This window comes from Georgenia deserti (genome assembly GCF_042680605.1).
In the GTDB taxonomy this organism is placed as follows: Bacteria; Actinomycetota; Actinomycetes; order Actinomycetales; family Actinomycetaceae; genus Allobogoriella; species Allobogoriella deserti.
In genome coordinates this window covers 574,202-631,872 of record NZ_JBHUEE010000002.1, presented here as the reverse complement: position 1 = coordinate 631,872, position 57,671 = coordinate 574,202, and the positions used below count along the sequence as shown (strand labels likewise).

44 protein-coding genes (2 of these 44 running past the window's edge) are annotated in these 57,671 nt (G+C 72.3%); 32 read left to right on the top strand and 12 right to left on the bottom strand.

Going from position 1 to position 57,671, the window contains the following annotated elements:
* Both ACFSE6_RS06495 and ACFSE6_RS06490 read left to right on the top strand, forming a co-directional pair.
* Positions 1–435, top strand: the end of a protein-coding gene (locus ACFSE6_RS06495; RefSeq protein ID WP_388003776.1) for a Gfo/Idh/MocA family protein. It extends 576 nt beyond the left edge of the window; the window shows 435 of its 1,011 coding nt (coding positions 577–1,011); its start codon lies beyond the left edge, outside the window; it ends in the stop codon at positions 433–435.
* Positions 432–1,469 carry a Gfo/Idh/MocA family protein gene (locus ACFSE6_RS06490; RefSeq protein ID WP_388003773.1) on the top strand — a complete coding sequence of 346 codons (1,038 nt, stop codon included), beginning with the start codon at positions 432–434 and terminating at the stop codon, positions 1,467–1,469. The genes ACFSE6_RS06495 and ACFSE6_RS06490 overlap by 4 nt, the downstream gene beginning before the upstream one ends.
* Before the next feature lie 18 nt (positions 1,470–1,487).
* Here the strand turns inward: ACFSE6_RS06490 and ACFSE6_RS06485 are convergent, their stop codons facing one another.
* Positions 1,488–2,357, bottom strand: a complete 870-nt coding sequence (locus tag ACFSE6_RS06485; protein WP_388003770.1) for a Rieske (2Fe-2S) protein — start codon at positions 2,355–2,357, stop codon at positions 1,488–1,490.
* Between the two features lie 129 nt (positions 2,358–2,486).
* Between ACFSE6_RS06485 and ACFSE6_RS06480 the strand changes: the two genes are divergently transcribed.
* The 5 genes from ACFSE6_RS06480 (at position 2,487) to ACFSE6_RS06460 (ending at position 6,984) form a co-directional block, all read left to right on the top strand.
* Entirely contained in the window at positions 2,487–2,783 is a 297-nt protein-coding gene (locus tag ACFSE6_RS06480; protein WP_388003767.1) for a hypothetical protein, read from the top strand.
* Between the two features lie 94 nt (positions 2,784–2,877).
* Entirely contained in the window at positions 2,878–3,444 is a 567-nt protein-coding gene (locus ACFSE6_RS06475) for a hypothetical protein (RefSeq protein WP_388003764.1), read from the top strand.
* 48 nt (positions 3,445–3,492) lie between these two features.
* The gene (locus tag ACFSE6_RS06470) at positions 3,493–4,707 is read left to right on the top strand and encodes an aminotransferase class I/II-fold pyridoxal phosphate-dependent enzyme (protein ID WP_388003761.1); all 1,215 of its coding nucleotides are present in this window, start codon (positions 3,493–3,495) and stop codon (positions 4,705–4,707) included.
* Positions 4,708–4,808: 101 nt separating this feature from the next.
* On the top strand, positions 4,809–6,044 hold the full coding sequence (locus ACFSE6_RS06465) for an NAD(P)/FAD-dependent oxidoreductase (RefSeq protein ID WP_388003757.1): 1,236 nt from the start codon (positions 4,809–4,811) through the stop codon (positions 6,042–6,044).
* 4 nt (positions 6,045–6,048) lie between these two features.
* Positions 6,049–6,984 (top strand): RNA polymerase sigma-70 factor, encoded by a 936-nt coding sequence (locus ACFSE6_RS06460; RefSeq protein ID WP_388003754.1) that lies wholly within the window; start codon positions 6,049–6,051, stop codon positions 6,982–6,984.
* Between the two features lie 16 nt (positions 6,985–7,000).
* Here the strand turns inward: ACFSE6_RS06460 and ACFSE6_RS06455 are convergent, their stop codons facing one another.
* The 4 genes from ACFSE6_RS06455 to ACFSE6_RS06440 form a co-directional block, all read right to left on the bottom strand.
* Complete coding sequence (locus ACFSE6_RS06455) at positions 7,001–7,450, bottom strand: HIT family protein (RefSeq protein ID WP_388003751.1); 450 nt, start codon at positions 7,448–7,450, stop codon at positions 7,001–7,003.
* Positions 7,447–7,836, bottom strand: coding sequence for a DUF2237 family protein (locus ACFSE6_RS06450; protein ID WP_388003748.1), 390 nt, complete (start codon positions 7,834–7,836; stop codon positions 7,447–7,449). The genes ACFSE6_RS06455 and ACFSE6_RS06450 overlap by 4 nt, the downstream gene beginning before the upstream one ends.
* Positions 7,837–7,897: 61 nt before the next feature.
* Positions 7,898–8,374, bottom strand: a complete 477-nt coding sequence (locus ACFSE6_RS06445; RefSeq protein WP_388003745.1) for a DUF4262 domain-containing protein — start codon at positions 8,372–8,374, stop codon at positions 7,898–7,900.
* A gap of 117 nt (positions 8,375–8,491) precedes the next feature.
* Entirely contained in the window at positions 8,492–10,744 is a 2,253-nt protein-coding gene (locus ACFSE6_RS06440) for a helicase-associated domain-containing protein (RefSeq protein ID WP_388003742.1), read from the bottom strand.
* 156 nt (positions 10,745–10,900) lie between these two features.
* Between ACFSE6_RS06440 and ACFSE6_RS06435 the strand changes: the two genes are divergently transcribed.
* A complete protein-coding gene (locus ACFSE6_RS06435) occupies positions 10,901–11,275 on the top strand; it encodes a cold-shock protein (RefSeq protein WP_388003739.1) in 375 nt (124 codons plus the stop codon).
* A 109-nt stretch (positions 11,276–11,384) separates the two neighbouring features.
* On the opposite strand, the gene ACFSE6_RS06430 is transcribed toward ACFSE6_RS06435, so the two are convergent.
* The 4 genes from ACFSE6_RS06430 to ACFSE6_RS06415 form a co-directional block, all read right to left on the bottom strand.
* Complete coding sequence (locus ACFSE6_RS06430; protein WP_388003736.1) at positions 11,385–13,040, bottom strand: calcineurin-like phosphoesterase C-terminal domain-containing protein; 1,656 nt, start codon at positions 13,038–13,040, stop codon at positions 11,385–11,387.
* A gap of 235 nt (positions 13,041–13,275) precedes the next feature.
* The gene (locus ACFSE6_RS06425; RefSeq protein ID WP_388003733.1) at positions 13,276–13,617 is read right to left on the bottom strand and encodes a TraR/DksA family transcriptional regulator; all 342 of its coding nucleotides are present in this window, start codon (positions 13,615–13,617) and stop codon (positions 13,276–13,278) included.
* Between the two features lie 28 nt (positions 13,618–13,645).
* Positions 13,646–14,644 carry an ATP-grasp domain-containing protein gene (locus tag ACFSE6_RS06420; RefSeq protein ID WP_388003730.1) on the bottom strand — a complete coding sequence of 333 codons (999 nt, stop codon included), beginning with the start codon at positions 14,642–14,644 and terminating at the stop codon, positions 13,646–13,648.
* Positions 14,645–14,872: 228 nt separating this feature from the next.
* Positions 14,873–16,432: an AbgT family transporter gene (locus ACFSE6_RS06415; RefSeq protein WP_388003727.1), complete on the bottom strand. Its 1,560-nt coding sequence runs from the start codon at positions 16,430–16,432 to the stop codon at positions 14,873–14,875.
* Positions 16,433–16,615: 183 nt separating this feature from the next.
* Between ACFSE6_RS06415 and ACFSE6_RS06410 the strand changes: the two genes are divergently transcribed.
* Complete coding sequence (locus tag ACFSE6_RS06410; protein ID WP_388003724.1) at positions 16,616–18,034, top strand: M20 family metallopeptidase; 1,419 nt, start codon at positions 16,616–16,618, stop codon at positions 18,032–18,034.
* Positions 18,035–18,213: 179 nt separating this feature from the next.
* Here ACFSE6_RS06410 and ACFSE6_RS06405 read toward each other — a convergent pair whose 3' ends face one another.
* Positions 18,214–18,975 (bottom strand): GntR family transcriptional regulator, encoded by a 762-nt coding sequence (locus ACFSE6_RS06405; protein WP_388004045.1) that lies wholly within the window; start codon positions 18,973–18,975, stop codon positions 18,214–18,216.
* Between the two features lie 287 nt (positions 18,976–19,262).
* On the opposite strand from ACFSE6_RS06405, the gene iolC reads away from it, so the two are divergent.
* The 11 genes from iolC to ACFSE6_RS06350 all read left to right on the top strand — a co-directional run bounded on the left by iolC (position 19,263) and on the right by ACFSE6_RS06350 (position 32,183).
* A complete protein-coding gene (gene iolC / locus ACFSE6_RS06400) occupies positions 19,263–20,219 on the top strand; it encodes a 5-dehydro-2-deoxygluconokinase (RefSeq protein ID WP_388003721.1) in 957 nt (318 codons plus the stop codon).
* Positions 20,219–21,133: a Cgl0159 family (beta/alpha)8-fold protein gene (locus tag ACFSE6_RS06395; protein ID WP_388003718.1), complete on the top strand. Its 915-nt coding sequence runs from the start codon at positions 20,219–20,221 to the stop codon at positions 21,131–21,133. The genes iolC and ACFSE6_RS06395 overlap by 1 nt, the downstream gene beginning before the upstream one ends.
* 22 nt (positions 21,134–21,155) lie before the next feature.
* Positions 21,156–22,745, top strand: coding sequence for a CoA-acylating methylmalonate-semialdehyde dehydrogenase (locus ACFSE6_RS06390; protein ID WP_388003715.1), 1,590 nt, complete (start codon positions 21,156–21,158; stop codon positions 22,743–22,745).
* A gap of 80 nt (positions 22,746–22,825) precedes the next feature.
* Positions 22,826–23,890 (top strand): 5-deoxy-glucuronate isomerase, encoded by a 1,065-nt coding sequence (locus ACFSE6_RS06385; protein WP_388003712.1) that lies wholly within the window; start codon positions 22,826–22,828, stop codon positions 23,888–23,890.
* Between the two features lie 29 nt (positions 23,891–23,919).
* Positions 23,920–25,815, top strand: coding sequence for a 3D-(3,5/4)-trihydroxycyclohexane-1,2-dione acylhydrolase (decyclizing) (gene iolD, locus ACFSE6_RS06380; RefSeq protein ID WP_388004042.1), 1,896 nt, complete (start codon positions 23,920–23,922; stop codon positions 25,813–25,815).
* A 115-nt stretch (positions 25,816–25,930) separates the two neighbouring features.
* Complete coding sequence (locus ACFSE6_RS06375) at positions 25,931–26,872, top strand: sugar phosphate isomerase/epimerase family protein (protein WP_388003709.1); 942 nt, start codon at positions 25,931–25,933, stop codon at positions 26,870–26,872.
* 285 nt (positions 26,873–27,157) lie between these two features.
* Positions 27,158–28,237, top strand: a complete 1,080-nt coding sequence (locus tag ACFSE6_RS06370) for an ABC transporter permease (protein ID WP_388003706.1) — start codon at positions 27,158–27,160, stop codon at positions 28,235–28,237.
* Entirely contained in the window at positions 28,230–29,093 is an 864-nt protein-coding gene (locus ACFSE6_RS06365; protein ID WP_388003703.1) for an ATP-binding cassette domain-containing protein, read from the top strand. The genes ACFSE6_RS06370 and ACFSE6_RS06365 overlap by 8 nt, the downstream gene beginning before the upstream one ends.
* Entirely contained in the window at positions 29,090–30,118 is a 1,029-nt protein-coding gene (locus tag ACFSE6_RS06360) for a sugar ABC transporter substrate-binding protein (protein ID WP_388003700.1), read from the top strand. Before ACFSE6_RS06365 ends, ACFSE6_RS06360 begins: the two co-directional genes overlap by 4 nt.
* Entirely contained in the window at positions 30,115–31,113 is a 999-nt protein-coding gene (locus ACFSE6_RS06355; protein ID WP_388003697.1) for a Gfo/Idh/MocA family oxidoreductase, read from the top strand. The genes ACFSE6_RS06360 and ACFSE6_RS06355 overlap by 4 nt, the downstream gene beginning before the upstream one ends.
* Positions 31,114–31,145: 32 nt before the next feature.
* Positions 31,146–32,183 carry a Gfo/Idh/MocA family protein gene (locus ACFSE6_RS06350; protein ID WP_465254125.1) on the top strand — a complete coding sequence of 346 codons (1,038 nt, stop codon included), beginning with the start codon at positions 31,146–31,148 and terminating at the stop codon, positions 32,181–32,183.
* A gap of 10 nt (positions 32,184–32,193) precedes the next feature.
* Here the strand turns inward: ACFSE6_RS06350 and ACFSE6_RS06345 are convergent, their stop codons facing one another.
* The gene (locus tag ACFSE6_RS06345; protein ID WP_388003691.1) at positions 32,194–32,322 is read right to left on the bottom strand and encodes a hypothetical protein; all 129 of its coding nucleotides are present in this window, start codon (positions 32,320–32,322) and stop codon (positions 32,194–32,196) included.
* Between the two features lie 674 nt (positions 32,323–32,996).
* Here ACFSE6_RS06345 and ACFSE6_RS06340 point away from each other — a divergent pair.
* The 11 genes from ACFSE6_RS06340 to ACFSE6_RS06290 all read left to right on the top strand — a co-directional run bounded on the left by ACFSE6_RS06340 (position 32,997) and on the right by ACFSE6_RS06290 (position 46,643).
* Entirely contained in the window at positions 32,997–33,302 is a 306-nt protein-coding gene (locus ACFSE6_RS06340; RefSeq protein ID WP_388003688.1) for a transcriptional regulator, read from the top strand.
* A 226-nt stretch (positions 33,303–33,528) separates the two neighbouring features.
* On the top strand, positions 33,529–33,807 hold the full coding sequence (locus ACFSE6_RS06335) for a hypothetical protein (protein WP_388003685.1): 279 nt from the start codon (positions 33,529–33,531) through the stop codon (positions 33,805–33,807).
* Entirely contained in the window at positions 33,764–34,474 is a 711-nt protein-coding gene (locus ACFSE6_RS06330; RefSeq protein ID WP_388003682.1) for a DUF1731 domain-containing protein, read from the top strand. Before ACFSE6_RS06335 ends, ACFSE6_RS06330 begins: the two co-directional genes overlap by 44 nt.
* 180 nt (positions 34,475–34,654) lie before the next feature.
* Entirely contained in the window at positions 34,655–35,980 is a 1,326-nt protein-coding gene (locus ACFSE6_RS06325) for a phenylacetate--CoA ligase family protein (RefSeq protein ID WP_388003679.1), read from the top strand.
* Between the two features lie 51 nt (positions 35,981–36,031).
* Positions 36,032–37,153, top strand: a complete 1,122-nt coding sequence (dctP, locus tag ACFSE6_RS06320) for a TRAP transporter substrate-binding protein DctP (RefSeq protein ID WP_388003676.1) — start codon at positions 36,032–36,034, stop codon at positions 37,151–37,153.
* Between the two features lie 213 nt (positions 37,154–37,366).
* Positions 37,367–38,284, top strand: a complete 918-nt coding sequence (locus tag ACFSE6_RS06315) for a DUF559 domain-containing protein (protein WP_388003673.1) — start codon at positions 37,367–37,369, stop codon at positions 38,282–38,284.
* A 143-nt stretch (positions 38,285–38,427) separates the two neighbouring features.
* Complete coding sequence (locus ACFSE6_RS06310) at positions 38,428–39,495, top strand: DUF3027 domain-containing protein (RefSeq protein ID WP_388003670.1); 1,068 nt, start codon at positions 38,428–38,430, stop codon at positions 39,493–39,495.
* Positions 39,492–42,524, top strand: coding sequence for a sacsin N-terminal ATP-binding-like domain-containing protein (locus ACFSE6_RS06305; RefSeq protein WP_388003667.1), 3,033 nt, complete (start codon positions 39,492–39,494; stop codon positions 42,522–42,524). The genes ACFSE6_RS06310 and ACFSE6_RS06305 overlap by 4 nt, the downstream gene beginning before the upstream one ends.
* Positions 42,525–42,598: 74 nt before the next feature.
* Positions 42,599–44,440: an ATP-binding protein gene (locus tag ACFSE6_RS06300; RefSeq protein ID WP_388003664.1), complete on the top strand. Its 1,842-nt coding sequence runs from the start codon at positions 42,599–42,601 to the stop codon at positions 44,438–44,440.
* A complete protein-coding gene (locus ACFSE6_RS06295) occupies positions 44,437–45,600 on the top strand; it encodes a GGDEF domain-containing protein (RefSeq protein ID WP_388003661.1) in 1,164 nt (387 codons plus the stop codon). Before ACFSE6_RS06300 ends, ACFSE6_RS06295 begins: the two co-directional genes overlap by 4 nt.
* 587 nt (positions 45,601–46,187) lie before the next feature.
* Positions 46,188–46,643, top strand: coding sequence for a hypothetical protein (locus tag ACFSE6_RS06290; protein WP_388003658.1), 456 nt, complete (start codon positions 46,188–46,190; stop codon positions 46,641–46,643).
* 40 nt (positions 46,644–46,683) lie between these two features.
* Here ACFSE6_RS06290 and ACFSE6_RS06285 read toward each other — a convergent pair whose 3' ends face one another.
* Positions 46,684–48,396 carry a dihydroxy-acid dehydratase gene (locus ACFSE6_RS06285; RefSeq protein ID WP_388003655.1) on the bottom strand — a complete coding sequence of 571 codons (1,713 nt, stop codon included), beginning with the start codon at positions 48,394–48,396 and terminating at the stop codon, positions 46,684–46,686.
* A gap of 353 nt (positions 48,397–48,749) precedes the next feature.
* Between ACFSE6_RS06285 and ACFSE6_RS06280 the strand changes: the two genes are divergently transcribed.
* A protein-coding gene (locus ACFSE6_RS06280; RefSeq protein ID WP_388003652.1) for a DUF5979 domain-containing protein crosses the window boundary here: on the top strand, positions 48,750–57,671 show its 5' portion. It continues 1,266 nt past the right edge of the window; only the first 8,922 of its 10,188 coding nucleotides appear in the window; the start codon lies at positions 48,750–48,752; its stop codon lies off the right edge, out of view.

Here is a 57,671-nt window from a genome sequence, read left to right as displayed (position 1 = left end):
GCCCGCCAGTCCGTCACCCCGGACCGGACGGACCGGCTCGGCGTCGTCAGCGCACAGGTGGTGCTCACCCACGCCTCGGGAGCGCTGAGCTACGTCACCGGCACGTGGGCCGCGCCCGGCAGCGCCTTTCGCACCACCTTCGAGGTGGCGGGCTCGGAGGGCTTCGTCCGGCACGACTCCGCCGAGCACGCCCCTCTGCGCCTGGACACCGGCGCCGCCGGGGAGAGCCACGGCCTGCTGCCGGGCACCTCCTTCACCGAGGACCCGTACCTGACCGAGCTGCGCGAGCTTGCGACGGCCGTCCGCGGCGGGGCACCCGCGCGCGTCGGCGCCGAGGACGGGGTGGCGGCCGTCCGCCTCGCCGAAGCGGCGAACGCGTCCCTGCTCAGCGGGGACGCCGTCGAGCTCGCACCGACCCTGGAGGGTGCCGCATGATCGCCCGGACGACCACGCCGCTGCGGATCGGTGTCGCCTCGTTCGCGCACACCCACGCCGTCGCCTATGTCCGCAACCTGCTTGCCCTTCCCGGTGTCGACGTGCTCACCACGGATCCCGACCACGGCGACCGGCCCGGCGAGAGCGGCGGTGCCGCGATGGCGCGGGACCTCGGCGCCGACTACGTCGAGACGCTCGACGAGCTGTTGGCCTGGGAGCCGGACGGCGTCGTCGTCTGCTCCGAGAATGCCCGGCACCGGCCCTACGTCGAGCGCGCCGCCGCTGCCGGCGCTCACGTGCTGTGCGAGAAGCCGCTTGCCACCTCGGTGGCCGACGCCGAGGCCATGGTCGCGGCCTGCGCAGAGGCTGGTGCGGCTCTGATGGTGGCGTTCCCGGTGCGGTTCTCACCCGCCTTCGCGGCGCTGCGCGAGAGAGTCGCCGACGGCGCGCTCGGCGAGCTGTGCGCGGTCACCGGGACGAACAACGGGCAACTTCCGGCCGGGCGGGCCTGGTTCGCGGACCCGGCGCTCGCCGGTGGCGGGGCGATGACGGACCACACCGTCCACGTCGCCGATCTCATGGACGCCCTGCTCGGCGGGGCCGAGCCGCGCAGCGTCTACGCCCAGTCCAACCAGGTGCTGCACGCCGACCGTGCCGGTGCCGAGACGGCCGGACTGGTCTCGATCGCCTACGACGGCGGCGTGGTCGTGACCGTCGACTGCAGCTGGTCCAAGCCCGACGACTACCCCACGTGGGGCGGACTGACGCTCCAGGTCGTCGGTTCGGACGGAGTCGCGGACCTGGACGCGTTCACCCAGCGCGTCGACGGGTTCTCCCAGCCCCGGCGGTCGCCGCTCTGGTTGCCTTACGGGACGGACCTGGACGGGCTGCTGGTCGCCGAGTTCGTCGATGCGCTGCGCACCGGCCGTGCGCCGCAGCCGGACGGGGCGGTGGGGGTGCGCACCACCCGGATCGTCGAGGCCGCCTACGCCTCGGCCCGCCGCGGCCACCCGGTCGACATCGTCTCGGCCTGAGCCGGGATCGCCCAGCCGTCAGTTCTGTGCGCGGATCGTGACCCGGTCGCCGAGCGTCTGGACGTCGTAGGCGGGGACCGCCGCGGTGGCCGGGCCGGAGACGACGCCGCCGTCCTGCAGCCGGAAGGTGCTGCCGTGCAGCGGGCACACCACGCAGTCCCCGGTCAGCTCGCCCTCGGCGAGGTCGCCGGCCAGGTGACTGCACACGGCGCCGACGGCGTAGGTGCGGCCGTCGTCGGCTTTCGCCAGCATCACGGGCTGTCCGGCGACCTCGACGCGGATCGGACCGTCGGCGAGCTCGTCGATCCCGGCGACGTCGGTCCAGCTCGACGGCTCCGGCGTGTGATCAGCGTTCCGGTTCACGCCGACGGCCTGGCTGTAGGCCAGGTGGCCGCCGAGGTACCCGCCGAGACCGAGACCGGTCAGCCCGAGGAGGCTGAGCGCCTGCCCGGTCCGGTGCCGACCGGCTCGCCGCGCCAGCCAGCTTCCGGTGAAGAACACGGAGGCGGCGGCGTTGGTTCCGGCGTGCACCAGGCCTACGCGCTTCGGCCGCTTGCTCTGCCCGAGCTCGGAGAAGTCCGCCATCCCGGAGGCCGCGGTCGGTGGCGTGAGGAGGAGCGCCGCCCCAACGAGGCGTCGGGCGGCCGGGCGATCCTGCTCGTCACCGCAGAAGTCCAGCAGCGTGGCGGCGATGGTGAACCCGATCGGCAGCGCCACCAGCGCAGGGTGCAACGCGTGCCCCAGATGCTTGCCGTGCAGGGCGTCCTTGAGCTCACCCGGCGGCAGCGCCGAGTTCGCCAGGTCGGATACGCGATCGACGACATCATCCAGGGCCGTCAGTTCTTCCAGCTTGCGGACCAGCTGCGCCAGCATCAGTGCCTCCGTCATTCGTCGGTGCTGGCGAGCGTAGAGGCGCAACGCGCGGCTCGCCCGTCGACAGCGACGGATGGCGGCGGGGCGGCCGGTCTGTCAACCTGCGCTTGACGTACGGCGGTGATGTCAAGATAGTGTTGACACATGGACGAGCAGACACCACTCCTCCGGCCGCCCGGCGAGGGAGAGTCCGGTCGCAGCACTCGTTGGGCCGCACTCGTCCCCGCGCTGTTCCTGCCGCCCATCTTCGCGCTGCTTCTCGTGTCGATGAGAATCGAGACGCTCTGGATCACGATCGCGCTCATCGTGCTCGCGCTCGTCGGTGTGGCGGCGATGGGTGCGACGACCGTCGCGCTGGCCCCGAGGTCTCGTGGCCCGGCGCGACTGCGGCGCCCGGACGACGACGCGCACTGTGGTCGCGGAGGTAACGGTGACCAATGAGGCCGCCCGGCCGGGACCGGAAGGCGCCCCCTCGCCGGACCCGCAGCGAGCGAACGAGGCAACGGGTGAGGAAGCACGGATAGAGGAGTCCCGAATGGCGGTGCGGGAGGCACTCCGGACCGTGATCGCCGAGTCGCGCCCGGAGGCCGTCCGGCGTCAGGAGCACGGCGACGCGGTCGCTTCTGAGGAGCTCGTCGAGTTCACGAATGTGCTGGCCGAGGAGTCCTCCGCGTTGTTGCGGGAAGCGGTTGCGGGCGCCCGCCGGCAGCGCGTGAGCTGGAGCCGTATCGGCGCACGGCTCGGCATGACCCGTCAGGCGGCGCAGCAGCGGTTCGGCCTCGGCCCGGACTCAGCCTCCGGCGCGGTCGCGACCTCACCGGACGAGGGCGAGGTTTGGCGCCTGTCACCCGTGACGGCCTTCGACGAGATGGACGAGCTCGCACGCTACGGCCGCCAGGGCTGGCACTCGATCGGGTACGGGCCCTTCTTCCATGATCTCGTCAAGGACACCGTTCAGTGGGAGCACCGGCGCGTGACGGCACTCGGTCCGCGCCGCGCCCGCATGGAGGCCGACGGCTGGCACGTCGTCGGCGATGGGTGGTTCCCGTGGACGTACTACGCCCGGCGCACCGAACGGCCGGCCGAGCCCGGCGAGCGCTGACACCGGGCGCGACTGCGGCGCCGCCGCGCCCGCCCGTACCCTCGAACCATGCACGTCTCGCAGCGATCCGCGGTCCCGGCGTTCGAGGTCATGCGCATCCTGGACCGGATCGCCGAACTTCGCGGGCAGGGACGGGACGTGGTCTCCCTCTGCGCGGGCGAGCCGTCCGGCGGCGCGCCCGCGGCCGTGCACGCCCGCGCCCAGCAGATTCACGCCGACCGCGCGGACCTCGGCTACACCCCGGCGCTGGGCGTGCACCCGCTGCGGGAGGCGATCGCCGGGCACTACCGGCGCTGGTACGACCTCGAGGTGGACCCCGGCCAGGTCGCGATCACCACCGGCTCGTCCGGCGCGTTCCTGCTCTCCTTCCTCGCCGCCTTCGACGTCGGCGACCGAGTGGCGCTCGCCCGCCCGGGATACCCGGCCTACCGCAACATCCTGGGCGCGCTCGGCTGCGAGGTCGTCGAGATCGACTGCGGGCCGGCGGAGCGGTTTCAGCCCACGCCGGCCGCGCTCGACGCCGTCCAGGCCGACGGGCCGCTCGCCGGGCTGGTCATCGCCTCGCCGGCGAACCCGACCGGGACCATGGTCAGCCGCAGCGAGCTGACCGCGCTGAGCGACTGGTGCCGCACCCACGGCGTCCGCCTGGTCAGCGACGAGATCTACCACGGCATCACCTACCCGGACGATCCGTCGGTGCCGGATGCCCGGGGCGTGTGCGCCTGGCAGGCCGAGGCTGACGGTGGCGACGCCGAGCCGTCCGCCGTCGTCGTCTCCTCCTTCAGCAAGTACTGGGGCATGACCGGCTGGCGGCTGGGCTGGGCGCTGGTCCCCGGCGACCTGCGCGGGGCCGTGGACGCCCTCGCCGGCAACGTCGCGCTGTGCCCGCCGGCGCCGGCCCAGGCCGCCTCGGTGGCCGCCTTCAGCGAGGAGTCGTACGCCGAGGCCGACGCCCGCGTCGCTGAGTTCGCCGCCACCCGCGCGTTGCTGCTGGACCAGCTCGACCGGCTGGGCTGGGGGACGGTCGCCCCGGCCGACGGTGCCTTCTACCTCTACGCCGACCTCGCCGACAAGCTCGGCGACTACCCGGACGCAGCCGCCTGGGCGGCGGCCCTGCTCGAGGGGGAGGGCGTGGCGCTGGTGCCGGGGATCGATTTCGACGGCGCCCATGGCGGCACGTACGTCCGGCTCTCCCTCGCAGCGGGCCGGGACGCGGTCGCTGAGGCGATCGAACGGATCGTGCGGTTCCAGACGCGGCAGTAGGCGTGGGCGAACGGCTACGCCAGTGCCCCAGCATGGGGGGCGTGGATCGCGGCTCGGGACGGCCGTGTCACGGCGGCAGGTGGCCGGCTCGTCTCGAGGGTATGAACACCTCGACACACACCCTGAATGCAGGAAAGAACCGGATGCGCGTGCTGGTCATCGGCGGCGGCTTCGCCGGCGGCATGGCCGCGGTCCGCCTCGCCGGCCGCTCCCGCGGCCGCGCCGACATCACCGTCGTGAATCCGCGCCCCACTCTGGTCCACCGCCTGCGGATGCACCAGGTCGCGGCCGGGCAGACCATCGCCGCCCCGGATCTGCGGACCATCCTCGGACCCCGGGTGAGCCTGCTCCAGGGCTATGCCACCGGTCTGGACCCGCAGGCCGGGCAGGTCACCGTGGCCACCGACGACGGCGAGCGGCGCGTCGGCTTCGACCGCGTCGTCCTCGCCACCGGCAGCGTCACCGAACCCGCGCCGGGTCCCGGCGGTGACCACGTCCACGCCGTCGGGGACCTCGGCTCGGCCCGCCGGCTGCGCGCCGCGTTCGCGTCGTTGCACCCCGGCGCCCAAGTCGCCGTCGTGGGCGGCGGATTCACCGGCCTGGAGACGGTCACCGAGCTCGCCGCCGCCCGTCCGGACGTGCGCGTCCGGCTCATCACATCCGGCGAGGTCGGCGGATGGTTCACCCCCGCAGGTGCCGAGCACGTCCGGAATCGGCTGCGCCGGCTCGGCGTCGAGACGGTCGGCGAGGCCCGGGCCCGGGCCGTCGAGCCCGGCCGGGTCCTGCTCGACGACGGCGCCGAGGTCCCGGCCGACCTCACCGTCTGGTGCGGCGGGTTCACGGCGCCGCCGCTGGCCCGCCAGGCCGGCCTCGCGGTGGACGAGCACGGCGCGGCGCTGACCGACGCTGCGCTGCAGTCCGTCTCGCACCCGCACGTGATGGCCGTCGGCGACGCGGGCCATGCCCCGGGCCCGCGGGACCAGCGGCACAGCATGTGCTGCCCGTTCGCGTTCTCCTCCGGGGCTCACGCTGCCGACCTGCTGGGGCAGGAGGCCCTGGGGCGCAGGTCAGGCGAACCGGCCCCGTTCGACATGGGGTATCTGGGCCGGTGCGTCGCACTTGGCCCCGGTGACGCCGTGCTGCAGCTGACCACGCGGGAGGACGTCGCCACGGGTACGCCGTGGACGGGACGGGCAACCGCCGGCTACAAGGAGTTCGTCCTGAAAGGCATCGGCCGAACTGTCTGGACCGCCCGGTACGCGCCCGGCCTCGTCCGCTGGCCCCGCGGCGCACGCACCAGCCGATCCGACGCCGCCGCCCGGACCGTGGCAGCCTGACGTGGTGTCCCGGACAGAGGAGTTCACCGAGCTGCGGCCGCTGCTCTTCGCCATCGCCTACCGGATCCTGGGCAGCGTGAGCGAGGCGGAGGACGCGGTGCAGGAGACCTGGTTGCGCTACGTCTCGACCGACACGGTCCCGCGCAACACCAAGTCCTTCCTCTCCGCCGTCGTCACCCGCATCGCCATCGACGTCCTCCGTTCGGCACGGGTCCGGCGCGAGGAGTACACCGGTGAGTGGTTCCCTGAGCCTGTGCTGGACGAGGTGTACGAGGACCCCGAGCGCTCCGCCGAGCTCGCCGACTCGGTCTCCATGGCCGCCCTGCTCCTACTGGAACGGCTCAGCCCGCTGGAACGGGCCGTGTTCGTTCTGCACGAGGTCTTCGGATTCCCCTTCGCCGACATCGCGACCGCCGTGGACCGCTCGGAGTCCGCGTGCCGGCAGTTGGCGGTCCGCGCCCGCCGGCACATGGAGGAGGGCAGGCCCCGGTTCGAGGCGGACCGCCGCGAGCATGAGGAGTTGGCGGCGCGGTTCGTTGACGCCTTCCGGGAGGGCGATGTCGACGGGCTGCGCGAACTGCTTGCCGCGGACGTGCAGATGATCGGCGACGGCGGCGGCAAGGCACCCGCCTTCGCTCGGCCCGTGTCCGGGCTGGAGAACGTCACCCGGGCCTTCGACTCCTTCGCGGCGATGCTGCCCGCCGCGAACCTCATCATCGAGCCGCATGAGGTCAATCGTCAGCCGGGCATGATCGTCCGGGATCCCGACCGCAAGGTCCTGACCGTCATGGCGATCGACGTCGCTGACGGCCGTATCCAGACGGTTCGGGCGGTGGTCAACCCGGACAAACTCGCCCACCTCGGGCCGGTCGCCGACGCCTGGGCGATCCACCGGTCCCTCGCCGAGGAACGGCGGGAGCAGCGGCGCGCCGGGCGCTGATCGGCGGGCCCGGCCGTCACCGCTCCAGTGCCTCCCGCAGCCGGGTCGCGTAATCGGCGGCCTCACCGTCGTCGGCGTACGTGGTGCGCGGCCAGAAGAACCCGCGCAGTCCGTCCCCTTTTGTCCGCGGCACGACGTGCGTGTGCAGGTGCGCGACGGACTGGCTGACCACGTTGTTCACCGCCACGAAGGACCCCTGCGCGCCGAGCCCGTCGACCATCGCCGTCGCCAGCCGCTGCACCGCAGCCAGGTACGGCGTCAGCAGGTCGGCGGGCAGGTCCGGCAGGGTGACCACGTGCCGGCGCGGCACCAGCAGCACGTGTCCCTTGAACACCGGGCGGATGTCGAGGAAGGCGACGGTCTCGTCCGTCTCCAGCACCCGGTGGGCGGGTGCGCCGTCGACGATCGCGCAGAACGCGCACGGCTTTTCGCTCGCCCCGCTCGCCGCGGACCGCCGGGTGTTCACTCCAGCCCGCTGACGTCGTCGGGAACGTCCACCGCGTAGTGCTTGAGCAACTCCAACGGCACCACCTCGAGCGCACGCTCGTGGGTGCACTCCAGCACCACCGGCGCGGCGACGCCCTCGGAGTGCGCCTGCAGCCACCGGGCCGCGACGACGCACCAGCGGTCGCCCGGCGCCAGCCCCGGGAAGCGCCACTCCGGCCTGGGCGTGAGGAGATCGTTGCCCACCCGGCGTTGCTGCTCGAGGAACTGCTGGGTCATCACCGCACAGATGCTGTGATTGCCCAGATCCGCCTCGTCGGCGACGCACCGGCCGGTCCGGTAGTAGCCGGTCACCGGGTCTTCGCCACACTCTCCCAGCTCACCGCCCAGAACGTTGCGCTCACCCATGACGGCATGATGGCAGGCCGGGCGCAGCGTCGAGGGCCGGACGGTGGTGCGCCGACGCTGCCTAAGCCGCCTGCGGGGGACTGGCGAACAGCCGTTGCCGCGCTCCGAGGTGCCACCCGGTCTGCCAGGGCCAGTTGCCGTGCTCGTCGGACCAGACGGCTTGCAGCCCGGGCACCAGCCGGGCACCGTCCGGGTTGTAGATCTCCTGTGCCGTCACCATGCAGGTGGGGTCGTCCACGCCAGCGAGGAGGATCCGGACGCCGTCGTCGCCCTCGATGACCATTCCCTCCACCAACCGCTCGTGGACGGCCACGACGTGCCCCAGCCAATTCAGCAGCTCTACGGTGACGTCCGGAGAGAGGCCGCTGACCAGGAGCTCCGGATGATCGTGGTAGCGGGTCAAGCCGACCGTGTAGCCCCAGGGCTCGTGCCTCGCGTCGCCCTCGACGAACTGGACCATCCACCCATTGCGCTCGATGAGGCCCAACTGAACCGCGCGGATCTCCTCCGACGACATGCCGTCGCACCGCAGACACATGACCACTCCTTCCGTTCGGCTCCGACGCCGGTCGGCGTCGATGCGGTCACGCTAAGGAGTCGAACAGACATTCGAGAAACGCCTGATGCTCGATCTGTGGACGCGGTGGCATCAGCGTCACGCGGTGGACGGCGTGGCGACCGAGGTGATCCGGTGGACGGCCACGGTCAGCTCCACCTCGCGGTCGAGATCCGCCACTCGAACGCGCCCGCCGTCGACACTCAGGGGCCGCACCCGGCGCCGCTCGGTCGTTCCGAGCGCACCGACGACGACGATCTCGACCTCCTCGCCGGCCGCCGCGGAGGTCCGCAGGAGTTCCAGGGCGTGGACGGGGTCGGTGGCGACCGGGCCCTCGACCGAGCGGCATTCGACGTCGCGGCGGACCTGTTCCTCCCCGGCCCGCATGCGGGCGATCGTGCGACCGAGGTCCTCGGGGTCGGGCCGTCTGGTGTACGTGCTGACCGCCGCCCCGGGGTGGGTCGGCACGGCTCCCGGCCGGCGCCGTGCAGGGACCGCCATGACGCCGTTGGCGCCCTCGGGGACCGGCCCGAGACCCGCCTGGCGCAGGACGCGCAGCACGTCGGCCGGGGCGGCGCCGGAGACCAGCACCGTGGGAGCCAGGGCTGTCAGCGACAGGCTTGCCAGCGACGGGTTCGCCACCAGCTCGGCGCCCAGGGCTTCGTCGGCCACCGTGAGATAGGCCTGCGCGGCGCCGACGCGCACCTGGCCGTGCCGTCGCGCGGCGTCGCGCACCAGGTACTCGAGGGCCTGCGGCAACGGGGTGCGCGAGTACTCCGCGAGCTGGGCGAGGAGCTCGTCCGCGCCCATCCCGGCGTCGAGAGCCCGGCGCACGGACGCGGGCGTGAACCGCACCGTCAGGCCCGACCCGCGTGACTCGACCTCGGCGCACCGCTCCAGGAGCGCGCCCAGGTCGGGCTCAGGACGGCCCGGGACGACGCCGGTCAGGTCGCCCTGGACGAGCAGCTCGCCGACTGGCTCAGGGAGCTGACCCGCGAACGCCTCCGCCACCGCGTCCTCTCGCCGTGACGCCAGCAGCTCCCGCCCCGCGCTCGTCAGCGCTCCCGCACCGGTGAGGCCGAGCAACGCCGCCTCCTCCAGGACCGCAGCGACGGTCGATTCGGGAGCCGTGGCGCGCGGACGCTGCCACGCGAGCAGTTCGTGCACCTGTTCCGGCGTGGGGGAGTGGCCGGCCGGGATCTCGGCCAGGGCGTCCAGCACCCGCCGGCGCAGCTCGACCGCCCAGCCCCGTTCCAGTGTGGGCTCGAGGACCGAACGCAGGGCGTCGTTCTCGCGGGTGCCCACCAGCCACGGCGCGCGCGCCGAGTCGAACCAGGCGAGGGCGAGCTGCGCCCACTGCAGGGGGAGCGTGTCGTCGGCCCAGTCGTGCGCGCTGCGCGCCGGGACCCACACCGGTTGGTCGTCGCCGTCCTGGCCCAGCAGTCCGGCCATGCCGGCGAGTTCGGCGAGCACAGCGGCCTGGTGCTCCTCGACGTCGAGCGCGCCGGCGGTGCGGCGCAGCTCGCGCACGCCGACGCCGCCGGCGCGGAGAATCTTGGCCGGCTCCTCCCGCCAGGTCGCCAGCAACGCGCCGACCAGTCGCACCACCTCCTCGCCGGCACGCGCACCCTCGGCGTCCACCACTGTGGCGGGCACCGAGCGATAGTCCGGCTCCGGCGGACGTGGCGGCTCGCGCCACGTGCGGCCGTCACGCGCGGCGAGTCCCACCTCTCGCGGCAGCACGAGCTGGGTGGGGGACAGGCGGCGCAGGACGCCGTGGGTGAGCAGCCAGTCGGCCCCTTCGGGGACATGCTGCGCCGTCGTCCCGACCGGCGGGCCCCAGGTCAGCGCCTCCAGCGTGCGGACGGCGGTCGAGGGCGCGCCGTCGAGAACCGCCCGGAGCGACTCGGCATCGGTCGGCGCCGGCGGGCCGTCCTGCTCGAAGGAGGCGTCGAGCTCGGCGAGCGTCGGCCCGAGCCCGGCCGGGTGCGGGCCGAGCGCCTCGGGCAGGCCTGCGAGTGGGGCCGCGTCCACGGTCAGTGCGAGGTCCTCGAGCCGGGCGAGCGCCGGCCCCGCGTCGAGCCCGACGGCGCGGGAGACGGCCTCCCGGTCGGCGCGGTCGAGCGGTGCGAGCGCGGTCACGGTCTCCGCCACCGCCAGCTCGACGGCGTTCAGCCCCGCCAGGGCGCGTTCGACGCTCGGCCGGGAGGCGGCCCGCGCCGCCAGCGAGGTCAGCGACGACGGCGCCGGGGTGGCGAGATCGGGCCGCGCCTCGAGCAGCGCGGCCAGGCTCGCGTCGTCCCGCCGGTCAAGGGCGGCGGCAAGCTCCTGGGTCCCAGCCGTCGGTGCCATCCGCTCCACATTACGGCGCCGACGCGTGGGCGTGCGTGCGAGGCGGGGCATAACGGCGCGCCCGGACGCGTTCGGCCCGGTATCCTGGAGGTCAGGACGTGGCGCCGGCTCCTGCCGGCGCCTTCATCTACGTAGAGAGAGCAAGAGGTCAGTTCCGTGCCTACCGGCAAGGTGAAGTGGTACGACGCCGACAAGGGATTCGGCTTCATCACCAGCGACGATGGTGGCGAGGTCTTCCTGCATGCGTCTGCGGTGCCCGGCGGCGCCACGCTGAAGCCGGGCACCCGCGTCGACTTCGGTATCGCCGACGGCCGCAAGGGGCCGTCCGCGCTCTCCGTCCAGGTGCTCGAGGCCCCGCCGTCGGTGGCCAAGATGCACCGCCGGAAGCCGGAGGAGATGGTCCCGATCATCGAGGACCTCATCAAGGCGCTCGATCGCGCCTCGAACCAGCTGCACCGCGGCAAGTACCCGGAGAACGGTCAGCGGATGGCCCAGGTGCTGCGGCACGTGGCCGACCAGTTCGACGCCTGAGAGAACGCGGCGACCGAGGCCGTGGTTCACGGCGGGACGAACAGTGCCCCACGGAAGCCCGTGGGGCACTGTCAGCGCCGGGGTCGGCGCTCGTACGGTCGTGGAGGAGTCAGCGTGCGGGTGGCCGTCCGGTGACCACCTCGAACTCCGTGGTCCGCTCGGTCGCGTGACCGTACGGGTCGGTGGACCGCACGGTCACGGTGTGATCGCCGGGGCGGACGTTGTTCGGCAGCGCGGCCGTCCACAGGTGGGACGATGGCTCGGGTGCGACGGGCTGCTCGTCGGTCCCCTGGTACATCTCGTGCAGGGCGGTGACGTAGGGGTCCATGGCGGGTTCCGAGAGCTGCATCGGTGCGAAGGGACGGCCGTCGATGCTCATCTCGACCGTGTGCCGCGAGCCGCCGTCGAAGACGTTCGCCGTCACCGTCGGCGTCGGCCCGTGCTCGGCGTCCCAGTCGCGCGGGTGGTACTGAACCGGCTCCGCGAAGTCGCCTGACCCGCTGGGACCACCGGGCACGTGCATGACGTCGCCCCGGCCGCCGGAGAAGCTCAGCCGCAGCTGGAAGTCGGCGGGCAGGCTGGCCGGCTGATACCTCGACGTGTAGTCGGGGCCGTCGAAGCTCATCGTGTAGTAGCCGTTGGGGTTTCCGTCGGCCATGTCGGCCGCGTGCACCCCACGCTCGTCGATGGGTCCGGTGCTCCATCCGCCGCCACGAGCCTCAGCGAGGACCTGGTGGTGGAAGGGCTCGTCGCCCTGCCAGCCGTCCTCCGGGCCGAACCAGGAGTGCCAGCTGTTCGAGGTGTCGTGCCCGGCGAAGCTGTAGACGTGCTCGCGGCCCTGGAGCAGCGCGAGGAGTTGGTCGAGATTGCCGGTGTTCACAGCTGGGGAGTCCGTGGCGCCGGTCCGAAGTGGGATATGCGTGGCAATGACGACGAGTTTGTCCTCGGGGACGAGCGCGAGGTCGTTCTCGACCCATTGAAGCTGCTCGTCGGAGAAGTGGCCGCGATAGCCCTCGTCGGGTCCGAGGTGCTCGACGTTGTCGAGGCCGATCACGTGCACGTCACCGTAGGTGAACGAGTAGTTGGTCGGCCCGAACACCGACTTGAACGTGTCGGTAGCGTGCTCGTCGGTGGGGGCGTCGTAATCCATGTCGTGGTTGCCCGGGATGTTCCACCACGGCACGCCGATCTCACTCATGATGCTGTTGTGCTCGGCGTAGAGGTTCAGCGGGTCGTTGACGACATCCCCGACCGTTAGGCCGAAAGCGGCGTCGGTGCCCACCAGCTCGTCGACGATGTCCTCCTGCAGCTGCGCAAGCTCGCCTGAGGTGGTGGTCTGCGTGTCAGCGAAGACCACCGCGTCGAAGACGTCGGGCTCCTCCTCCTGCGGAACGAGCGCGAAGTCGACCGACTCCGGGAGTGGCCCGGTGGGCTCGATACCGCCGTAGCGCAGCTCGTGGGGAGTCCCGTTCGGGTAGTGGCGGTAGTAGAACTGTGGGAGCTGGTCGTCGTCGACCGGGACCATGTACCCCGCCGGCTTCGAGACGAAGATGATGGTCTCGTCGTCCACAGGCAGGGCATACCTGCCGTCGTCGTCGGTGGTCACGACATCGAGACCGTTGGAGACGGCGACGTCCGGAATGCCGGGCTCACCGGCGTCGCGCCGGCCGTTGTCATTGCGATCCTCGTACACGACGCCACGGGCGGTCTCGCCGGACGGGACAGATCCCGACGCAGAACCAGGAACGAGGACGGCCGCCGTCACGGCCACAGCGCAGCCGGGGAGTAGACGCCTGAGCATGCTGAGGTTTTCCGATCTCCTTGATGACGTTTGACGTCACCGGACGCTAAGGCGCGCGGGGGAAGACTGGTAAAAGGGACGGGAAAGTGCCGATAAACGTTCGGCACACACCGACCGTGCACGGCGGCCCAGTAGGCAGCGACGTGGTCCGATTCGACAGCGTCGGCCTGGCCCGGGACTCGCCCGGGAGGGGCGCCGTTCAGCCTGCGTGCTGCACGCACCGCGTCGTGGCCGGCCGGACCTCGAGCCGTGCCGCAGGGATCGCCTGGCCGCAGACCTCGCACCGTCCGTAGCTGCCGGCGGCCACCCGCTCGAGGGCGGCGAGCAGCTCCGCACGCTCGGCGGCGGCTCGCGCCACCATGGCCCCGGCCTGCTGCCGTTCCCAGGCGAGCGTCGCGCCCTCCGGGTCGTGCTCGTCGTCGGAATTCGCGTCACGCGCCGCCTCGACGATCCCGTCGACGAGCCGGCGCTGCCCGGCCAGACGCGCCTCGACCTCGGCGAGCCGCGAGCGAAGCCGCGCGGCGGCGTCGTCCTCACTCATCGGCTTGCGCCCACGGCTCCGCGCCAGGTCAGCCCGCGGCCGTGACGCCGGCCGACTGCGGGTACGCCTGGTGCAGCAGACCGCCGAGGTAGCGCGCGATCTGCCGCGGACCGGATCGCTGTGCCACGGCCTCGACCTCGGCGTTGTAGTTGGTGTTGGTGTTGACGTCGTACGTCAGCAGGCGACCGTCGGCCGTCTCGATGAACTCGATCCCGGCAATCTCCACGCCCACCCGGCGCAGGAACTCCAGGTACTGGCCGACGATCGGGTGAGCGTCGAAACCCTCGCGCAGGGAGAACAAGCTCTGGCCGGGCTCGGGCGCGAGCGAGGCGCCCGGCGGGATGATCGGCTTGCCGGTGTCTGGGTCGACGGCGCAGGCATCGGCTGGGCAGAGCTGGAAGCCGCCCCGGATGGTATCTGCGTAGATCGCGTAGACGAACTCGCCGCCGACCAGCTCCACACGGGTGATGGCTCCGTTCGCCGGCGCGGCGTACTCCTGGATGAGCGTGATCCCATCCTCCGGCTCCTCGAACTCCTCCGAGCGCACGTAAGCCTCGAGGTCGGCGACGTCGTCGAACCTGCGCACTCCCAGGCCCTTGCCGCCCTGGTTGTGCTTGGTGACGAACGGTGTCGGGAAGCCCTTCGCGGCGGCGAGGATCTGCTCGCGCCCGACGGCGGCGACCGTCTTGGGCGTGGCAATGCCGGCGGCCCGCAGATGGGAGAGCTGGTCGACCTTGCTCATCTCGAGCTCGAGGACCCGGCGGCCGTTGACCACACGTCGACCGTGCGCTTCCAGCCAGGCCAGGACCGCGCGCGTGTAGTCCTTGCTCAGGTGGTGCTCCCGGGTGTGCGACGACGCGCTGATCCGGGACCAGAAGATGCCCTCGGGCGGTTCGGCGTCGAGGTCGAGCGTGCCCTCGGTGAGCAGCCACTCCTCCATGGGCAGGCCCTCAGCGGCGAATGCCTCGGCGAACGGCGGGAACCACTCGGGGTTCTCGTGCAGGGCGTAGATCTTCGGCTGGGTCACGGCGGTCCTCCGGGTCGGGTCACCTGTGTACGTCCAGCAGGCCGGGCCGCCGGACTATTCCGAGCGCGACGGCGCCCTCCCCGCCGAGAGCGGCGGCGCCCTCCCCGCCGAGAGCGGAAACCTGTGCCTTGAGCGGACGTTCAAACAACCGCTCTTGACTCAACTGTCCGCTCTCGGCGGGCCGGCGGGCCGGCGGGACGTGGGGCAAAGGACGCGGGCGGGAACGGGTCAGCCCTCGAGGAAGATGCCGTTACCCGGGCCGATCGGCAGGTCGAGGACGAAGAACACCGTCAGGATCGCCGCCCACACCAGCCAGAAGCAGACGGTGAACGGCAGCAGCCGGGCCATGACCGACCCGAGACCGGCTTCGGGCTCCCACCGGCGCAGGTACGCCAGCAGCACCACCATGTACGGGTTCAGCGGGGTGATGATCTGGGTCGCCGAGTCACCGACGCGGAAGGCCGCCTGGGTGAACGCCGGCTCGTACCCGATCAGCGCGAACATCGGCACGAAGACCGCGGCCATGATCGTCCACAGCGACGAGCCGGAGATGATGAACAGGTTCAGCACCGACGCCAGGACCAGGAAGCCGAGGATCGCGCCGTAGCCGGTCATGTTGATCGACTCGAGGAAGCTCGCGCCGGCCACCGCGATCCATGAGCCCACCTCGGTCCAGGTGAACAGGGCGATGAACTGACCGAGGATGAACGCCACGACGAGGAAGCCGAGCATGTCCTGCAGCGCCTGGCCGAACATCTTCGGCACGTCCTCGAACGTCGTGATCGTCCGGACCACGACGCCGTAGGCGATGCCGGGCACGATGAACAGCGTGAACACGAGGAAGACGATGGAGTCGAGCAGCGGCGAGGACGGCAGATAGCCGCCGTCCTCGTTCCGCCAGGGCGAGCCGGGCACCAGCACGGCCGCCGCGAGCGCGGCGGCGGTCACCGCCAGGGCGATCAGCGCGACGACCAGAGCGCGGCGCTCCCGCGGGGTCGAGTCGGCGGTGAGCTCGTCGCCGCCCTCGTGCGCTCCGTCGTCGAGCCGGTCCACCGAGACGCCCTGCCGCACCAGCCGAGGCTCCAGCACCTTGTCGATGAGGAAGCCGGCCACGGCCGCGAGGAACAGCGCCGAGACGATGTTGTACCACCAGTTGGAGACGGGGGTGACGGGGGCGCCGGGGTCGGACAGGATCCCGACGACCCCGTCCGTGATGCCGGCGAAGAGTGCGTCGATGCTGGTGACGAGGAAGTTGGTCGAGTAGCCGGCGCCCGCCGCGGCGAACCCGCCCAGCAGGCCGGCCACCGGGTGGCGACCCGCCGCCCGGAAGACCATGGCCGCCAGCGGCGGGATGACGACGAAGGCCGTGTCCGACATGACGTTGCCGGCCACGCCCACGACGCCGACCGCGTAGGGCAGCGCCCACCTCGGTGCCGATCCGAAGACTGCCCGGATGACGCCGGACAGCAGGCCGGACTTCTCGGCGACTCCGACGGCAAGCAGGATCGGCAGCACCGTGACCAGCGGAGGGAACCCGATGTAGTTCGCGCCGAGGTTCTCCGTCAGCCAGGTCAGGCCTTCCGCGGTGAAGAGCCCGTTGATCTGACGCACCTCGTCGCTGTCCGGCATCTGCACCGTGACGCCCGCCCAGGCCATGACGCTGGAGACCAGGGCGACGAGGCCGAACAGGATGAGGAACAGGGCGAACGGTTCCGGGAGCTTGTTGCCGACGCGTTCGATCTGCGCGAGGAACCGGTCGGTGCGGGTGGTGGTCACTGATGTGCTCAACGGGGCGCCCTCCCTCGTGCTGCCCGGTCATCGGCCTGCCCGGCCTTCGGCTTGGCGCAGAGTGTGCCCTACGCACGTCCCGACGGATCCGGCGTGCCCGGTCGTGTCTCAGATCGCAACCGGGCCCGTCGTGCAGGTGTTCCGCCGCCGGTGCCGGCGATGGCACCTCCTTACGATGGCGCTATGAGCCGGCCGACCCCGCCCTCCAGCGCCTACCTCGACCACCTGGCCGACGAGACTGCGGCGCGCACCCGGGTGATGGCGGGCCGGGACGACGGCGGAGGGGCCTCGGGCGGCACGGCTGAACCTTCCGGTGTGCGCGATGACGAGCCCGCTGGCGCATCCGCAGCCGACCGAGCCGGGGCGCCACCGGCCCTCGCGACCGCCGTCGAACAGGCGGTGGAGCAGCTCCGGCCGGAGCTCGGCAAGGTGGTCGAGACGCTCCACGCCCACCCGGAGACCGCATTCGCCGAGCACCAGAGTGCCCGGCTCCTCGTCGATCTGGTCCGTCGTCACGGCATCCCCGCCGAGCTGGGGGTGCACGGCGTCGAGACCGCCTTCCGTGCCGAGCTCGGTACCGCGCCGTCGTCGGGCGAGGGTGGTCCGACCATCGCCATCTGCGCCGAGTACGACGCTCTGCCCGGCATCGGCCACGCCTGCGGCCACAACGTCATCGCGGCGGCCGGCGTCGGTGCCTTTCTCGCGCTGCGCGAGGTTATGTCCGGCCACGACGCGCCGGCCGGCCGCGTCGTCCTGCTCGGCACGCCGGCGGAGGAGGGACACAGCGGCAAGGAGGTCCTCGCCCGGCACGGTGCCTTCGACGACCTCGACGCCGCCGTCATGGTCCACCCCTACCCGCATGACGTCGCCGAGCAGGTCTGGCTCGGCCGTCGGCTCCTGACCTGGACTTTCACCGGTCGCGCTGCGCACGCCTCGGCCCAACCGTTCATGGGTCGCAACGCGCTCGACGCCGCCAACCTGGCCTACCAGGGGATCGGCCTGCTACGGCAGCAGATGCCGCCCGTCGACCGCATCCACGCCACCGTCGTCGAGGGCGGCACCAGCCCGAACGTCATCCCGGAACGTGCCGTCATGCGGCTGTACGCGCGCTCGAAGTACCCGGACACGCTCAAGGACCTCTCCAGGCGCCTGGACGACGTTGCCCGCGGGGCCGCCCTGATGACCGGCACCGAGGTGGAGATCGCCTGGGACGACGGCGCTCTGCCGTCCCTGCCGGTCCGCACCAACCAGGCGCTCACCCGGCGCTGGGTCGCCGCCCAGCGCCGCCGTGGGCGCGCTCCGCTGCCCGGCGGGGTGCTGTCCGAGACCGTCGCCGCGTCCACCGACTTCGGCAACGTCAGCTACCGGATCCCGGGGATGCATCCGCTGATCAAGATCGCCGAGCCCGACGTCGCGCTCCACACCACCGGCTTCGCCGCGGCGGCGGCGAGCCAGGCGGCGCACGACGGCGCCGTCGACGGTGCCGTCGGCCTGGCGCTGACCGCGCTGGACTATCTCGTCGACCCCGGTATCCGGGACGCCGTCCACGCCGAGTTCGCCGCCCAGGGGGGCGCGATCGACGTGCCGCACTACTTCGACTGACCGCGAGCCGAACGCCTCCCTCCCGCACGGTGGCCGGCCCGCGACTCGTCAGTCCTGTGCCGACTCGTCATCGGTGTGCCCACTTGTCAAAGTTGTGCGAAGAGATCTCTCGACGTCGAGAGATGACAACTCGGCACAAGAGTGACGACTCGGCGCCCGGGCGGGGGCGGGGAGGCGAGCTACTTCGCGATGAGGGTCGTCGCGAAGTTGTACATGTCCGGCCGGTAGCAGTGCTGCCCGTACTCGACCGCCCGGCCGCTGGCGTCGTAGGCGATCCGTTCCATGGTCAGCACCGGGCTGCCGGAGCCGATGTCGAGGAGCTCGTCCTCGTCGTCCTGCTCGCGCCGGGCGCCGATCTGCTGCTTGGCTACCCGGATCGTCACGCCGCGGGCGCGCAGGATCTGGTACAGGCCCTGGGTCTCGAGCTGCTCGGTCGTCACGTCGGCGAAGGCCGACGTCAGGTAGTTCTCCAGCACGGCGACCGGCACGCCGTCACTGGTGCGTCGTCGTCGGAGATAGACGACGTCGGTGCCCGGCTCGACGCCCAGATTCTCCGCGACGCGGTCCGTCGCGGGCCGTAGCTCGTGGGTGAGGACGGTGGTGCCCGGCTCGTGGTGCGAGCTCTGCAGGTCCTCGTACAGGCTCGTCAGCTCGACCTGCCGCGTGAGCTGGCCGTGCACGACTTGGGTGCCGACGCCCCGCCGCCGGACCAGCAGACCTTTGTCGACCAGCTCCTGGATCGCCCGGCGCACGGTCGGGCGGGAGAGGCCGAGCCGCTGTCCGATGCCGATCTCGGTCTCCAGCCGGGATCCGGCCGGGATGCGCCCCTCCCGGATCGCCGTCTCCAGGCGATTCGAGATCTGGAAGTACAGCGGCACCGGGCCGGTCCGATCGAGATCGGCGAACAACTCGTCCGGCCACACGACGTCGTCGCTCACCAGTGACCTCCGTCCGTGACCTTCCACGTAATGTCGGGACAACCCTACCTAGTGCCGCGTTTGTCTCCGCAGCCGGGCGGAAGTCCGGCTGCCCGCTGCTAGTGGTGCCCAAACGAGCGATCTACTGCACTTCTGGGCACAACTACGGGTTGCGGCTGAGGGTGAGGGCACGGCCGAGCGTGAGGGACGCGGCCAAGAAGGCGCATTGTCTGGCCAGCAGGGGTGTTGCTCACCAGCGAGCAAGGGATATTGTCCTGACATTCCATCGATGTCGACGGACGGGCGGGAGCATGGCCGGCGGACCACCACAGACGGACCTCGTGGCGATGGGGCGCCTCGGCGTCGACCTCTACCCGCTGCAGGACGGCGTCGGCCTCGAGGACGTGCGGACGTTCGGCAAGTACCTCGGCGGTAGCGCCGCCAACGTCACCGTCGCGGCCGCGCGCCACGGGCTGCGCGCGGCCCTCGTCTCCCGGGTGGGCGAGGACCCGTTCGGCCGCTACCTCCTCCGCGAGCTCGCCGACCTCGGTGTCGACCCGCGGTTCGTCTGCGTCGACCCGGCCCTGAAGACGCCGATCACGTTCTGCGAGATCTTTCCGCCGGACCACTTCCCGATCTACTTCTACCGCGAACCCAAGGCCCCCGACCTCAACGTCGCACCCGACGACCTCGACCTGGAGGCCGTCCGCGGCGCGCGCATCTTCTGGGTCACCGTCACCGGCCTGAGCCGCGAGCCCAGTCGTGCGGCCCATCACGCGGCGCTGACCGCCCGCGGCCGGACCCCGCACACCGTGGTCGACCTCGACTACCGCCCGGTGTTCTGGCCGGAGCCGGGCGAGGCCACCGCGCAGATCGCCCGCGTGCTCGAGACCGCCACGGTCGCCGTCGGCAATCGCGAGGAGTGCGAGGTCGCGGTCGGCGAGACCGAGCCGGACCGGGCCGCCGACGCCCTGCTGGAGCGCGGCGTAGAGCTGGCGATCGTCAAACAGGGCCCGAAGGGCGTCCTCGCCAGGACCGCCGAGGAGACGGTGGAGGTCCCGCCGTACGCCGTCGACGTCGTCAACGGCCTGGGCGCCGGCGACGCTTTCGGAGGCGCGCTGTGCCACGGCCTGCTCTCCGGCTGGGACCTCGAGCGCGTCCTCCGGTTCGCGAACGTCGCCGGTGCCATCGTCGCCGGGCGCCGCGAGTGCTCGACGGCGATGCCCGCCACCGCCGAGGTCGAGGCGCAGCTGCCGGGGGACGGCTGATGGTGCCCAGCCCGCTCACCGGTGAGGCGTTCGCCCGGCTGCGCGAGACGCGCGCCCGCCGACCGGAGGAGATCGCCGGCGCGCTGGCCGCCCGCCGCCGCCGGGAGGTCCTCGCCGACGACGGCCGCCTGCTCGTCGTCGCCGCCGACCACCCCGCTCGCGGATCCCTCGGCGTCGGCTCGGACCCGGCCGCGATGGCCAACCGCTACGACCTGCTGGACCGGCTCGCCGTCGCACTCTCCCGGCCGGGCGTCGACGGCGTCTTGGCGGCCCCCGACGTCGTCGACGACCTCGCCGCCCTCGGACTGCTGGAGGACCGCGTCGTCGTCGGCTCGATGAACCGCGGGGGCCTGCGCGGCTCCGCCTTCGAGATCGACGACCGCTACACCGGTTACGACGTCGCCTCGATGGTCGACGCCGGCGTGGACGTGGCGAAGCTGCTGCTGCGGATCGACCGCGCGGACAGCGCCACCGCGTCCGCACTGGAGGCCGCCGCCCGCGCGGTCACCGCGGCCGCCGCCGCCCGGCTGCCGATCATGCTGGAACCGTTCCTCAGCCGCTGGGAGAATGGCCGGATCGTCAACGACCTGAGCACCGACGCCGTGATCGAGTCCGTGGCGATCGCCTCCGGACTGGGGGCCAGCAGCGCCTACACCTGGATGAAGCTGCCGGTGGTCGCGGACATGGAGCGCGTCCTCGAGGCGACGACGCTGCCCACCGTGCTGCTCGGCGGCGACTCGTCCGACCAGGAGGGGACCTTCGCCGCCTGGGAGCGCGCACTCGACCTGCCCGGCGTGCGCGGCCTGACCGTCGGCCGCACCCTGCTGTACCCGCCCGACGACGACGTCGCCGGGGCCGTCGACCAGGCGGCCGGCCTGGTCCACCCCACCCGGGCCGCCACCCCAACCCGCTGACCCGCGAATCGAGGAGACTGACATGAGCACCACCGACGCGGCATCCACCGCCCGTGCCGCCGGCGGGGCCGACGCCCGCGGCGCCGCCATCTGCGACGACGCCGGCGTCCCCGTCATCGGCCACTGGATAGACGGCGCCACCTACGCCCCGGACGGCGGCCGCACCAGCGCGGTGCACAACCCCGCCACCGGGGCCGTCACTGCCCACGTCGCGCTCGCCGACCAGACCGAGATCGACGCCGCGATCGCCTCCGCCGAACGCGGGTACCGGACCTGGCGCGACTACTCGATCGCCAAGCGCCAGGCCGTGCTGTTCGCGTTCCGGGAGCTGCTCGAGGCCCGCAAGGGCGAGCTCGCCGATCTCATCACCGCTGAGCACGGCAAGGTCCGCTCCGACGCGCTCGGCGAGATCGCCCGCGGCCAGGAGGTCGTGGACCTGGCCTGCGGCTTCCCGAGCCACCTCAAGGGCGACTACTCCGAGAACGCCTCGTCCGGCGTCGACGTGTATTCGCTGCGCCAGCCGCTCGGCGTCGTCGGCGTCATCAGCCCGTTCAACTTCCCCGCCATGGTGCCGATGTGGTTCTTCCCCGTCGCCATCGCGGCCGGCAACGCCGTCGTCCTCAAACCCAGCGAGAAGGACCCCTCGGCCTCGCTGTGGCTGGCCCGCCTCTGGCACGAGGCCGGCCTGCCCGACGGTGTCTTCACCGTGCTGCAGGGCGACAAGACCGCCGTCGACGGGTTGCTGACCAGCCCGGACGTGCAGTCGATCTCGTTCGTCGGCTCCACCCCGATCGCCCAATACATCTACGAGACCGCCGCCAAGCACGGCAAACGCGTCCAGGCGCTCGGCGGCGCGAAGAACCACATGCTCGTCCTGCCCGACGCCGACCTCGACCACGCCGCCGACCAGGCCGTGAGCGCCGGCTACGGCGCCGCGGGGGAGCGGTGCATGGCCGTCTCCGTGGTCCTCGCCGTCGAGCCTGTCGCCGACGAGCTCGTGGCCCGTATCCGGGACCGCATCGGCCGGCTGCGGGTCGGCGACGGCGCCGGCGGCCCCGACGGCGAACCCGACATGGGTCCGCTGATCACCGGCCAGCACCGCGAGCGGGTCGCCGGGTACGTCGACATCGCCGAGGCCGACGGCGCCAAGATCGTCGTCGACGGCCGCGGCTACACCGTCGAGGGCCGCGAGGACGGCTTCTTCTTCGGCCCCACGCTCATCGACGACGTCCCGACCACCTCCCGCGCCTACACCGAGGAGATCTTCGGGCCGGTTCTCGAGGTGGTCCGCGTCGAGTCCTTCCAGGACGGCGTCGAGCTCATCAACTCCGGCGCGTTCGGCAACGGCACCGCGATCTTCACCGCCGACGGCGGAGCCGCCCGCCGCTTCCAGCACGAGATCGAGGTGGGCATGATCGGCATCAACGTGCCCATCCCGGTCCCGGTGGCCTATCACTCCTTCGGCGGCTGGAAGTCCTCCCTGTTCGGCGACGCCAAGGCCTACGGCGCCCACGGCTTCGACTTCTTCACCCGGGAGAAGGCGATCACCAGTCGCTGGCCCGACCCGGCCACGCGCAGCGGCGTCGACCTCGGCTTCCCGCAGCACGACTGAGCCGGACACCCGATCTGACCCGCCACACCGACCCGACCCGGACACCCCGAGCGCGGAGGCGCGGACCCGAAGGAGGGCAGATGAGCCAGGACCGCTGGTTCCACCGCCGCGGAGCACTCGCCCGCGGCGACTGGCAGTCCGTGGTGGACAGCACCACGCCCGGCTGGGCACACACCGGGCTCGCCGTTGTCGAACTGACGCCCGGCACACCGGCGGCGCTCGACGACGACGGCGTGGAGCGGATCGTCATTCCGCTGGCCGGCTCGTGCACGGTCACCCACGCCGAACCGGAAGCGGCCGGGCCGACGACGACGCATCTCGCCGGGCGCGCCTCGGTCTTCGACGGGCCCAGCGACGTGCTCTACCTGCCCGCCGGCGTCACCGGGTCGATCCTCGGCGAGGGGCGGGTCGCCGTCGCGTCCTCCCCGACGAACGAGGTACGGCCGGCCCGGTACGTCGCCGCCGAGGAGACGCCCGTCGAACTGCGCGGCGCCGGAGCCGCCAGCCGCCAGGTGCACAACTTCGGCACGCCGCCGGTGCTCGACGCGGCCCGGCTCATCGTGTGCGAGGTGATCACGCCGGCCGGGAACTGGTCCTCCTACCCCGAGCACAAGCACGACACCCGCGTCCCCGGCGAGGAGGTCCGCCTGGAGGAGATCTACTACTTCGAGTCCGCGCCCGAGGCGGCGGCGGAAGCCGCCGCGGCCGGTGGGGCCGGTGGGGCTGCCGGCACCGGACCCGGCGGGGACCCGGCGTCCGGTGCCGATGGCGGGCCGCGTGCCGGTTCCTGTGCCGGGCCGCGTGCCGGTTCCGGTGCCGGGCCGCGTGCCGGTGCCGGGCCGCGTGCCGTCGACCCGGACACCGCGTTCGGGCTGTTCAGCACCTACTCCTCGCCTGCGGGCGAGATCGAGATCAACGCCGTTGTGCGGACGGGAGACATCGCCCTGGTCCCCTACGGCTACCACGGCCCCGCCGTCGCCGCCCCCGGCTACGACCTCTACTACCTCAACGTTATGGCCGGACCGGACCCGGAACGCGCCTGGCTGATCAGCGACGACCCCGCCCACGCCTGGATCCGCGAGACGTGGCCGGCCCAGCAGACCGACCCCCGGCTGCCCTACGGCGCCAAGGAGGACCCGCAGTGACCAGAGGACCCGCAGTGACCACCCGACGCATGACCGTGGCCCAGGCACTCGTGGAGTTCCTGGCCCACCAGTGGACCGTCGACGGCGACATCCGCGAACGCACCGTGCCCGGCGTCATCGGCATCCTCGGCCACGGCAACGTCGCCGGCGTCGGTCAGGCGCTCAAGCAGCTCAACGACGACCGGCCCGACCTCATGCCCTACTACCAGGCCCGCAACGAGCAGGCCATGGTCCACCAGGCCGTCGGCTACGCGCGCATGCGCCGGCGCCGGGCCACCTTCGCCGCGGCCGCCTCCGTTGGACCGGGCGCGACCAACATGCTCACCGGCGCCGCGCTGGCCACCACCAACCGGCTGCCCGCCCTGCTGCTGCCCAGCGACACCTTCGCCACCCGCGTCGCCGACCCCGTGCTGCAACAACTCGAACAGCCCTGGGACACCGGCCTCAGCGTCAACGACGCGTTCCGGCCGCTGTCGAAGTTCTTCGACCGCGTCCAGCGCCCCGAGCAGCTCTACTCCATCGCGCTGTCCGCCATGCGGGTGCTCACCGACCCCGCCGAGACCGGCGCGGTGACCATCGCGCTGCCCGAGGACGTCCAGGCCGAGGTCCTCGACGTCCCCGAGGAGTTCCTCGCGCCGCGGGAGTGGCACCTGCGCCGCCCGCTACCCGAGCCCGGCCCGCTCGCCCGCGCCGTCGACGCCATCCGCGGCGCCCGCCGCCCGCTCGTCGTCGCCGGCGGCGGCGTGCTCTACGCCGGCGCCGAGGACGCCCTGCGCAGTTTCGCCGAGACCACCGGCATCCCGGTCGCCACCACCCAGGCCGGCGGCGGCGCGCTCGTCTGGGACCACCCCGCCAACCTCGGCGGCGTCGGCGCCACCGGATCCCTGGCCGCGAACCGCACCGCCGCCAAGGCCGACGTCGTCATCGGCATCGGTACCCGCTACAGCGACTTCACGACGGCGTCCCGCACCGCCTTCCAGCACCCCGACGTCACGTTCGTCAACCTCAACGTCGCCCCGTTCGACGCCCACAAGCACGGCACCGCGCTGCCGCTCGTCGCCGACGCCCGCGCCGGGATCGAGGCACTCGCCACCGAGCTGGCCGGCCACCGGATCGAGGCCGGCTACGCCGAGCAGCTCGCCCGGGAGAAGGCCGGCTGGGACAGCGTCGTCGACAAGGCCTTCACCCCCTCCGGCCGCGACGTCCCCGGCCAGCCGGAGATCATCGGCGCCGTCCAGCGCGCCAGCGACCCGCAGGACGTCCTCGTCCAGGCCGCCGGCTCCCTCCCGGGGGACCTGCAGAAGCTGTGGCGGGTGCGCGACCCGCTCGGCTACCACGTCGAGTACGCCTACTCCTGCATGGGCTACGAGATCGCCGGCGGCCTGGGCGTGCGGCGCGCCGTCGACGCCGCCGGCGAGGACCGCGACGTCATCGTCATGGTCGGCGACGGCTCCTACCTCATGCTGCACAGCGAGCTGGTCACCGCCGTCGCCGAGAACCTCAAGATCATCGTGGTGCTGCTGCAGAACCACGGGTTCGCCTCCATCGGCAACCTCTCCGAGTCCGTCGGCTCCGAACGGTTCGGCACCCGGTACCGCCGCTACGACCCCGCCGCCCGCAACTTCCAGCGCGGGGACGTCCTGCCCGTCGACCTCGCCGCCAACGCTCGCAGCTACGGCCTCGACGTCCTCGAGATCGACCCCACCCCGCGCGCCATCGAGGACCTCGGCGAGGCGCTCACCGCCGCGAAGGCCGCCGACGGCCCGACCCTGATCCACATCAACGCCGACCCGCTCGTCACCGCCCCCGACGGCGAGGGCTGGTGGGACGTGCCCGTTGCCGCCGTCTCGACCGTCGACGCCACCCGGGCCGCCCGCGAGACCTACGTCGAGCAACGCGCGCGCCGGCGCCCGCTGCTCGGATGACCCGCGTCCGCCCGCCCAGCCGGGCCCCGGCCCGCCCGAGCCCCACGATCCGGCGCCCTCGATACCCACACACCGGCACCGGCGCCCACCTCAGCCCCGACGTCAAGGAGACACCATGACCGCCGCCCCCGCCGCGTCCGCCGCGCGCGAGAACCCCGGCCTGCGCATCGGGACCGCGCCCTGCTCCTGGGGCGTCTGGTTCCCGGACGACCCCAGCCAGATCCCCTGGCAGCGGTTCCTCGACGAGGTCGTCGAGGCCGGTTACACCTGGATCGAACTGGGCCCCTACGGCTACCTGCCCACGGACCCGCACCGGCTCGCCGACGAGCTCTCCGGCCGCGGCCTCCAGCTCGCCGGCGGCACCGTCTTCACCGGCCTGCACAAGAGCGACGAGGAGTGGCAGCGCGCCTGGGACCAGGCGGTCGAGGTCGCCGGCCTCGCCGCCCAGCTCGGCGCCGAGCACATCGTGGTCATCCCCGACCTGTGGCGCAGCGACGCCACCAGCGAGGTCCTCGAGCCGCGCACCCTTTCCGACGAGCAGTGGACCAAGCTCGCCGCCGGCCACGACCGTCTCGGCAAGGCGTTGTACGAGGAGTACGGGCTCAAGCAGCAGTTCCACTCGCACGCCGACAGCCACGTCGGCACCACCCGCGAGGTGCTGCGCTTCCTCGACGAGACCGACCCGCGCTACACCAACCTGTGCCTGGACACCGGCCACTTCGCCTACTACGGCGGCGACAGCCTTCGGCTCATCGAGGAGCGCCCTGAACGCGTCGGCTACCTCCACCTCAAGCAGGTCGACCCTGCGCTGCTGTTCGACGTGCTGAAGAACGACGAGCCCTTCGCCGCGGCCGTGGCCCAGGGCATCATGGTCGAGCCGCCGCACGGCGTGCCCGAGCTCGGCCCGATCATCGAGGCCGTCGCCCGGATCGACCCGGACATCGTCGCCGTCGTCGAGCAGGACATGTACGGCTGCGAGGCCGACCGTCCGTTCCCGATCGCCCGGCGCACCCGCGAGCACATCCTTGGCTCCACCCACCTGGCCCGCATCCGATGACGGCGGACCGGCTGACAGCGGTGCGGCCGACGACGGCGGGCCGGCACGTCACGTCGCCGGCACCGGCGGCGGACAGACTGTCGGCGACCACGGCGCCGGCCGGCTGACGACCGCGCCGGGCCGGCACCCACGCCCCGGACCCGCCATAGGTCAGTATGTCCCGACAAATGTTGACGGTGGTGGGTCGCTGCGCAAGACTGAGTCCGCGGTGAGGTGCGGGTCCGCCGTCGGGCGCCGGCACGGCCCGTGCGTCGACGACGACCGCCCGGCAGAAGGAGGCTGTGGATGACTGCGACCACGCAACGCCGAACCGACGCTCCGCCGCCCGCATCCGGGGGAGGGGCGCCGGGGCGCTCGCGGGGCCTGCACGCCGCGCTCACCGTGGTCCGGCTCGGGCCGGTGCTGCTGCTGGGGCTGATCGTGGCGATCATGGCGGCGCTGAGCCCGGTCTTCCTGACTGCGGTCAACCTCGGCAACGTCGGCCTGGAGGCCACCGTCGTCGCCATCCTCGCGCTCGGCCAGCTGCTGGTGATTCTCACCGCCGGCATCGACCTGTCCGTCGGGTCGGTGATCGCCATGTCCAGCGTCATCGCGGCGCTGTGGATCCGCGACCTCGACCTCGTCAGCGGCTGGCTGGTCATCCCGTCGATGATCCTGGTCGGCGGCCTGGCCGGCGGGGTCAACGGCACGCTCTTCGTCAAGGGCAAGCTGCCGCACCCCTTCCTGCCCACCCTGGCCATGCTCATGGTCGCGCGCGGCGTGGCCCTCATCGTCAGCGAGGGCCAACCCATCACCGGCATGCCGGAATCGGTCACCGCCCTCGGGTCGGAACGAATCGGCCAGGTGCCGCTGTCGGTGCTGCTCGTGGCCGGTCTCGCCGTCGTCGTCGGCGTGATCCTGAAACGGATCACCTGGGGCCAGTGGATCTACGCCATCGGCGGCAACCGCGAGGCCGCGCGGCGGGTGGGCGTGCCGGTGGACCGCGTGCTCATCTCCGTCTACGTCTTCTCCGGGATGTGCGCCGGCACCGCCGCCATCGTCGTCTCCGGCCAGACCAACTCGGCCTATCCGACGGCCGGGAACCTCATGGAGCTGTCGGCGATCGCCGCCGTCATCATCGGCGGCGCCAGCTTCTTCGGTGGCCGCGGCACGGTGATCGGCACGCTCGTCGGCGCGCTCATCCTGGGCGTCATCCAGAACGGCCTGAACCTGTTGAACGTCCAGAGCAGCTGGCAGTACGTGGCGCTGGGCACCGCCGTGGTCATCGCCGTCGAGATGGACGTGCTCCGCTCGCGCCTGGAGACGCGACTGCGCACGGTCCGCACGGAGGAGTCGGAGGAGCCGGAGGTGTCGAGGCATGAGTGAACCCACGGAACCGACCGCAGAGCCGACGGCGACCGGGGTGGCGGCCGAGCCGACCGCTCGATCGACCGCCGAGCCGCCCGTCCTCGAGGTCCGCGGCGCCGTCAAGCGCTTCGGCGCCGTCACGGCGCTGGCCGGGGTGGACCTCGCCGTCGGCCGCGGCCAGGTGGTCGGCCTGCTCGGGGACAACGGCGCGGGCAAGTCCACCCTCATCAAGGCCATCACCGGCGTGCACCGCCTCGACGAGGGCCAGATCCTCCTCGACGGCGCGGAGGTCTCCATCGACAGCCCGCCCACCGCGCGCGACCACGGCATCGAGGCCGTCTACCAGGACCTGTCGCTCTTCGACAATCTCGACGTCGTCACCAACCTCTACCTCGGCCACGAGCTCACCCGCCCACGCGGCATCCGCGGCATGCGCGGACTCGGCTGGCTGGACCGGCGGGCGATGCAGCGCGACGTCAAGGACCGGCTCGAGAAGCTCCAGGTCAACGTCCCCGACCTGCGCGGGCACGTCGGCCTGATGTCCGGCGGGCAGCGGCAGGCGATCGCCGTCGCCCGGGCGTGCGCGTTCGCCTCCCGGGTGCTCATCCTGGACGAGCCGACGGCCGCGCTCGGCGTGCGCGAGACCCGCAACGTGCTGGACACGGTGCGCCGGCTGCCCGCCGAGCACGACATCGCCGTCGTCCTCATCTCGCACAACATGGACCACGTGGTCCAGGTCTGCGATCACGCCGTCGTCATGCGGCAGGGCCGCGTCGTCGGCACCACCCGACCCTCCCCGGAGACGACCGAGGAGATGGTCGCCATGATCGTCGGCGCCAAGGAAGGCGCCGGACAGAAGGGAGCCCACCCATGAGGCCGACACGCACACGCGGCCGGAGGCCCGGGCGCACACCCGCGGCCCTGACCGGACTGGCCCTGACCGCCGCCCTCTCCCTCGCCGCCTGCGGCGGGGACGACGCCGGTTCGGGCGACGACGGCGCAGGCGGAGACGGCGGCGGGCAGCACACCATCGCCGTCAACCTCAAGACGCTGTCCTCGCCGTACTGGCTGCAGGTCGCCGGGGGAGTCGAGCGGGCGGCCGAGGAGACCGGCGCGGACGTGTCCCTGCAGGGCGCGACCGCCGAGACCGAGGTCCAGGAGCAGATCGACCAGGTACGCACCGCCATCACCCAGCAGGTCGACGCGCTCGTCGTCGCCCCGACCCAGGCCGAGCAGCTGCAGCCGATCCTCGAGCAGGCCGTGGACCAGGACATCCCGGTCCTGCTGGTGGACACCGACATCGAGGGCTGGGACGCCAAGGAGACCTTCGTCGGCACGGACAACTACCAGGCCGGTGTCACCGCGGGCGAGCACATCCTCGAACAGCAGGACAGCGGCTCGATCGCGCTGATCCGCGGCGTGCCGGGCAACCCGTCGACCGACTCGCGGGTCGAGGGCGTCATCGACACCCTGGAGGGGTCTGGGATCGAGGTCGCCGCCGACCTGGCCGCCAACTCCGACCGGGCCGAGGGCCGCTCGGTGATGGCCGACATCCTGCAGTCCAACCCCGACGTCGACATGGTCTTCGCCGCCAACGACGACATGGCGCTCGGCGCCCTGGAGGCGATCAAGTCCGCCGACGTGGCGATGGACGACATCACGGTCATCGGCGTCGACGGCACCAGCGACGCGGTCGACTCGATGCTCGCCGGCGAGCTGGACGCCAGCATCGCCCAGAACTCCTTCGACATGGGCAGGACCGCCGTGGAACAGGCGGTCCAGCTCCTCGACGGCGAGGACATCGAGGACCGGGTGGACACCGGCGTGACCGTCGTGACGCCCGACAACGCCGAGGAGTACGGCCAGCAGCTCGAGGAACAGGAGGCGGACTCGCCGTGAGCGCGCCGCTCGGTGTCGGCGTGGTCGGACTCGGCGCGATGGGCGCCAGCCACGTCGACACCCTCGTCACCCAGGTGCCCGGGACCGCCGTCACGGCCGTCCACGACGCCGACGCCGGCCGCGGCGCCGAGGCGGCCGCCCGCCTGTCCGCCCGGGAGGCGACCGATCCGCTGGACCTGGTAGCCGACCCGGGCGTGGACGCCGTCGTCGTCTGCTCGCCGGACCCCACGCACCTCGAGATCGTGCTCGCGTGCGTCCGGGCGGGAAAGCCCGTGCTGTGCGAGAAGCCGCTCGGGGTCACCGCCGAGGAGTCGGCGCAGGTGGTCGAGGCCGAGTCGGCCGCGGGCCGCCGCCTCGTCACGGTCGGGTTCATGCGCCGGTTCGACCCGGCCTACCTGGACCTGCGCGAGGCCGTCGCCGCGGGCGCGGTGGGCCGGCCGGTGCTGGTGCACAACGTCCACCGCAACGCCGCTCCGCACCCGGCGGCCACGGACGAGAGCGTGGTCGTCAACTCGATGGTGCACGAGCTCGACGTGCTGCCGTGGCTGCTCGGGGGCGCGGTGACCGGGGTGCACGTCCGCGCCCCGCAGGGCGAGGGACTGCGCGACCCGCAGCTCGCCGTCGTCGAGCTCGACGGCGGCCGGGTCCTCGCCAGTGTCGAGGTCTACCTGGCGGCCCGCTACGGCTACGACATCCGCTGCGAGGTGGTTGGCACCGACGGCACGGTTGCGCTGCGGCCACCGGGCACGCTGGTCCACGCCGTCGCCGGCAGCCAGGGCACCCCGGTCCCCGCCGACTTCCGCATCCGGTTCGCCGAGGCCTACCGCCGCGAGCTGCTCGCCTGGGCCGGGGCCGCCCGCGAGGGCGGCGCGACCGGGGCGACGGCGTGGGACGGGCACGTCGCGAACCTCGTCTCCGCCGCCGGGGTGCAGTCGCTGCACAGCGGCCAGTCGGTGGCCGTGCCGGCGGCGTCCGTGCCGGAGCTGTACCGGTGAGCAGCCCGCGAGGAGGGGACGGGACCGGCACGCTGCGGATCGGCGTCGTCGGCCTCGGCCGGATCGGCGCCGAGCACGCGGCCGTGGTGGCCGGGCACCCGCGGGTCGGCGAGGTGGTCGTCGCGGACGCGGTGCGCTCCCGGGCCGACGACGTCGCCACCCGCGTCGGCGGCCGTGCGGCGGATCTGGACGACCTCGACGACGCCGCGCTCGACGGGCTGATCATCGCGACCGCCACCGCGACGCACGCCGACCTCATCGAGCGGTTCCTGCCGCTCGGCGTGCCGATCCTGTGCGAGAAGCCGATCGCGCTCGATCTCGCCGGCACCACCCGCATCGTCGAGCAGGTGCGCGCACGCGGGGCGGCGGTGACGGTCGGGTTCCACCGCCGGTTCGACGCCGGCTACCACCGGGCGCGTGCCGCGCTGCGTTCGGGTGAGCTGGGGGAGCTGCGCCGAGCCCATCTGCTGACCTGCGACTCGACGCCGCCCCCAGCCGAGTTCATCCGGGCCTCCGGCGGCATCGTCAAGGACTGCCTCATCCACGACATCGACATCCTCCGCTGGCTCACCGGCCAGGAGATCGAGACCGTCCACGCCACCGGCGTGAACCGCGGCGCGGCCTACATCGGCGAGGCCGGCGACGTCGACGAGGCGGCCGCGCTCCTGACCCTGACCGACGGCACGATCGCCACCGCGCACACCTCCCGGTACAACGGCGCCGGGCACGACGTCCGCGCGGAGCTGGCGGGCACCGGCGGCACGATCGCGATCGGACTCGACGACCGCATGCCGCTGCGGTCGGCCGAGCCGGGAGCCAGGGACCCGCCGCCCGGCCCGCCATGGCAGAACTTCTGGGAACGGTTCCTGCCGGCCTACCGCGCGGAGCTGGGCGCCTTCGTCGACCTGGTGGCGGCGGAGCGTGACGACGGCGGGCCGCAGGCCGGGACGGCCGACGCCGCCACCCCCGAGGACGCGCTCGCCGCGCTCCGGGTAGCTGAGGCCGCGATGCTGTCGATGGCCGAGCACCGACCGGTCGCGGTCCGCGAGGTCGGATCAGCGCCGGCGTGAGGCGGGCGTGCTACCCGGGGGGAACTGCTGGCGGCCCGTGCTCGTCGTAGAGGTCGTCAGTGGCGAGCGACGGATGCCCCATCGCGTCCATCTCGCGGTCGCTGCGCTCGAGGAGATCGTCGATCTGGTTCGCGCTCATCGGTACACCTTTCTACCGTGAAAAGGTATAGGGCTACCGCGACGGATGCGTGGCGCACGCCTTTACCAAGAAGTCGAGAAGCTCACGGTCACCCTCACGACAGAGGAGAACCGGGAACGACCGTTTATGGCGCAAGGCTGGCGATTCTCCGTGAGGGCCGCCCGGATCGCTCCAGTTGCGAGCTGTGCAAGTAGATGCGAGACTGGCGAAATGAACGGATCGAACCACGAGCACTATCCGCGCCGGTTCGAGACAGTCCAGTCTTTGACGCCCCAGCAGGCTCAGGCACTACTCGATTCCGTACCTGCCCGCCCGCGTCGTCAGCTCGGGTTCCGAGACCATGTCAGTGCGATCGCCACTGCTGGGCTGTCACTCGCCTCCGGAGTGTTGGCCCTCTCAGGGCATCCTTGGTGGGCGATCCTTCCGGCCGTGGCGGCTATCATCATCGGCAGTAGCTGGATCGCCAGCCGTCGGCAGCGAACCAACGAGCCCCGGCTCGGACCGACCAGCCTGGTCGCCGCGGTGTTCGGTGCCTGGCTGATCCTGCCCATCTACCGGGCGATTCGGTTCGGGGAGGCCGCTCCATTTCCAGAGCTTCTCGTACTCGGAGGGCTAGCCCCAGCAGCGTGGCTCGCGTACTACCTTTGGCTCCTCATTCGGCGCTGAAGCCAGCCATGGGATATCAGGACCTGGACGCACACCTGCTCACACCCAAGCGCTTCGTCACGCTGGCGCACCTCAACCAGGTCGAGCAAGCGGACTACCCCGCCCTGCAAGAGGTCACCGGCATGACAACCCCCGATCTCTCCAAGATCATCCGCGACCTCGAAGCTCGCGGGCTCATCGAGGTGAACAAGCTACGCAAGAACCGCTACAGCTACACCCTGGTTGAGCTCAGTGCCGATGGCCGCAAGCAGTTCGGTCGCCTCATGCAGACGCTGACCGAGACTGCCGGCAAAGCTCCGGGATCTGCTCAGTAGATGAGGCGGGTGGCGCCGTGCCGCGACGTCGACGCCCAGGAGCTTTAGCCGTCGGCTCGCTGACCGCTGGGGGCCGCCTATCAGCGATCCATCCCTTTCGTGAAGGCGACGCCCGCTCGCAGAGCCCCTATGTCGTCTGGGCCGCGGGTGATCGCGCCGACGGACTGCGGCGAGATCTCGTGCGGTTGACGTCGGGCGGCCGACGGACCTGGCAGGGTGGGGGACGATGAAGATCGTCATCGCCGGCGGGTCCGGCTCACTGGGCCGGGCGCTCGCCGCCGACCTTGCCGCGCCCGGCCACGAGACAGTCGTCCTGACGCGCTCGCCCGGACGCGCGGACTACGGCGGCGCGGATGTGCGGGAGGTGGCGTGGGACGCCCACACGGTCGGCGACTGGGCGGACGAGTTGCGCCCGACGGCGGAGGGCGGGGGCCGCCGTCGTCAATCTCGCCGGGAAGCTCGTGGACTGCCGCCCGACCGAGGCCAACATCGACCAGCTGCGTGACTCCCGCGTCGAGGCCACCCGAGCCCTCGTCGAGGCCAGTACGCGACTCGCGGCTCCGGTGTCGCGCTGGCTCCAGGCCTCGACGACGGCGATCTACTCCGACGCCGGCGAACAGCGGATCACCGAGTCGAGCCCAATCCCGGACCCGGGACTGCCGCAGATGACCGGCGTCGCCCGGCCCTGGGAGGCGGCCGCCGCCGACGCACACACCGCACACCTCGTGACACTGCGCACCTCGGTCGTGGTCGACGCGGACACCCCGGCGCTCGACCGGCTCATGCTCCTGGCCAAGCTCGGCGTGGGCGGCACGGTCGGCACCGGCCGGCAGTGGTTCAGCTGGATCCACATCCGCGACTGGCTGCGGATCGCCCGCGCAGCTCTGGGCCTGGAACCCGGCGTCGACCTCCCGCCCGGCACGGTCATCGCCGCGACCGACCGGCCGATCCGGAACCGGGACCTGATGGCGGGCCTCCGGCGGGCGGCCGGGCGGCGGTTCGGTCTCCCGACGCCGGCCCCGCTCGTCCGGCTCGGCAGCGTGTTCCTGCGGACCGATCCGCTGCTCGCCCTCACCGGGCGGCACACCACCTCGGCGGTCCTCGCCGACCTCGGCTGGGAGTTCGAGTTCCCGACGTTCGACGCGGCGCTCGCGGACCTGCTGCGGCGCTGACGCGCGGTCCACCGTCGCGGCGGCCGGCGCCAGCGCATCAGGCCGATGCGACGGGCCGCCGCGACGGAGCCGCGCGACACGCGCTTCCAGTCGGCGGAAGGCCGCACGCTCGTGACACGGCGTCCCTTTACCGTGAACGGGCGGTGACGATGCCGCCCACTGCCGGGGGAAGGAACGTGAGTGACGCAGCTGTGGGACCCGGAGCTCGACACCAGGCCGTGGCACGAGGTCCTGGCGTGGCAGCGTGCGCAGCTGCCCGGGTACCTCACCGACCTGCGTCGCCGGTCCGGCTTCTACGCCGACCGCCTGCCCGAGGCGGCGGTCGCGGACGCCACCGAGGACGACGCCTGGCACCAGATCCCGTTCCTCACCAAGAACGACATCCGCGCGAACCAGCGCGAGCGTGCCGAGGACCTGCTCCTCGGCACGCTCCAGTCCGTGCCGAACGACCGCATCGTCCAGGTGGTCGGCTCCTCCGGGACCACGGGCAACCCGACGTTCTACGGCCTGACTGCCCGCGACCTGCAGCGGTGGACCGACTCGCTGACCAACTGGATCACCACCGCCGGCGTCGGCCCCGGGAACGTCGTCGCGCTGACGACCGGCATGCCGATGGTGGCCGGCGGGATGCCCTACGCCGACGCCATCCGAGCCGCCGGCGCGACTCTCGCCTGGGTCGGCGGCCAGACCACCGAACGGATGTGCCGGCAGCTCGAGCTGCTGCGGGTGGACACCCTCATGGGCACCGCCTCGTTCGTGTCCTTCTTCTCCGAACGCTGTGAGCAGGAGCTCGGCTACCCCGCCCGCGACCTCCCGATCCGACAGATCCTCGCCGGCGGTGAGCCCGGTATGGCCCAGCCGGAGGCACGCCGGCGCGTGCTGGACGCGTGGGGCGCCGGCCGGCTCAGTGAGGTCATGGGCCTGTGCGACGTCCTCGCCGGCATCTGGTCCCAGTGCGGCGCCGGTGCGGGGATGCACTTCACCGCGGCCCGTGACGTCCACGTCGAGCTGATCGATCCCGGTACCGGGGAGCCGGTCGCCTGGGACGACGGCGCACTGGGAGAGGCCGTCTACACCCACCTGAACCGCGAGGCGACGCCGGTGGTGCGCTACCGCTCGCGCGACCACATGCGCGTGGTCGGCACCTCGTGCGCCTGCGGGCGGATGAGCCCGCGCGTGGAATGCGTCGGCCGCACCGACGACATGCTCATCTACAAGGCCATGAACGTCTTCCCCGGTGACATCCGCGATGTCGTCATGGACCGCTTCGCCGACCGGATCGCCGGCCCGATGCGACTGCGCAAGGATCACGCCGACCAGGTCCGGTTCGACGCCCCCATCCCGCTCGAGGTCGAGATCGCCGACCTCGGCGACGGCGCACTCGCCGCCGAGATCGAGGAGCACGTACGTACCGCGTTGCGTGTGCGCGTGGCTGTCGAGGCGCTCGAGCCCGGCAGCATCCCGCTCGGCATGATGAAGAACGCCCTCACCTATGTCCGGAACTGACCGATCCGGCAGCGCGACGGCGCGGGCCGGCCCGACCTCGAAGGAGAGATCGTGCACCGCAGACGAACCACCGGCATCTGGATCGCAGGGGTCGCCGCCGCGACCCTGGCACTGGCGTCCTGCGAGGGCGGCGTGGTCGACGACGGCGCCGACGGCGGGGGCGGGGGCGCCGGCGAGTTCACTCTCGTGCTGACCTCGCCGACGATGTCCGACCAGCACCCGGACCTGCACCCGTGGATGGAGCAGATCACCGAACGCACCGATGGTCGCGTGCAGTTCGAGACCCACTTCGACGGGTCGCTGTGCTCGCTGGCCGACACCAGTGCCTGCATCAGCGACGGACGCGCCGACCTCGGCTTCCACTCCTCGTCCTACAACCCGGCCGAGTTCCCCATCACCGAGATCGGCTCCATGCCGTTCCAGACCAGCGACATCCAGGCACAGGGGCTGGCGATGCAGCAGTTGTGGAACGAGTCGGAGGAATGGCAGGCCGAGTTCGACAGCGCCAACCAGCACCTGCTGTTCTTCAGTCCGGTCGGTCCGCACCAGCTCACGATGGCGCAGGAGGTGGACAGCCTCGAGGACCTGAACGGGCTGAGCGTGCGCTCCACCGGCGGACAGTCGATCAACCTCGACGTGCTCGGTGCCGACCCGGCCGCTATCGCGCCGGTTGAGGTCTACGAGGCCATCGAACGCGGCGTCCTCGACGGTGCGAGTTACCCGATCGAGCTCGCCGCGCAGAGTCAGGTCGCCGAGGTGGCGCCCTACGTCTACGACTTCGGCGAGCACACCGGCAGCATGGTCATGATGATGTGGTCCATGAACCTCGAGACGTGGGAGTCCCTGCCGGGGGACGTGCAGGACGTCATCACCGAGGTCAGCGAGGAGATCCTGGACGGGATCGTGCCGGACTACGCCGTCCCTGCGATCGAGGGGGCGTGCGAGGCGATCGCGGACGCCGGCGGTGAGTTCCACCCGATCGGCACCGAGGAGGAAGGGCAGGCGCTCGAGGACGAGGCGCTGCCACAGCACATGGATCAGTGGACCGGCGCGGTCGAGGGCGGTCTCGAGGACCCGCAGGCCTTCCTCGACCGTTACCACGAGCTTCTCGAGGAGAACGCCAGCGGCGACCAGCGCACGCCCGGCGAGATCTGCCGCGAGCATCTCGGCTGAGGCCGCCCCATCGGAACGAGGTTGCAGAATCCGTCGAAAAACGCGCGGATTCTGCAACCTCGTTCGCGTGCTGGGCCGCGTCGTCACCGTCGGCGGGCACCACAGAATCCACACGGGCCTCGAGGTCCCCCTCCGTCCACAGCCCTGTCCTTGAGCGGCCTCACCTGGGGACGGCGCGCACGCCGGCGCGACGACCCGCGCACGATCTCGCCCATGAACCGGAACGAACGCGACATCGCCGAGCGTGCGCTGTGTCGTCTGTCGGTGCTCGGCGTCTTCACCACGGCCATGGCCTACCGCGCTGGTCTCACGCCGGCCGTCGCCCGGCGCCGCATCGCGAACGAGCGGTGGATCCCGGTCGCGGGTCGAGGCCTGATCGACCACGGCGACCTCGCCGGAGAGGAACCCGATTCGGCTCGCCGCCGAGCGGTGGCCGGCGGGCTGACCTGGCCGACGGCGATCGTCTGCCACCGCACGGCGGGCCTGCTGCACGACTTCCCGATCGCCGACGACGGCGAGACGCATCTCGCCGTCGAAGGCCGCCGAGCCTCCTACCGGGGCCTCACTCCACACGTCCACCCCGTCGACGCCGACGACGTTGTCCGGAGATATGCCACCGGCGTGACGAGCAGACGTCGCACCGCTCTCGACTGTCTGGCGCTCCTGCCGCCGCGGGAGGCCGAACGGTTGCTGGCGTGGTTGCGCACCCGGGAGGTCGTGACCCTGGACGACCTCACCCAGGAGATCGAGGCGCGGCGAGGACGACCAGGCGTGCGGCAGTTGCGCCATCTCGTCGCACTGACCGAGGGTGGCGCGCTGAGCGAGCTCGAGCGGCGGCTCCACCAGCTCTTGCGCCAAGCAGGACTGACCGGCTGGGAGGCGAACGTGCCGGTCGTGGTCGGAGGCCGGATCCTCGCGAACGTGGACGTGCTCTTCCCCGCCCACCGGGTAATCATCGAGGCCGACGGCGAGGAGGCTCATCGAGATCACGAGAGGGATCGGGCCCGGCGGAATGCCCTGTTGCTGGCGGGGTACGCGGTGCTGCAGTTCACGTGGAGCCAGGTGAACGAACAGCCGGATCTCGTGATCACCCAGATCCTCCAGGCGTTGCGGCAGGCTCAGCCGGCCTGAGCCGCGCGATCCGCGAACGAGCGCGATCCGCGAACGAGGTTGCAGAATCCGTCGAAAAACGCGCGGATTCTGCAACTTCGTTCGGGTCGTGGGCCGATCGGGACGACGACCCCGCACCCGACCCAGCCCGTAGACTGTCCGGCGTGCCTGCCGCCTTGACCAAGTCGCGCGTGACCACCGCTCCGGGCAAGGAGACGGTCCTTGCCGGAGCCGTCGACCTCGCGCGCTCGGCCGCCGAACGCATGGCACGGCCGGGCGAGCTCGGGGAGCACCTGGGCGTGGTTGTCGAAGCGGAGCGACTCCTCACCCATGTCTTCCAGGCCCACGTGCCCGGGTACCGCGGTTGGTGCTGGGCCGTCACGCTCGCCCGCCCGCCACGTGCCCGCACCGCGACGATCTGTGAGGTCGCCCTCCTGCCGGGCGACGACGCCATCCTCGCCCCGGAGTGGGTGCCCTGGGCCGAGCGGCTCAGCCCCGAGGACGTCGGCCCCGGTGATGTGCTGCCGTACGTCGAAGAGGACCCACGGCTCGAGCAGGGCTTCGAGGCCACTGGGGAGGAGGACCTCGACGAGCTCGCCATCTTCGAGCTCGGCCTCGGCCGCCGGCGTGTGCTCAACGCGGACGGGCGCCGCCAGGCGATGACCCGCTGGTACGAGGGCGACCACGGCCCGAACGCGCCCGCCGCCAAGGCAGCGAAGGCCCCGTGCTCCACATGCGGCTTCTTCCTCAAGCTTGCCGGGTCGCCCCGCCGCATGTTCGGGGTGTGCGCGAACGAGTGGTCCCCGGACGACGGTCGCGTCGTCTCCGTCGATCATGGCTGCGGCGCGCACTCCGAGACCCGGGGGCCCGAGCCGGCCCGGCTGTGGAAGCCGGCGGACCCGGTCATCGACGAGCGCGACCTCGAAGTCATCGCCACCGAACCGCTGCGGCCGGTCCGCTCCGAGAGCACCGGTGACGGTGCAGACGACGGCACGAATGACGATGCCGCCGGCAACTCGGGCGACGCCGCAGCTGAGACGAAGAACGATGACGAGACCGCAGCGCAGGCTCCGCCTGCCGGTGGCAGGAAGAGCACCGCCGCCGGCCGGAAGAAGGCCGGCGCCGGTGGCCGGAGGAAGTCCGGCGCGAAGGCCGAGAAGGACGCCGCCCCGAGCGCTGAGAAGGCCGCCGGACCCGATCAGGACGACTCAGGAGACGCCGGACGGGCATGAACGCCCGAGGGCGCTCAGCCGGGCCCGATCCTTTCGACACCGCCGCGTTGCGTGACGCCGCGCTCGATACCTGGCGGCGCGACCCGTCGCGGTTGCGCCAGGACGCCAACCTCGAGGAGGACCACGCGCGCGGCTCGTACCGCGACCGGGTGATCGTCGAACTCGCCCAGAACGCCGCCGACGCCGCGGCCGAGGCCGGCGTCCCCGGTGACCTCGTGTTCCGGCTGACCTCCACCGAGGACGGCGGCGAGCTCCTCGCCGCCAACACCGGCAGGCCGCTCACCCGCGCGGGCGTCGCCGCATTGGCCACACTGCGCGCCTCTGCCAAGAGAGCCGGCGAGGCTCCCACCGTCGGCCGCTTCGGCGTCGGCTTCTCCGCCACACGCTCCCTCAGCGACGAGATCACCGTGGCTACCCGCACCGAGCACGGCCCCGCCGGCGTGCGGTTCTCGCTCGCCGAGACGGCCGCCCTGCTCGACCGGGCCGCCGATGACATCCCGGACCTCGCCCGCGAGATCGCCCGGCGCCACGGCGACCTGCCGGCGCTGCGGCTGCCCGTCCCGCTCGAGGACACCGCAGCCGAGGCGCAGCTCGACCCGGGCCGCACCACCGCGGTGCGCCTGCGGCTGCGCGGGCCGGCCGAACGCGAAGCGGCGCGCTCGGCCCTCGAGGCCGTCGACGACGTCCTGCTGCTCGCGCTGCCGACGCTGCGCACCGTCCGCGTCGAGATCGACGACGCCCCTGCCCGCGTGCTCGCCGACGTCGGCTCGCGCTGGCGCACCGCCACCGCCGCGGGCCACCTCCCGGCGGGCCTGGTCGCGGATCGGCCGGTGGAGGAACGCGACCGCACCGGTTGGTCCGTCACCTGGGCGCTTCCGCGAGAGGAGTCCGGGTCTCCGCCGGCGCTGATCCACGCCCCTACCCCGACCGAGGACCCGGTGACACTGCCGGCGTTGCTCGTCGCGACCTTCCCGCTGGACCCGACGCGCCGCCACGCGGTTCCCGGCCCCGTCACCGAGTACCTGCTGGCGCGCGCCGCGGAGGTCTACGCCGACCTCGCCGTCCGGCTCGCCGGCGAAGGAGCGGCCGAGGAGGCGCTGGGGCTCGTCCCGACGGGACTGCCGGCCGGGCCGATCGACGGCGCCGTGCATGCGGCCGCGCTCGAGACCCTCGCCGGTGCGGGCCTGCTCACCGAGGTCGGTACGGGCGAGCTGATCACCGCCCGCTCCGCGCAGAGCCTGGCCGGACCGGCCGGGCAGGATCCCGAGGTGCTCGGCGCGCTCGCCCCGATGGTCGGCGGCCTCGTGCGCGTCCCGGCCCACCGTGAGGTTCACGCCCGCCGCCTCGGCGTCGCGATTCGCGACCTGGCCGACGTCGTCGAGACACTTCCAGCCGCCGGCCCGCCCGAGCGCTGGCGGCAGGTGTACGCCGCCCTCGCGCCGCACGCCGCGACCCACCGTGAAGCGCTCTCGGCCCTACCCGTGCCGCTGCACGACGGCACCACGTTCGCCCACGGCCCGCGCGGCCTGCTGCTGCCCTCGCCCGAGCTGACCGCGCTGCCGGCCGGTCTGCCCGGTCTACGGATCGTCCACCCGCGCGCCGCCCATCCGGTCCTGGCCACCGTCGGCGCCGTCGGGGCCGACGCTGTCACGCTCCTGCAGCAGCCCTCACTCCGTGCCGCGGTCGAGGATCCGGAGGGGCCCAGCGAACCACCGGCCGGCCAGCCGCCCGACGGCGTGAACCGCGCCGTCGCCGTCGTCCTCGATCTCGCCGCGCAGGCCGTCGAACGCCACGGGGACGACGTCGCGCTGCCGGCCTGGCTGGCCGAGCTGCCGCTACCGGTCGAGCGCACCCGCACCGACCTCGCACCCGCCGCCGAACTGACGATCCCCGGGTCGTGGGCCGCCGAGGTCCTCGACGCCCTGGAGCCGGTGGCCCGCCGCGTCCTCGACCACTGGGGCGGGCCCACCCTCGCGGCCGTCGGGGTGCGCGCCGGCCTCACCACGGTGACCGTCCCCGACGTCGTCGCGGATCCGGCCGCCGCGGACGAGACTCGGCTGGACGGCTGGAGCGACTACCTCGAGCACCTCGCCGAGATCCTCGGGCCGGGTGTGTGGGTCGGTGACCTCATCGCCGTCGCCGATCTCGACGCCGTCGCCGAGGGCGCGTGGCCGCAGGTCCTCGAGCGGCTCGCCGCGACCCCCGCCCTCCGCGCGGCGCTGCTCGACCCGGTGCGCGCCGAGGGCGGCGGCACCGGAACGGCGGCGCCGTCGTACACGGCCTGGTGGCTGCGCGAGGAACTCGGTGCGCCGTTCGCGCTCCCCGGGCGCCGCCGAGCGCCCTTCCTGACGGCGCCACCGGCCGGTATCGACCGTCTGGACGAGGCGGTGCTGGGCGCCGTCGGGGCGGTCGGCGACCTCGCGGAGTTGGACGCCGCCGGCTGGGACGCCTACCTCGACCGATGGCCGGAGGAGGGCACTGTCGACCTCACCGACGCCGTCGCCCTCTGGCTCGCGCTGGCCCGCGCCGCCACCGAGGGTGTGCGGTTCGATCCGCCGACGGTCGTTCCCGCACTCACCGGCGCGAACGCACGCATGTGCCCGGCCGACGACGTCGTGGTTGCGACGCCCATGTGGGCGCAGGCGGCCGCCGTCGTGCCCGCGCCGCTCGACCTCGTCGACGCCGTGGCCGACCTGCTCGACCTCGATGTCGCCCCGGACGTGCCACCGGCCGTCACCGGGCACCGCACCGGCCCGACTCCGGCGGCCGTCCGGACCCTCCTGCCGGAGGTGCCCGGCGAGTGGGTCGAGTGCGAGGAGCTGGAGGTCGACGGCTCGCCGGTGACCTGGTGGGTCAATCGCGGCACCGTCTACGCGACCAGCACCGCCGGGCTCGCGCGTTCCCTCGCGCACGCCGCCGGTTCCTGGCCGGCCCGGTTCGCCGTGGAGGCCGTGCTCACCGACCCCACCTTGCTCGGGGACGTCCTGACCGGGTGCGCGGGGGACCCGCCCGCAACCGGGCAGCGGTGATCACCGGCCGCCGCCGGCGCGACTCGACCGACGAGTCCCCGGCGCACACCGCCACCGGTCACTACTCTTCCCCCATGACGCAGGCGTGGGTCCGGGCCCTCACGGCGGCCCGGCTCCGCACCCGCAAGCATGGGGCCGCCCGCCGGGACAGCGGGCCGGCCGATCTCGGCCCGGGGGAGACCGGCACGAGCGAGACGGGCACGGAGAGCGGCACGAGCGAGACCACCGTCTTCTTCCGGCACCTGCCGTTCGCCGCCGTGCTGCTCGTCATCGTCCTCGTCGTGGCGGCCGTCGACCCGGCCCGCCTGGGTGATCCGCCCTTCTTCTCCGCGACCGTGCTCGGCGTGGCGGCCACGGTGGCCTCGATGATCCTGCCGTGGGAGCGGCTGCCCCGATGGAGCCCGGCCCTCGTGGCGTTGGCCGACATGGCCGTGGTGGTCCTCATCGAGGCGTCGGGCGTGCGTTGCTCGGTGCTGCTCGTCCTGCCGGTCCTGTGGCTCTCCACGAGCTTCGGGACCGCCGGCGTCGTCCTGTCCATCACCGCGGGCACGCTCGCCGTGTGGGTCCCGCTCTTCGCCGGGTCGATGCCGACCACGTTGGCGGAGCGGCACACGCTGGTCCCGCTGGCGCTGGCGGCCGCGGCGATCTACGTCTTCCTCGCCGAGCGGCGCTCGTCCGCGCGCCGGGCGCTGCTGTCGAAGCAGAGCGCGCTCGTGGAGGAGGCCCTCGAGTCGGCGAATGCGCATGACGTCCTGCTGCAGGGCATCCTCAACACCATCGACGTCGGTGTGGTGGCGCTGGACTCCTCCGGTCGCATCACCCACATCAACCGGACGATGACGGCGATGGTCGGCGGTGCGTACCGCGTCGGCGACCAGGTTGGGGATGGCGGTCTGCCGCCGGACTCCCCGGAGGTGGCAGCTCGGCAGGACGGCGAGGGGGCTACCTCCGAAGCCGGCACGCCGCACGCCGAGGACGCATCTCGTGACGTCGACGCACCTTGCCCACCGGGCGAGCGCACCAGCCCGGACGGCTCGCCGGTGCGGGACGAGGCCTCAGTCCTGCCCCGGGCGGCTGCCGGCGAGACCATCGACCGGGAGCTCGTCTTCGTCGGCAAGGGCGACCGCGAGCTCGCCCTGCGCGTCTCCGCCGCGCCACTGACCGATGACGACGGCGCCCGGACCGGTGCCGTCGTCGTGTACCAGGACGTCACGTCCGAGACCAACGCGCTGGCCCAGCGCGAGGAGTTCGTCTCGGCGGTCTCCCACGAACTGCGCACGCCACTGACGTCCGTGCTCGGCTTCCTCGAGCTCATCGAGGACACCCCCGGCGTGCCCGAGGAGGCCCGGGCGCACCTTCGGGTCGTCGCCCGCAACACCGACCGGCTGCTCCACGTCATCTCGGACCTGCTCACCGCAGCGCAGACCCGTAGCGGGCAGATCGAGCTGACCGCCACCCCGGTCGATCTGCGCGAGGTGGTGACCGACACCGTGCTCACGCACGAGCGCCGCGCGGGCGAACGGGGCGTGCGTCTGGTCAACCGGGCGGAGCGGCGGTGCGTGGTCCACGGCGACCGCACCCGGCTCGGACAGGTGGTGGACAACGTGGTCTCCAACGCCATCAAGTACTCCGACGACGGCGGCACGGTTGCCCTGGATCTCGCCGTCGAGGGGCCGCGTGCGCACCTGACCGTCCGGGACGAGGGGATCGGGATCGCCCACGAGGAGCAGGAGCGCGTCTTCGCCCGGTTCTACCGCGGTCATGCGGCCCGGTCCGGACCGGCGCCCGGCGTCGGGCTCGGTCTGCACATCACGCGCCAGCTCGTCGAGGCGCACGGCGGCACGATCGACCTCACCTCGAGCCCCGGCACCGGCACCACCGTGGACATCTATCTCCCCCTGGAGGACGGCCGATGAGTCTCGACGTCACGACGCTGCTGGTCTTCTCCTCGCTCATCACCGTGGTGATCTCCACGCTGTTCCTGGCCGAGACGTGGTCCCGGGACGCGCCGCTCGTCGACCGGCTGTGGTCGCTCGGGTTCGCGAGCGCGTTGTTGACCGCGTTGTGCTACGTCGCCGACGAGGCCGTGACCGGCTTGTGGTTCGCGCTCGCCCTCGGCAACGGCTTCCTCGTCCTGACGCCGATGGCTCTGTGGAACGGAATCCGCGTCTACGGCGGGCGCCGCTCCTTGGTCGAGGTCTCGATCGCCGCGTCGCTGGCGGCCGTGGTAGCCACGCTCGTGAGCTGGCCCGAGGGCGGCTCGTGGTCCGGCGCCTCGGTGTACCTCCTCGGCAACGCCGTGGGCTCCCTGCTCTCCGCCGTCGCCATGGCCCGGGCCCGCCGCTACGACGTCCGGGCGGCCCGCTACCTCACGGTCATCATGGCGATGGGCGGGTCCTACTTCCTGGTCCGCTGGGTGCTCTTCCTCATCGGCGGTGCCGACTCGGACCTGTTCCAGACCTACGCCGGGACCGGCATCGCCGCGATCCTCGTGCCGTTGTGGATGATCGGTGCGGCGTTCTCGATGATCGCCCTGCGGCAGACCCAGGAGCACAGCCGGCGCGAGGAGCAGGGCAACTTCGATCCCATGACGGGGGCGCGGACATGCCAGTCGTTCATCCCGCGCGCCGAGGCCGTGCTCCGCGCTCGTGCGGCGGACGGGTCGCCGGTGTGCGTGGTGACCGTCCGCCCGGAGCACTACGACGACATCGCCGTGGCCTTCGGCCGCGAGGCGGCGGACCGGGCTTTCGTCGCCGCGGGCGAGGTGACGATCAGCATGCTCCCGGGCCGCGCCGTCGTCGGGCGGGATCCGAACGGGCTGGCCTTCCAGGCGTTACTGCCCGGTGTTCCGCCCGAGGAGGCGGCGCGGTGGGCCGAGGATGTGCGCGCCGAACTGGTCGCGGAACCGTTCGAGACCCAGGGGACGCGGATGCGGCTGTCAGCACGGTTCGGGATCGCCTCCAGCCAGACGCACGGGTACGACCTGGACAGGCTGTGCGAGGCGTCGCGGGAGGCCTGCGGGCTCGGCGACGAACCGGTGACCTTGGCGCCCGGCACGGCGGAGCAGCCGTCGTAGCCGACGGCCATCCGCCCGCAGCTTGAGCTGCGGCGTTCCGGAGCTTGAGACTCGCCGGGTCTCGGCGGAACCTCAAGATCGGCTCCGAACTGCCCTTTGCCGACCTTGAAGGTCTCTTCAGCCGACCCTGCGCGCCCCTGGAGGCCGGGTTGAGGCGCCCTCGCCAGGCTTCGGTGACGGCGGGTCCCCCTCCGGCCCGCCGTCCCCGAACTGAAAAGAGTTCCCTGACGATGTGTGCACTCCCCTGCAGCTACACGCGTCCGGTGTCCGGTGCGGACACGACGGCGTCTCCACTGTCCGGCATCGGCCACGCCCCAGCGGGCACCCGGACGCCGGCCTTCCCCTCGCCCCCGTTCGAGGGCCCGACGGCGATGTTCACCGTCACCAACCGCCGGCACTGCCCCCGGCCGGCCCGGTCCCGTCACGCGACGTCGGTGAGCGCCGCGCGGCGATGAGCGGGTGAGCGAGTGGTGCCCGGGTGAGCGTCCTAGCGCTCGCTCGGGCGCCACGGCTCGCCCGGGGCCCGTTGATGCGGCTCGCGGGCGACGTGGCCGTCAGCTGGGAACGTCCGCCCGTAGCCTGGCCCCATGCGAAGCACAAAGCTCCTGGTGGCGGGCCTGCTCACGCTGTCGCTCGCTGCGTGTTCCTTTGACTCCGAACCGGGCTCCCCGTCGCCCACCAAGGACTCCCCGTCTCCCACCGAGGAGGGGCCGCAGCCGCTGAGCGAGGTCGGTAGCGTGACCGAGCTGCGCGACGCCCTCGTCGAGGCCGGCTACCCGTGCGCGGACTGGACGCAGACCAACGACGTGGCCAACGCGGCGGAGTCAGGGTCGTGCTCGGAGGAGGACCTCTTGTCCACCTACGCGTCCGAATCCGACCGCGATGCGCAGGTCACTCAGGAGCGCGCGAACAAGGACATGCTCCGTGAGGCAGGTATCGACCCCGGCTCGACGATCGTCGGTCCGAACTGGATGGTGAACCTCTCGGCCGGCACGGACATCGAGGGCATCCACGAGGTCCTGGGCGGCACCCTCATCAGCTGAAGCGGGCGAGTGCTGCAGCTGTCGGCGCCGCAGATCCGCGTCAGTGCGACTCGCGCTCGACGACGGGACCGGTCCGCCCCACGAGGAAGTCCAGGTCGACGCCCCGGTCCGCCTGGAGCACGTGCTCGACGTAGATCTTCTCCCAGCCGCGCTCGGGGCGGGCGTAGCCGGCGAGCGTGCCAGGGGAGACCTCCCGCGTGGCCAGCTCGTCCTCGTCCACCAGCAGCTCGAGGCGGCGGTTCGGCACGTCGAGCAGGATCTCGTCGCCGTCGCGCACCAGCGCCAGCGCACCCCCGGCCGCCGCCTCGGGCGCCACGTGCAGCACCACCGTGCCGTACGCGGTCCCGCTCATCCGTCCGTCGCAGATCCGGACCATGTCCCGCACGCCCTGCTCGAGGAGCTTCTCCGGAAGTGGCATGTTCGCCACCTCTGGCATCCCGGGGTAGCCCTTCGGACCGCAGCCGCGCAGCACGAGTACCGAAGTGGCGTCGACCTCGAGATCGGGGTCGTCGATGCGGGCGTGGCAGTCCTCGATCGAGTCGAACACCACCGCCCGTCCCCGGTGGACGAGCAGCTCGGGGCTGGCGGCGGCGGGCTTGATGATCGCGCCGTCCGGGGCGAGGTTGCCGCGCAGGGTGGCGATGCCGGCGTCGTCGATGAGCGGTTCCGCGCGCGGTGCGATGACCTGGCGGTCGAACACCTCGTGCTCGGGCAGCACGTCGACCAGGGGCCGGCCGGTGACCGTCATCGCCTGCGGGTCGAGCAGGTCCCTGACCTGATTCAGCACGGCCAGCGGGCCACCGGCGCGGAACAGATCCTCCATGAGGTACTCGCCGGCCGGCTGTAGATTGACCAGCAGCGGCACGTCGCCACCGATGCGGTCGAAGTCCTCGAGGGTCAGGTCCAGGCCGAGCCGGCCGGCCACCGCGAGCAGATGGACGACGGCGTTCGTCGAGCCGCCGCACGCGGCCAGCGCCACGATCGCGTTGTGGAACGAACCGGCGGTGAGCACGTCGGAGACCGGCCGACCGTCCCGCACGAGGTCGACCGCCAGTCTCCCGGCGGCGTGCGCGCCCTCGAGGAGCCGGCTGTCCGCGGCCGGCGTGCCGGCGATGCCGGGGATCGTCATGCCGAGCGCCTCGGCCATGATCGCCATGGTCGAGGCGGTGCCCATGGTGTTGCAGTGCCCGCGTGAGCGGATCATCGACGACTCCGAGCGCAGGAACGTGTCCTGCGGCAGCCGCCCGGCACGGACCTCCTCGCTGAGCTTCCACACGTCCGTGCCGCAACCGAGCGGGGCGCCACGGAAGGTGCCGGAGAGCATCGGGCCTCCGGGGACGACGACGGCGGGCAGGTCCACCGACGCGGCCGCCATGAGCAGCGCGGGAATGGTCTTGTCGCACCCACCGAGTAGCACGAGACCGTCGATCGGGTTGGCCCGGAACATCTCCTCCATGGCCATCGCGGCCATGTTCCGCCAGAGCATCGCCGTCGGGCGCACGTTGGTCTCGCCGGGGGAGACCACGGGCAGGTTGTGCGGGATGCCGCCGGCCTCGTAGACGCCGTGCTTGACGGACTCGGCCACCTCGTTGAGGTGCGCGTTGCACGGGGTCAGGTCCGAGGCGGTGTTCGCGATCGCGATCTGCGGCCGCCCGTCGAAGGCGCTCGACGGCAGTCCGCGGCGCATCCATGCGCGGTGGATGTAGGAGTTGCGGTCCGTTCCGCCGTACCACTCGTCACTTCTGAGGTTCACGCTGCTCCATCGTCGCCGGTGAGTGTCCGGCCAGCCTAGTGAGCCGGGGACTCCGACCGACCGGCCGCAATGACGGGTCGCTCGCCGTTATTGCGGGTACTCCGCTGATCCGCGATGCCGGCGTCCGTTCGCTTTTCTCGGCCGGAGGTGCGTGATACAAATCACCTTGGCGGTCCCTCTCCGCCGTCCGGGCACCATAGGCCGCAGGAGGGCAGGCACGTGCGAGACAGATGCCGGGCGCGCGTGTGTCAACGGTGAGCCGCCGATCCGCACACCACCGCCGTACGGTGCGGCGGTGGCTAGGTGTGTGCCTCGCGGTCGCTGTATCCGGCGCGCTGGGCATCGTCCCGGTGGTGACAACGACGACGCCCGCCGAGGCCGCGCCCGAGGACGTCATCGCCGGCGGCCGCGTGTTCGAGGACAACGATGGCAACGGCGAGTTCGACGCCGATGCCTCCGACGGCTACCGCGAGCGCGGCATCGGCAACGTCACGGTGACCGTCACCGACGCGCTCGGACGCTCCGCCACCACGACCACCCAGCGCACGCAGACCTGGCAGCCGGGCGACCCGCCCGACTCGCCGCAGTTCCCGAACGACCCCAATGACCCCACCGTCACCCCGGGCCAGTGGGTCTGGGAGGCCGAGGGCACCTGGTCCATGACCGAGGGCGAGTTCACCGAGCAGACCGGCGAGGTGCCCTTCGTCAAGGAGGGCGAGACGACCGCCCAGCTGCGGGTGACGTACTCGGACGCGCCCGCCCGGTACGAGTCGTGGTTCGCCGTGGACCGGGCGCAGAACGGCTCGTCCGTGCAGTTCGCGCAGGCCGGGGACCAGGAGATCGACTTCGCGCTGCTGCGCCCGGAGGACCACCGCCCCGAGCCGCTGGACGTCATCACCTCGATCCAGTCCGCCGGCGACCCCCAGCATCCGAGCGTGGTGGACGCCCCCGCGCTCCGCTCGACGGACTGGTCGACCTCCCAGGAGGTCCACGCGTACCAGGACCTCAACAAGAACGACGCCTACGACGAGGGCGTCGACAACCTCGCACCCACCAACCCCGACGGCGAGGAGTACCGCTGGTACGACGACCTCAACCAGGACGGGTTCTGGGACGAGGACGAGCCGGGATCGGACGTGGCGTTCATCGACGAGAACGGCAACGGCTACTGGGACCAAGGGCCGTGGTCACAGATGAACGTCTACGGCGGGCTCGAGCCGACCGGACCCACGGTGACGGTCGAGCCGCAGACGTTCCCGAGCGTGCGCGTGATCTACCCCGGCGGCGAGTGCTGGCCTGGTCCGCTGACCGTGACCGAGCGGCTCACCGACCCGCAGATCGTGCCTGACGACCCCAACACCGCGGTCGACGAGAGCACGAACCCGCGACCCGGGGCCTACGTCGTCGAGAACTTCCAGCTGCCCGACTGGTGCCCGGGCAACCCCGGCTCGGTGAGCGGCGTCTTCGTCCCCGGCGGCGCCTACGACGGCGAGCCGCAGTTCCGCCAGGCCCGCACCGTCGAGCTGACCCAGCCGGAGGAGCCGCGCGACATCGCCACCTACGGCGAGGTCGGCTCCGTGTGGGGCGCGGCGTACGAGCAGTCGAGCAACAGCTACCTCGTCTCCGCCGTGTACAAGCGCATCTCGGGGCTCGCCGAGCACCGGTGGGGCGGGTCGACCGAACGGGCTCTCGGCGGCATCTTCCGCATCCCGGAGGTCCTCGACCCGGGCACCGGCAAGATCGCGGAGGGCATCGGGCCGAGCGGCGACACCGAGCCGTGGTTCTCCCTCACCGACCTCGGGATCGACGTCGGCTCCGTGCCGTCGAACGCCGAGCGCGGTCTCGCCGGGCCGACGGAGGAGCTCGCCGATCCCGACGCGTTCGCGAACGCGGCCAAGGTGGGCATCGGCGGCATCGACACCTGGACCGACGGGACCACCACGTACCTCTACGTGATGAACCTGGCGGACCGGAACCTCTACCGGATCGACATCTCGCCGTCGAACCCGGCGAGCCCCGGCTACGACCCGGACTTCGTGCCCACCGCCGGGGACGTGCTGCAGATCCCGCTCGGGCTCAGCGAGAGCGAGCGCCCGTGGGCGGTCGAGGTGTGGAACGACGAGGTGTACGTCGGCTGGAGCGACACCGGCTCCGAGCCGGGCCACTGCGCCACGCTGTCCCGCCGCGAGTCAGAGCCGCCGGACTGGACGGAGTGCGACTCCACCGAGACCCTCCACGCCTACGCGGGCCGGGTGGCGCTGGACGGCGGTGACGTGACCACCGTCATGGACATCGACCAGGGCTACCCGCGCGGCAACCCGATCAACAACTGGGGCGGCCAGGGCGACCGGTACGCGCAGGAGAACCCGCAGGTGCGGCGGTGGAACACCTGGTCCGACGTGTGGACCTGGGATGCCGCCGACGCCGACGGGAACGACTTCCCGGACGGGTCGGTCGGGTTCTCCACCCGCGAGGGGTCCGCATGGTCCTCCGGCCACTACGTGCAGGCCTACCCGCAGGCCGTGGTGTCCTCGCTCAGCTTCGACAGCGCCGGCTTCCTCTCCATCGGGATGATGGACCGGACGGCCCTGCAGGCCGGCAACATCCAGCGCGCCGCCGACTCCGACGAGCCCGACGGGACGCCGCCGAACGTCTACTTCGAGGGCGTCTCCTCGGGTGACACCACCCTCGCCGGCTGGAACGCCAACCAGGGCAGGTACGTGCACGAGTTCGAGGGCCGTTCGACGGCGGTCGGCCTCGACGGCGCCTCCTCCCAGCGGTTCGACTCCACTCCCGAGCACCACAACTCCGGACCCGGCGGCCGGGAGTTCTACGACGACGACCAGGCGCTGGATGCCTCCGCCCGCGGCTCCAGCGAAGCCCTGAACCACGAGGAGGTCGGGCTCGGCGCCGTGCTCGGACTGCCCGGCGCCACCGAGCTGGCGATGACGGCGTTCGACCCGCTCGTCAACATCCGCGTGCAAGGGCTGATGTGGCTCGGCGTGGAGGACGGTGCCCCGACCCGGGCCGTCGAGCTGACGGACGACCCCGGGCACGCCGAGCACCCGGACTACTCGTTCCAGAAGGGCGGCGGCCTGGGAGACCTGGACGCGCTGGCGGTGCCGCCACCGGTGGAGATCGGCAACCGGGTCTCCTTCGACGCCGACCAGGACGGCCAGCAGAGCGCGGACGAGCCCGGCATCCCCGGCGTGACGGTCGAGCTCGTGGACGCCGCGGGCGAGGTCATCGGCACCCAGCAGACGGCGGAGGACGGGACCTACTACTTCACCTCGCGCGAGGAGAACGCGGACCACTACGCGCCGATGGAGCACGGTCAGGACTACACGGTCCGGTTCGTCAAGCCCGAGGACGGACGGCTCGAGGTGGACCTGTGGGGTACGCGGGTCACCGCGCCCTGGTCGGACGTCCCGTTCACCGAGATGCAGGCGCCGGAGGGTGAGAACCCGCACGGCCCGAACGACAACGCCGACGGCGTGGCGACGCGCCAGCAGGTGACCCCTGCGCTCGAGCCCGACCCGCCCGTGGACCCGGACCGGACCGACTCCAACCCCGACACCGAGAACGGCGAGTACACCTTCACGCTCGGCGGCGCCGGCAGGAACGACCACTCGATCGACGCCGCGTACGTGGCGTACGCGCCGCTGCAGGTCGAGAAGCTCATCGACCCCGAGGGCGGCGCCGGCGCGCCGGGGATGACGTTCGACATCACTCTCAACACGCAGGACTTCCGCGGACTCGCCGTCGGGCCGGACGATCCTGACCCCGACGCGGCGTTCACCTTCGAGGATCTTGCCGCGTACGAACGGAACGCCGACCTGGTCACCGATGCGGATCCGAACGGCATCGCCGACGGCGTCCTGACGGTGCGGATCGGCGAGGACGGCACCGTCCCGCCCGCCGTCGCCTGGTTCCCTCTCGGCTCCACGGTGGAGGTCACCGAGGTGGCGAGCGACGCCGTCGAGGAGGTCACCTACACCCCGACGGGGCCGATCGAGCTGGTCGACGGCGACGCGGAGGCCACGCCGGTCCGCGTGCAGGTCACCAACACGCTCACCGCGGGCACGTTCTCCGTCACCAAGACGGTGACCGGCGAGGCCGCGGGCCAGGTGCCCGACGGCACCAGCTTCACCGCGCAGTACTCCGTCGACGGCGGCGAGACCTGGGTCGATCTGGTGGTGCCGTACGACGCCGACGGCGACGGCACCCCGGCCCCCGCCGTCTCCCCCACCCTGCCGGTGGGGACCGAGGTGCTGCTGTGCGAGATCGACCTGCCCCCGCCGCCGGCCGGCGTCGCGTGGGGCGAGCCGACCATCTCCGGCGAGGGCGTGACGTTCGACCCCGAGACCGGGTGCGCGACGTTCACCGTCACCGAGGGTGAGACCGGCGTCCAGCTGACCCTGGAGAACGTCGCGAACCCGGCGCCGGGCGACTGGCAGGTCTCCAAGACCGTCGCCGGCGGTGCGGCCGGCGACGTGCCGCCCGGCACCACGTTCGTGGTCGAGTGGACCACCACGCCGGGCGACCCCGACTCGTGGCAGACCCTCGAGGTCCCTTACGGCGAGACCGTCTCACCGCCCGGCGACCTGCCCGCCGGGACCCGGGTGACGGTCCGCGAGGGCCCGATGCCGGACGTGCCGAACGTCGACTGGGGGACACCTGTGTTCACCGTCGGGGGCGGCGCACCGCAGCCCGGACCGGTGACCTTCACGGTCGGTGCCGGTGCCACGGTCTCCCTCGGCCTGGAGAACACCGCCGTGCCGGACCCGGGCACCTTCTCCGTGCGGAAGGCCATCATCGGCGGGGCCGCCGGTGTGGCCGGCGCAGCCGACCCGACGTTCGCGTTCGAGTACTCCACCGACGGCGGCGAGACGTGGACCCAGCTCGACGTGCCGCTGGGCGAGATCGTCTCGCCGTCCGAGGAGTTCCCGATCGGGACCGAGGTCCTGATCCGCGAGGTGGAACCGCTGCCCGAGGTCCCGGGCGTCGTGTGGGGCGACCCGCAGCTCTTCGTCGACGGCGAGCCGGTCGACTCGCCCGCGACGATCACGATCACCGGGGCGGACGAGCCCAGCCCGGCGATCGTCATGCTCAACACGGCCACGCCGGCGCCGGGGCAGTTCACGGTCACCAAGACCCTGCAGGGCCCTGCGGCCGGTGACGTGCCGCCGGGGACGGAGTTCACCGTCGAGTACACGGTCGACGGCGGAGAGCCGGTTGAGATCTCCGTGCCCGTCGGCGAGTCCGTGACGATCGAGGACGTCCCTGCCGGTGCCGAGGTGACGGTGACCGAGGTGTCGCTGCCCGACATCCCAGGCATCGTCTGGGGCGAGGTGATCCTGTCGGTCGACGGTGTGCCGCAGGAGGGCGACTCGGTCACCTTCACGGTCGGTGCGGACACCGGCGTGTCCGTCGGCGTCACCAACACCGCCCGGTACGCACCCGGGAACTTCGCGGTCGAGAAGGTCCTGGAGGGCGAGGCCGCCGACCAGGTGCCGGACGGCACCGAGTTCGTGCTCGAGTACTCGGTCGACGGCGGCGAGACCTGGAACCCGCTGACGGTGCCGCTCGGCCAGCTGGTCACCTCCGGGGAGTTCCCGGCCGGGACCGAGGTGCTGCTGCGGGAGGGGCCGCTGCCGGAGGTGCCCGGGGTCGAGTGGGGCACGCCGGTGGTCTCGCCGGAGTCGCTCACGGTGGGCGCCGGCACGACCGCCGAGATCACGATGACCAACACGGCGAACGACGCTCCCGGCGAGTTCACCGTGGCGAAGGCCCTGGACGGCGAGGCCGCCGGGGACGTGCCGCTCAGCGCCGCGTTCACGGTCGAGTACTCCATCGACGGTGGGGAGACGTGGGAGACCCTCACCGTGGGGGCCGACGGGGTGCCCGTGTCCTCCGGTCAGATCCCGGCGGGGACCGAGGTCCTGCTGCGGGAGACCGATCAGCGGCCCGACGTGCCGGGGGTGCAGTGGGGCGAGGTGACGCTCACGGTCGACGGTGAGCCGGTCGACGGCGACACCGCGTCGTTCACCATCGGCCCGGACACCGTCGTCGAGCTCGTCGCGACGAACACCGCGGAGTACCAGCCCGGCAACTTCACCGTCGAGAAGCTGCTGGAGGGCAACGGCGCCGGCGACGTGCCCGACGGCACGGAGTTCACGATCGAGTACACGGTCGACGGCGGAGAGCCGCAGACCGCCACCGTGACCGTGGGCGAGCCGTGGACCTCCCCCGACCTGCCCGCCGGCAGTGAGGTCACCGTCACCGAGGTCGACCTGCCCGACGTCGAGGGCGTGATGTGGGGCGAACCTGCCCTGACCGTCGACGGCCAGGCCGCAGAGACGCCGGCCACGTTCACCGTCGGGGCAGGGACCACCGTCGGCGTCGAGATCACCAACACGGCCGAGGAGGCGCCCGGCAACTTCACCGTGGCGAAGTCGGTCACCGGCGGAGCGGCCGGTGACGTGCCGGGTGACGCGACGTTCGTCGTCGAGTACTCCATCGACGGTGGGGAGACCTGGGCAGAGCTGCGGGTCACCGCGGACGGCACCCCGGTCACCTCCCCCGACATCCCGGCCGGCACCCAGGTGATGGTCCGGGAGACCGTGGCACGGCCGGACGTTCCCGGGGTGACCTGGGGCGAGGTGCGTCTCAGCGTCGACGGCATGCCGATCAACGGCACGACGGCGACGTTCACGGTGGACGCGGACACGACCGTCGAGATCGTGGTGACGAACCCGGCGGAGCAGTCGCCCGGGACCTTCACGGTCGCCAAGGCGGTGGACGGCGAAGCGGCCGGCCAGGTTCCGGACGACGCCGAGTTCACGCTCGAGTACTCCACCGACGGCGGAGAGACCTGGAACCCGCTGACGGTGCGCGCGGACGGGACGCCGGTCACCGCACCGCAGCTGCCCGCCGGGACCGAGGTCCTGGTCCGGGAGACCGATGAGCGGCCCGACATCGACGGCGTCGAGTGGGGCGAGGTGTCGCTCACGGTCGACGGCGAGCCGGTCGACGGCGACACCGCGTCGTTCACGGTGGGCGCGGGGACCACGGTCGAGGTGGTGGTGACCAACACCGCGCAGCCGGCTCCGGGTGGGTTCGAGCTGGTCAAGGAGGTCACCGGGGACGCCGCGGGACTGGTGCCACCGGAGACCGAGTTCACCGTCGAGTACTCCACCGACGGCGGCCAGACGTGGGAGACCACGACGGTCACCGCGGACGGCACCCCCACCGTGGTGCAGGACCTGCCGGCCGGGACCGAGGTCACCTTCCGCGAGGTCACCCCGCTGCCCGAGGTCGACGGGGTCGTCTGGGGCGAGCCGGTCATCGACCCGCAGACCCTCACCGTCGAACCCGGCGCCACCGCCACGGTCACGGTGACCAACACCGCCGCCCCGGCACCCGGACAGTTCTCGGTCGCCAAGGCCCTCGACGGCGAGGCCGCCGGCGAGGTCCCCGGTGACGCGGAGTTCACCGTCGAGTACTCCACCGACGGCGGCCAGACCTGGCAGCCACTGACCATCACCGCCGACGGCACCCCCGTCACCGTCGAGGACCTGCCCGCCGGCACCGAGGTCCAGCTCCGCGAAACCGATGAGCGACCCGACATCGACGGCGTGGAGTGGGGCGAGGTCACCCTCACCGTCAACGGCGAACCCGTCGAGAGCCCGGCGAGCTTCACCATCGGGTCGAACACCGGCGTCGCGGTGGTCGTGACCAACGCGGCGGAGTACCTGCCCGGGGGCTTCTCGGTGGCCAAGGCCCTGGACGGCGAGGCCGCCGGTGAGGTGCCCGGTGACGCGGAGTTCACCGTCGAGTACTCCACCGACGGTGGCGAGACCTGGGAGCCACTGACCGTCACCGCGGACGGCACCCCGGTCGCGGTCGAGGACCTGCCCGCTGGGACCGAGGTGCTGCTGCGGGAGACCGATGAGCGGCCCGACGTGCCGGGCGTCGAGTGGGGCGAGGTGACGCTCACGGTCGACGGCGAGCCCGTCGACGGCGACACCGCGTCGTTCACGATCGGCGCCGACAGCACGGTCGAGCTCGTGGTGACCAACACGGCGAACCCGGCGCCGGGGAGCTTCTCCGTCGAGAAGGTGCTCGAGGGTGAGGCGGCCGGTCAGGTCCCGGAGGGCACGGAGTTCACGATCGAGTACACGGTCGACGGCGGGGAGCCGCAGTCCGCGACCGTGACCGTGGGTGAGCCGTGGACCTCCCCCGACCTGCCCGCCGGCAGCGAGGTCACCGTCACCGAGGTCAACCTGCCCGAGATCGACGGCGTCACCTGGGGTGACCCGGTCCTGACCGTGGACGGCGAACCCGCCGAGACACCGGCGACCTTCACCATCGGCGCGGGCACCACCGTCGGCGTCGAGGTCACCAACACGGCCAACCCGGCACCGGGGAACTTCTCGGTCGAGAAGCTGCTCGAGGGCGAGGCGGCGAACCAGGTCCCGGAGGGGACCGAGTTCACCATCGAGTACACGATCGATGGTCTTGACCCGATCAGCCAGACCGTGACGGTGGGTGAGCCGTGGACCTCGCCCGAGCTGCAGGCCGGGACCGAGGTCACGGTCATTGAGGTCGACCTGCCGGAGATCGACGGCGTCGAGTGGGGCGAGGTCGTCCTCACCGTCGACGACGAGCCGGTCGACGGCGACACCGCCACATTCACGATCGAGGCCGGCACGACTATCCAGGTCGTGGTGACCAACACGGCCCAGCAGGCACCGGGCGGGTTCGAACTGGTCAAGGAGATCACCGGGGACGCCGCCGGCCTGGTGCCGCCGGAGACCGAGTTCACGGTCGAGTACAGCGTCGACGGCGGCGAGACCTGGGAGGCCGCCACGGTCACCGCGGACGGCACGCCGACCGCGGTCGAGGACTTGCCCGCCGGTACCGAGGTCACCTTCCGTGAGGTCGCCCCGCTCCCGGACCTCCCGGGAGTCACTTGGGGCGAGCCGGTGATCGAGCCGGAGTCCTTGACGGTCGAGCCCGGCGCGACCGCCACCGTCACGGTGACCAACACCGCCCAGCCGTCACCCGGAAACTTCGCCGTCGCCAAGGTCTTGGACGGGCCCGCGGCCGGTGACGTCCCCGGCGACGCAGAGTTCACGGTCGAGTACTCCGTCGACGGCGGGGAGACGTGGGAGCCGCTGACCGTCACCGCGGACGGCGCGCCGGTCACCTCGCCGGACTTCCCGGCCGGCACCGAGGTCCTACTCCGCGAGACCGACGCCCGACCGGATGTG

Coding starts and splice junctions, on each gene's coding strand:
- ACFSE6_RS06490 (WP_388003773.1), top strand. CDS start 432: ATGATCGCCCGGACGACCACGCCGCTGCGGATCGGTGTCGCCTCGTTC.
- ACFSE6_RS06485 (WP_388003770.1), bottom strand. CDS start 2,357: ATGACGGAGGCACTGATGCTGGCGCAGCTGGTCCGCAAGCTGGAAGAA.
- ACFSE6_RS06480 (WP_388003767.1), top strand. CDS start 2,487: ATGGACGAGCAGACACCACTCCTCCGGCCGCCCGGCGAGGGAGAGTCC.
- ACFSE6_RS06475 (WP_388003764.1), top strand. CDS start 2,878: ATGGCGGTGCGGGAGGCACTCCGGACCGTGATCGCCGAGTCGCGCCCG.
- ACFSE6_RS06470 (WP_388003761.1), top strand. CDS start 3,493: ATGCACGTCTCGCAGCGATCCGCGGTCCCGGCGTTCGAGGTCATGCGC.
- ACFSE6_RS06465 (WP_388003757.1), top strand. CDS start 4,809: ATGAACACCTCGACACACACCCTGAATGCAGGAAAGAACCGGATGCGC.
- ACFSE6_RS06450 (WP_388003748.1), bottom strand. CDS start 7,836: ATGGGTGAGCGCAACGTTCTGGGCGGTGAGCTGGGAGAGTGTGGCGAA.
- ACFSE6_RS06445 (WP_388003745.1), bottom strand. CDS start 8,374: ATGTGTCTGCGGTGCGACGGCATGTCGTCGGAGGAGATCCGCGCGGTT.
- ACFSE6_RS06440 (WP_388003742.1), bottom strand. CDS start 10,744: ATGGCACCGACGGCTGGGACCCAGGAGCTTGCCGCCGCCCTTGACCGG.
- ACFSE6_RS06425 (WP_388003733.1), bottom strand. CDS start 13,617: ATGAGTGAGGACGACGCCGCCGCGCGGCTTCGCTCGCGGCTCGCCGAG.
- ACFSE6_RS06410 (WP_388003724.1), top strand. CDS start 16,616: ATGAGCCGGCCGACCCCGCCCTCCAGCGCCTACCTCGACCACCTGGCC.
- iolC (WP_388003721.1), top strand. CDS start 19,263: ATGGCCGGCGGACCACCACAGACGGACCTCGTGGCGATGGGGCGCCTC.
- ACFSE6_RS06395 (WP_388003718.1), top strand. CDS start 20,219: ATGGTGCCCAGCCCGCTCACCGGTGAGGCGTTCGCCCGGCTGCGCGAG.
- ACFSE6_RS06390 (WP_388003715.1), top strand. CDS start 21,156: ATGAGCACCACCGACGCGGCATCCACCGCCCGTGCCGCCGGCGGGGCC.
- ACFSE6_RS06385 (WP_388003712.1), top strand. CDS start 22,826: ATGAGCCAGGACCGCTGGTTCCACCGCCGCGGAGCACTCGCCCGCGGC.
- iolD (WP_388004042.1), top strand. CDS start 23,920: ATGACCGTGGCCCAGGCACTCGTGGAGTTCCTGGCCCACCAGTGGACC.
- ACFSE6_RS06375 (WP_388003709.1), top strand. CDS start 25,931: ATGACCGCCGCCCCCGCCGCGTCCGCCGCGCGCGAGAACCCCGGCCTG.
- ACFSE6_RS06370 (WP_388003706.1), top strand. CDS start 27,158: ATGACTGCGACCACGCAACGCCGAACCGACGCTCCGCCGCCCGCATCC.
- ACFSE6_RS06365 (WP_388003703.1), top strand. CDS start 28,230: ATGAGTGAACCCACGGAACCGACCGCAGAGCCGACGGCGACCGGGGTG.
- ACFSE6_RS06360 (WP_388003700.1), top strand. CDS start 29,090: ATGAGGCCGACACGCACACGCGGCCGGAGGCCCGGGCGCACACCCGCG.
- ACFSE6_RS06345 (WP_388003691.1), bottom strand. CDS start 32,322: ATGAGCGCGAACCAGATCGACGATCTCCTCGAGCGCAGCGACCGCGAG.
- ACFSE6_RS06340 (WP_388003688.1), top strand. CDS start 32,997: ATGGGATATCAGGACCTGGACGCACACCTGCTCACACCCAAGCGCTTC.
- ACFSE6_RS06335 (WP_388003685.1), top strand. CDS start 33,529: ATGAAGATCGTCATCGCCGGCGGGTCCGGCTCACTGGGCCGGGCGCTC.
- ACFSE6_RS06315 (WP_388003673.1), top strand. CDS start 37,367: ATGAACCGGAACGAACGCGACATCGCCGAGCGTGCGCTGTGTCGTCTG.
- ACFSE6_RS06305 (WP_388003667.1), top strand. CDS start 39,492: ATGAACGCCCGAGGGCGCTCAGCCGGGCCCGATCCTTTCGACACCGCC.
- ACFSE6_RS06300 (WP_388003664.1), top strand. CDS start 42,599: ATGACGCAGGCGTGGGTCCGGGCCCTCACGGCGGCCCGGCTCCGCACC.
- ACFSE6_RS06295 (WP_388003661.1), top strand. CDS start 44,437: ATGAGTCTCGACGTCACGACGCTGCTGGTCTTCTCCTCGCTCATCACC.
- ACFSE6_RS06290 (WP_388003658.1), top strand. CDS start 46,188: ATGCGAAGCACAAAGCTCCTGGTGGCGGGCCTGCTCACGCTGTCGCTC.